This window comes from Amycolatopsis alkalitolerans, from assembly GCF_006152065.1.
Taxonomy (GTDB): Bacteria; Actinomycetota; Actinomycetes; order Mycobacteriales; family Pseudonocardiaceae; genus Amycolatopsis_E; species Amycolatopsis_E alkalitolerans.
The window spans coordinates 1-55,675 of the sequence record NZ_VDFW01000033.1 but is presented as its reverse complement, the minus strand read 5'-3'; the positions used below and the strand labels follow the sequence as shown (position 1 = coordinate 55,675).

Genomic DNA, 55,675 nt, shown 5'->3' with positions numbered 1-55,675 from the left:
GGAGCACGGGCCGGGCGTGCGGTTCCGGCTGCGCGGCACCGGAAGCCTGGCGCTGGCCGGTGACGAAAACGCCGAGCCCGTCGCCTTCTCCGAAGCGGCAGGCCCGGCAGTCGGGATCGTCACCATGGACCACATCTGCCAGGCGTACCCGGATCGCGAGGCGCTCGCCCAGTGGTACGCGGACCTCGCCGGGTTCCTGCCGATCTGGAAGACGCCGATCGACGAGCTGCCCGATATGGCGGACCTGGTGCTGAACATCCCGGGCTCCTCGGTGTGCTGGGAGATCATCATGCCGCGCGGCGAGGACTCGTTCATCGACCGGTTCCTGGCGAAGAACGGGACCTCGGTGCACCATGTGACCTTCCAGGTGGCTGACTGGGAGGCGGCGCGCGCGGCGCTGGCCCAGCACGGGATCGAGCCGTTCGACGACGAGGAGGGCGTCACCGACGGGGCGGCCTGGAAGCACACCTTCGTCCACCCGAAACAGACCGGAGGCGTGCTGGTGCAGCTGTTCTGGGAGGAGAAGCCGGGCGTGTGGGTCCGGTCCGACAAGATCCCGGTGGACGCCTAGTGGACCTGACGCTGACCGAGGACCAGCAGCTGGTCCAAGCCACGGCCCGGGAATTCCTGGCCGGACGTTCCGGTGTGGACGGATCCGGGCTGTGGAAGGAGATCGTCGAGCTCGGCTGGACCGGGCTGGCGGTGCCGGAGCCCTACGGGGGCGTCGGCGCGGACTTCCTCGACGTGTGCCTGGTCGCCGAAGAGTTGGGCCGCGCCGGGGTGGCGACGCCCTTCGTGCCGACCGCCGCCGCCGCGTCGGTGATCGCCGGATCCGGTACCACGGAGCAGGCGCGGCAATGGCTGCCGGGGGTCGCCGATGGCAGGACGATCGGCTACGCGCGCGCAGAGCCGGGCGGGCGCTGGGGCGCCGCCGGATCCGACCTGACCGCGACCCCGGCCGGCGATGGGTACACCGTCGAGGGCCGTGCGCTGTTCGTGCCGTTCGCGCTGGAGGTGGCCGACCTGCTGGCGGTCGCCGCCACGCCGGACGGCACGGCCGCCGCGCTCGTCGAGGGGGGCGCGCCGGGGATCACCGGTGAGCGCCTCGACGTGGTCGGCAACGAACCGGTCTACACGGTGTTGTTCGACGGTGTTTCCGTTTCCGGGGAACGATTTCTCCCCGGGAAGGAGTCCACCGTGGACGCCGCGACGGCGTACGCCACGGTCCTGAAATGCGCGGAGATGGTCGGCGGCGCGCAGGCCGTGCTGGAGCTGACCGTGGACTACGCCGGGCAGCGCCGCCAGTTCGGCAAACCGGTCGGCGCGTTCCAGGCGGTGCAGCACCACTGCGCGAACATGGCGATCGAGGTGCTGGGGTCCCGGTTCGCCACCTACGAGGCGGCGTGGCGGCTCGGCACCGGGTCGGACGCCACCACCGAGGTCAGCACCGCGAAGGCGGTCGTCAGCGAGGCCTACGAGCGCGTCTGCGCACTGGGCCACCAGGTGCACGGCGCCATCGGGTTCACGGCCGAGCACGACCTGCACCGCTATCTCCGCCACGCCACCGCGGCGGCGCTCACCTACGGCGACGCGGACTTTCACCTCGACAGGCTTGCCACTCACCTCGGCCTGTAGAGGTCGCGATACCGGGCCAGCCGGCCGAGATCGCGAAGCTCGCGTCGTTCCTCGCGAGCGACGACGCCGCGTTCATCCACGGCGCTGGCTACCTCATCGACGGTGGCTTGGACCCTCCCTTGAGGACATGTACCGGGTCATGGTGGTGCTCAAGGACCGGCGGAACAGGTCGAACGAGGAGTTCAGGAAGGTTTCACGGGCCTTCTCCGCGGTTGCGCCCAGGCACACGACGGACTGCAGCGCGGTGGTGATCCCCTCCGGATGGTCATGGCACCGTCCAGTGGTGTCGAGCGGGGGACCGGTTGCCGAGCCACAGGAGCGCGATGGCGCCGGCCTGGATCGCGGTGACGGTGACGATCAGGGTCGGGATCGAGTAGTCGTAGAGCGCGCCGGTCAGCGCGCCGCCGGCGAGGGTGGCGCCGCCGAGGATGCCGGCGAAGATGCCGTAGGCGGTGGCCCGCCGGGTGCTGGGGACGAGATCGGCGACGACGGCGCGCAGGGTGGATTCCTGCACGCCGACGGCGGAGCCCCACAGCACGGCGCCGAGGATGGTGAGGCCGGGGGTGTTGGTGAACGCCAGCAGTGGCACGGCGGCCGACAGCAGGGGGAGCGCGATGAGGGTGCGGGCGCCGATCTTGTCGTAGAGCCAGCCGGTGGCCAGGGCGGCGAGCGCGTCGGCGGCCATGGCGGCGGCGTAGACGAGCGGCACCGCCGCGGTGGCGAGCAGGTGGCGTTCGACGAGGTGGAACGACAGCACGCCGAAGGTGGCGAAGCCGGCCATGGTGGTGGCGGTGAAACCGCCGTAGACCCAGAACGCCCGGGGCAGCCGGCCGGGCTCGCGGGTGGCCGGAGCGTTCGCGGCACCGGTTTCGTACGCGATCGGGTCGGGCACGCGGCCGCGCAGCCATACCAGCAGCGCGAGTGCGGCGACGCCGGGGATGGCGAGCACGCCGAGGGCGGGGGTGTAGTCGTCGTGGGTGAGGGCCAGTATCCCGGCGACGGTCAGGGGGCCGAGGAGAGCGCCGATCTGGTCGAGGGCTTCGTGGACCGCGAAGCCGCGGCCGCGCCCCACCGCCGCGGTGGCGTGGGACAGCAGTGTGTCTTTCGCCGGTGAGCGGACGGCCTTGCCGACCCGTTCGGCGATCACGAGGGCGCACGCGAGCCAGAGCAGCCCGGTCACGCCGAGGAGCGGGACGGTGGCGGCGGTCAGCGCGTAGCCGCTGATCGTCCAGGCCCAGAAGTGGCGGGTGCGGTCGGCCAGCGGGCCGGAAACCAGCCGCAGCCCGAGCGCGGCGGCTTCGCCCGCCCCGGTGACGACCCCGACCACGAGCGCGGACGCGCCCAGCGATGCCAGCAACGGGCCGGTGATCGAACGGGCGCCCTCGTACACGAAGTCCATCAGCAGGCTGACCGTGCCGAACGCGGTCACGAACCGCCACGGCGACATCCGGGACCCGGCGCCGACCGGGTTCACCGACCCACCGCGCCCGGATGCGGTGCACACGCGGGAGGCGCACACTGGGCACAGCCGTCCGCGATTCGGGGTGAGCCGACATGACAACTGCTGGCGGGCATATGTCACATCATGCGCTCTCGATGCGGGGCGCGCGGATCCCGGCCGGCCGGGGCATGCTCAGTGGCGGGCTGCTGGTGCTACTGGGCATCTGGGGCGGGCTCGTCCCGTTCTGGGGCCCGCAGTTCGGCTACGCCTACACCCCCGACAGCACCTGGACCTGGACGTGGGGCCGGCTGTGGCTGGAGGTCCTGCCCGCCGCCGCGGCGATCCTCGGCGGTATCGGGCTGGCCGTCGCGACCACTCGCGCGGTCGGTGTGGCGGCGGGCTGGCTCGCCGCGGCCGGGGGCGCGTGGTTCATCCTGGGCCCGGTCCTTTCCGTGCTGTGGACCGGTGGTCCGCCGGATGCCGGGCAACCGGCGGGCGCGACCACGGTGGGCCGGGTCGTGCAGGAGATCGGGTTCTTCTCCGGGCTCGGGGTGGTGATCCTGTTCGTCGCCGCGGTCGCGCTCGGCCGGTTCAGCATGGGCGCGCAGCCGCGAGACCTGGAAACGCCGGCCGACGGGCCCGGCGACGCGGCCTGATCCGCGAGCGCGCCTCGTCGCTGGCGAGGAGGAAGGCCACGTCGGCGACCCTCCCGTCTGCGCCGCGGCGCTCGGTATCGCTCGCTGGGCCGGCTGAGGTCAGCGACCCGGCATGATGCCGAAGGCGCGGATCTTGCGATAGATGGTGGCGCGCGACATGCCGAGTTCCGCCGCGGCCCTCTCCTTGTTGCCGTAGTGCGCCGCGAGGCTGCGGACGATGGCGTCCCGTTCGATCGACTCGAGCTGGGTGAGCCGGCGCCGCGTGACGGTCCGGCATTCCGCCGGGAGGTCGGTGACCTCGATCGTGCCCGACCGGTGCTGTCGCGACACCTCGGCCAGTACCCGGTCGAGCTGGCGGATGTTCCCGGTCCACGGCAGCCGCATGAGCTGGCGCAGGCACGCGTCCGAGAGCGCCAGGTCGGGGCGCTTGGCGTGGCGGGCCAGCAGGTACGGCACCAGGCGGCGCACGTCGTCGATCCGGTGACGCAGTGGCGGCACCTCGACGGTGTGCGCGAAGAACGGCATCAGCCATCCGGCCGCGTCGGGGCCGCGTGAGGTCTCACTGAAAGTCACGGCGACCCAGGCGGGCGCCTTGCCCGGTGCGCCTCCCTGCCAGCCCGTGAACAGGTCGGTGAGGCGCCGCATGCCTTCGGTGCCCAGCGTGTCGGCGTGCCGCAGGACCACGACCGGCGCGTCGCCTCCGGCCACCTCGTCGGCCAGCGCGCCCGCCCAGGACTCGTAGTCGTCGACACCCTCGCAGTCCTGGACGATCAACCTGCCACTCGGCGCGTGGTGACGCGCGATCGCCTGCGCCAATGCGGCCTTCCCGCTGCCGCGCTCGCCGGTCAGCACCAGCCAGCTTCCGCCGGTGAAGCTCGCCTGCGCGGCGCCACAGGTCTGCCGCCAGGCCGGGCTGGTGCCGACCACGCCGGGCAGGTGCAGATCGGCGCGCCCGGCCGTGCGCGGCGCGGCGGCCTGGTTCTTGACGCGGAACACTCCGCCGGCGAGCACCGAGCCGCTGTACACGGGCCGGTATTCCAGCCGGGCGACCACGCCCGAGGGCAGGTCGGCCAGCACGGTGACGGGTTTGGTCGCTCCGGCGACGTCGGCGCTGTGCGTGAGCAGTGCCGCCCGGTCGGCCACGTCGTAGAGCTCCTGCGCGTGGTTGTTGACCATCACGACGTCCTCGTTGACGGCGAGGATCGCGCCCGATCCACGCTGGCAGGACGCGAGGTACTCGCGGAAGAGCGCCAGCTCGCGAGCGCCGACGCCGGCGAGCATCGCCTCCTCGATCTGCCGTGCCGTCCGGCCCGCCAGAGTCAGCAGCAGCGGGCCCGGGGTGCCCGCCCAGGAGGTCAGGTCGAGCACGCCGACCAGGTGACCGCGGACCGGATGGTAGATCGGCGCCCCGGCGCATTCGAAGTCCGCCAGGCGGCTGTTGAAATGCTCGAATCCCGACACCAGCACCGGCTTCTGGCATTCGAGGGTGGTGCCGATCCCGTTCGTCCCGATCGAGTCCTCGGCGTAGCTGTACCCGGGGGCGAGCGAGATCCGGTCCAGCCCGGAGTCGAGCGCGCGATCCACACTGGACCGGCGCACCACCAGCCCGTCGGCGTCGGTGAGCACGATCGCGACCTCGTGGCTGACCAGTTCGGTGCACAGGTTGTCGAGGATCGGCGTGGCGCTGCGCACCAGCAGGCACTCCTCGTCGCGGTCGGCGACGAAGATGGGGTCCGGTTCGTCGGCGTCGATCCGGTGTTCGAGCGCGCGCCGCCAGGACGCGGAGATGATGTCCCGCACGCCGGGAAGTTCGGGCACCGGGCGCGACAGGAACTTTTCCCGCAGGACGCCGACCTGCGAATCCGACAGGTGTTCTCGCCTCGTCACCACCGTCTCCTTCGACGTCGAGTGCCGGGTCACCGCAGTCATTGACCCACACGACCCATCGTGGCGGGCGCCTGCGGATTCCCCGGTCTCACATTGAGACAGAACTTACCTGCGATCCGCAACACACTCTCCCCCGTCAGTGACGACTGCCGGGCGGCGAGACCCCGGCCGCAAGGAGGCTGAATTGAGCAGGCAGAGTCTCACCAAGGCGCATAACAAGATCACGGAGCTGTCGTGGGAACCGACGTTCGCGACGCCGGCGACCCGCTTCGGGACGGACTACACGTTCGAGAAGGCACCGAAGAAGGACCCGCTCAAGCAGATCATGCGGTCGTACTTCCCGATGGAGGAGGAAAAGGACAACCGCGTCTTCGGCGCGATGGACGGCGCGATCCGGGGCAACATGTTCCGGCAGGTGCAGCAGCGCTGGCTGGAGTGGCAGAAGCTGTTCCTGTCCATCATCCCGTTCCCGGAGATCTCGGCGGCGCGCGCGATGCCGATGGCGATCGACGCCGTGCCGAACCCGGAGATCCACAACGGACTCGCGGTGCAGATGATCGACGAGGTCAGGCACTCGACGATCCAGATGAACCTCAAGAAGCTGTACATGAACAACTACATCGACCCGGCCGGGTTCGACATCACGGAGAAGGCGTTCGCGAACAACTACGCGGGCACCATCGGCCGGCAGTTCGGTGAAGGGTTCATCACCGGCGACGCGATCACCGCCGCCAACATCTACCTGACCGTGGTCGCGGAGACCGCGTTCACCAACACGCTGTTCGTCGCGATGCCCGACGAGGCCGCGGCCAACGGCGACTACCTGCTGCCGACCGTGTTCCACTCGGTGCAGTCCGACGAGTCCCGGCACATCAGCAACGGCTACTCCATCCTGCTGATGGCGCTGGCCGACGAGCGCAACCGCCCGCTGCTCGAGCGCGACCTGCGCTACGCCTGGTGGAACAACCACTGCGTGGTGGACGCGGCCATCGGCACCTTCATCGAGTACGGCACCAAGGACCGCCGCAAGAACCGCGAATCCTACGCGGAGATGTGGCGCCGCTGGATCTACGACGACTACTACCGCAGCTACCTGCTCCCGCTGGAGAAGTACGGCCTGGTGATCCCGCACGACCTGGTCGAGGAGGCGTGGAACCGGATCACGAACAAGTTCTACGTGCACCGGGTGGCACAGTTCTTCGCCACCGGCTGGCCGGTCAACTACTGGCGCATCGACGGCATGACCGACGCCGACTTCGAGTGGTTCGAGGAGAAGTACCCGGGCTGGTACAACCAGTTCGGCAAGTGGTGGGAGGCCTACAACCGGCTGGCCCGCCCTGGCCGCAACAAGCCGATCGCGTTCGAGGACGTCGGCTACGAGTACCCGCACCGCTGCTGGACCTGCATGGTGCCCTGCCTGGTCCGCGAGGACATGGTGGTGGACAAGGTCGACGACCAGTGGCGGACCTACTGCTCGGAGACCTGCGCCTGGACCGACAAGGTCGCCTTCCGTCCCGAGTACGAGGGCCGGGAAACCCCCAACATGGGCCGGCTCACCGGGCAGCGCGAGTGGGAGACGCTGCACCACGACCGCGATCTCGCCGACATCGTGAAGGACCTCGGCTACGTCCGCGACGACGGCAAGACCCTCATCCCGCAGCCGCACCTGGACCTCGACGATCCGAAGAAGCTGTGGACGCTCGACGACCTGCGCGGCATCCGGTTCGCGAGCCCGAACGTGACGCTCAACGAGATGTCCGACGCCGAACGTGAGCAGTGGGCCGCGGCCTACCGCGCCAACCCGAACGTCACGGCCGCCTGACGGTCCTGGAGGACCAGCGGACGGCGGCGGTGGTGGCTTGCGTGCGACTGGGGTTCGCCGCCGCCGTCCGTTCCCGAGAATCGAGAGACCACATGGCCGATAAGCATCGCATCTCCTTCGAACCCGTCGACATCGAGATGGAGGTCGGCGAGGACGAGAAGATCCTGGACGCCGCGTTCCGCCAGGGCATCCACCTCATGCACGGCTGCCGCGAGGGGCAGTGCTCGGCGTGCAAGTCCTACGTGCTGGACGGCGAGATCCAGATGGAGCGCTACTCGACGTTCGCCTGCAACGACGCCGAGGTCGAGGAGGGCTATGTGCTGCTGTGCCGGGCACACGCCTTCAGCGACTGCACCATCGAGCTGCTCAACTTCGACGAGGACGAGCTGCTCAACTCCGCCCCGCTGCAGGAGATCCGGACCGAGGTCGTGGAGATCGTGCCGCACACCCACGACATCGTGGGCCTCAAGCTCAAGCCGGTCGACCCGCCCGCGTACGAGTTCAAGCCCGGCCAGTACGCCGATCTGACCATCCCGGGCACCGACGAGCGCCGGTCGTTCTCCATGGCGACGATACCGTCCACAACGGACCACATCGAGTTCGTCATCAAGAAGTACCCCGGTGGCCGGTTCTCCTCGTTGCTGGACAGCGGAATCGAGGTCGGCGCGACGATCGGGCTGACCGGTCCCTACGGCAACTTCACCCTCAAGAACGGGCACGTGCTCCCGCTGGTGCTGATGGCGGGCGGGGCCGGAATGGCGCCCGTGCTCGGCCTGCTGCGCCACCTGAGCGAGACCGGCGACCCGCGCCGGATCCGCTTCTACTACGGCGCACGCACACCCGCGGACCTGTTCTACCTGGACGAGATCCGGGCACTGGGTGAACGTCTCGGGGACTTCGGGTTCGTCGTCGCGCTTTCGGAATCCACCGAGGGCGCCGAGGAACTCGGTGTCACCGCGGAGCAGGGGATGGTCACCGACGTCGTGGCGGCCAGGGAGCCCGAGTTGCACCGCACCGAGGTCTACCTGTGCGGGCCGCCGCCGATGGTGGACGCCGCTCTCGAGCTGGCGTCGCGGCAGGGCGTACCGGATGACCAGGTGTTCTACGACAAGTTCACCACGTCGGTTCGTGACGAGTAGACAGAGGAGATCTCAATGGCGAGCAGTGCGACACCGAAGGTGCGCAGTTTCCCGAAAGTGGAGTTCACCGACTCCGAGGCCGGCGCGCTGGAGTTCCCCAGCTCCTCCAGCCGCACCTACAACTACTTCAAGCCGGCGAAGCTCAGGGCGACGGTGTACGAGGACGTGACCGTCGACGTGCAGCCGGACCCCGAGCGGCACCTGACCCAGGGCTGGATCTACGGCTTCGGCGACGGCCCCGGCGGCTACCCGCAGGAATGGACGACCGCGAAGTCATCGAACTGGCACGCCTTCCTCGACCCGAACGAGGAGTGGGAGCAGACCATCTACCGCAACAACTCCGCGGTGGTGCGGCAGGTCTCCCTGTGCCTGGGGAACGCCAAGCGCGCGGGCGCCTACGGCAACTGGAACCCGGCCTGGCAGAAGTTCATCGCGCGCAACCTCGGCGCCTGGATGCACGCCGAGAACGGGATGGCGCTGCACGTGTTCACCTCGATCCAGCGCTCCGGACCGACCAACATGATCAACACCGCGGTGGCCGTCAACGCCGCCCACAAGATGCGCTTCGCGCAGGACCTCGCGCTGTTCAACCTGGACCTGTCCGAATCGCTCGACACCTTCGACGGTTCGGTCCACCAGGAGGTGTGGGCCTCGGCCGAGGAGTGGCAGCCCACCCGCAAGGTCGTCGAGGAGCTCACCGCGGTCGGTGACTGGGCGGAGCTGCTGTTCGGCGCCAACATCGTGTTCGAGCAACTGGTGGGCCAGCTGTTCCGGTCGGAGCTGGTCATGCAGATCTCCGCCAAGAACGGGGACTACATCACGCCGACGATCGTCGGCACCGGCGAGTACGACTACAGCCGCGACCTCGGCTACACGCGCGCCCTGTTCCGGATGCTCACCCGCGACGAGAAGACCGGCGAGAGCAACAAGGAGCTGTTCGGCGAGTGGCTCGCGAAATGGGTGCCGGCCAGCCTCGTCGCCGCGCAGGCCCTGCAGCCCATCTGGTCGCAGCCGGCGGAGAAGACGCTGACGTTCGCCGACTCGTTCAGTGCGGCGAAGGAGAAGTTCGCCCAGTTGCTCGAAGAGATCGGGCTCGAAGTACCGAAGGAGTTGGACAAGTGAGCGGCAGCATGCAGTTCGGTTCGCAGGCCGGGTCCTCGAACATGTGCGGGGTCACCCTGATGAACACCCCGGTGGGCCGGGTGGTCGCCGACGTGATGGCGACCAAGAAGGGCGTCTCGCTCGTCGAGTACCCGTCCATGATCCGGGTGGACGGCACGAAGCTCCTGGAGTTCGACTACGACGAGCTGACCGAGGCGCTCGGTGAGCCGTTCGACGGTTCGATCTTCGAGGAGATCAGCTCGACCCACTACGGCCGCATGGTGCATCTGGACGACCGCACGCTGCTGTTCGCCAATCCGGAGGACGCCGCCGAGTACATCGGTTTCGACCTCCTCGCGCACGGCTGACGCCGGACCTGAAATCCAGGTGGTGGCGGGGCCCGCACGAGGAGCTCCGCCACCACCGTTCCACCGAACACCAGCACAGCGAAGGGTCACGATGTACGAGAAGGATGGCGAGAGCTACTACGTCGCCGACGGGCACGTCCACATCTGGGATGGCCGCGCGGGCAACCACAAGAACGTGCACGGCAAGCAGTTCATCGACTGCTTCTACGACTACCACAAGAACCTCAGCCCCGAAGAGGTCGTCTGGGACTACGACACCTACACCTACTACGGTGCCGAGCGGTTCATGAAGGACATCTTCGGCGAAGGCCACGTCGATCACGCCATCTTCCAGGCGACCCTGCTCAGCGAGTTCTACCACAACGGGTTCGGCCAGACCGAGGAGGCGTTCGGGCTCGCCCAGCAGCATCCGGACAAGCTGACCTACAACCACGCCTACGATCCCCGTAACGGCGAGGCCGGGCTGGAGCAGCTGCGCCGCGACGCCGAGCGGATGAACCTCAAGGGCGTCAAGCTCTACACCGCGGAATGGCACGGCGACTCGCGCGGCTACCAGCTCGACGACCCCTGGTCGCGCCGGTACCTCGAAGAGTGCCTCGAGCTCGGCATCAAGAACATCCACGTCCACAAAGGACCGACGATCCGGCCGCTGGACCGGGACGCGTTCGATGTCGCCGACATCGACAAGGTGGCCACCGACTACCTCGACCTGAACTTCATCGTCGAGCACGTCGGCCTGCCGAGGCTGGAGGACTTCTGCTGGATCGCCACCCAGGAGTCCAATGTGTACGGTGGGCTCGCCGTCGCGATGCCGTTCATCCACGCCCGGCCCCGCTACTTCGCCCAGATCATCGGGGAACTGCTCTACTGGATCGGCGAGGACAAGATCCTCTTCGGCAGCGACTATGCACTGTGGACGCCGAAATGGCTCGTCGAGAAGTTCGTCGACTTCCAGATCCCAGAGGACATGCCGGAGTATCCGGCGATCACCACGGAACAGAAGAAGAAGATCCTCGGGCTCAACGCGGCCGCGCTGTACGACCTCGACGTGCCCCGTCAGCTGCGGCTGCCCGTTCCGGCGGGTGCGCGATGACCACCGCCGTTTCCCTGGCGGGCGAGGTTCTCGCGGCGCTGGCGACGGTGCTCGACCCCGAGCTGGACGAACCCGTGACCGAGTTGGGTTTCGTCCGGTCCGTGGCGATCGACGACGGCGGGGTGGAGGTACACCTGCGCCTGCCCACTTCGTTCTGCGCCCCCAACTTCGCCTACCTGATGGTCGCCGACGCCTACGACGCGCTGGCGGGGGTGCCGGGAGTTGGCCGGGTACGCGTGCTGCTGGACGATCACCACGACTCCGGCAAGATCAACGCCGGCACCGCGGCCGGGCTCGGTTACGTCGGGACGTTCGGTGTGGAGGCGGAAGAAGGCCTCGACGAGCTTCGCCGGACGTTTCGGCGCAAGGCGCATCTGGCGGCGATGGAACGAAGCTGCCGCTCGGTGCTGACCAGCGGTGCCTGGACGATCGAGGAACTGCCGCTGCTCGAACTGTTCGACCTGCCCGAAGGGCCGCTGAAGTCCGCGCTGCTGCGCCGTCGCGAGGCCGTCGGGCTGCCCAACCATGCGCACGCCCGCGTGCTGGTCGATCACGACGGCAAGCCGGTCGCGAAGTCCGAGGTGGCGCTGTGGTTGCGGCTGGCCGCCACCACACGGGTTTCGATCGAGGGCAACGCCCATTTCTGCCGGGGCCTGCTCGCCACCCGGTACGCCGACGCCGATCCGGCCGTCCCGGTCGTCACCGATTCCAGGAGCGACTCATGAAAGCCGCACAGGTCACCGGGTACCACCAGAACCTCGAACTGCGCGACGTCGGCGAACCGAAGATCACCGGGCCGCTGGACGTCGTGGTGCGCGTCGGTGCGGCCGGGGTCTGCCGGACCGATCTCCACATCCTCGAAGGCCAGTGGGCGGAGAAGTCCGGCGTCGCGCTGCCTTACACGATCGGGCACGAGAACGCCGGCTGGGTGCACGCCGTTGGTGACGCGGTGACGAACGTCGCGGTGGGGGACAAGGTGATCCTCCATCCGCTGATGACGTGCGGCCTGTGCCGGGCCTGCCGCCTCGGCGACGACGTGCACTGCGAGAACTCGCGCTTCCCCGGGATCGACACCCACGGCGGGTACGCCGAGTACGTGCTGACATCGGCCCGTTCCTGCGTGAAGCTGGATGACAGCCTGGAGCCGGCCGACGTCGCCGCGCTCGCCGACGCGGGCCTGACCGCGCAGCATGCCGCCGCGAAGGCGGCCGGGGTGTTGCGCCCCGGCGAGGTCTGCGTCGTCATCGGCGCGGGCGGGCTCGGCCACATCGGCATCCAGTGTATGAAGGCGATGAGCGCCGCCACCCTCGTCGTGGTGGATCGCAATCCCGAGGCGCTCGAACTGGCGCGGCAGGTCGGTGCGGACGTCACGGTCGTCGCGGACGGCAACCACGTGAACGAGGTCCTCGAGCGGACCGGCGGGCAGGGCGCGGAGGCGGTCATCGACTTCGTCGGCGAAGGCGGGTCGACCTCCGAAGGGGTGCGCATGCTGCGCCGGGCGGGGAACTACTACGTCGTCGGTTACGGCGAGAACCTCAACGTCCCGACGATCGACATCATCTCGACGGAGATCAACTTCATCGGCAACCTCGTCGGCTCGTACACCGATCTGCAGGACCTGATGGTGCTGGCCGCGCAGGGCAAGGTGAAGCTGCACACCGCCCGCTACGGGCTCGAAGAGTTCCAGCGGGCGATCGACGACCTCGGCGCCGGCAAGGTGCGCGGCCGGGCAATCCTCGTTCCCTGACAAGGAAAGGAAGAAGACCATGGCGAAGGAGCTGCGGTTCAGCGTCGAGGCGCGGCGCCGGCTCGAGCTGGGCGTCAACACACTGGCCGACGCGGTGAAGGTCACCTTGGGGCCCAAGGGGCGCAACGCCGTGCTGGAGAAGCTGACCGGGCCGCCGACCATCACCAACGACGGCGTGACCATCGCCAGGGAGGTCCAGCTGGCCGAGCCGTTCGCCAACATGGGGGCGCAGCTGGTCAAGGAAGTCGCGATGAAGACCAACGGCGCCGTCGGCGACGGCACCACCACCGCGACGGTGCTCGCGCAGGCGATGGTGCGGGAGGGCCTGGCCGCGCTCGGTGAGGGCGCGAACCCCATGCGGGTGCGCCGCGGCATCGAGGAGACCGTCGAAGCGGTCGTCGAGTGGCTGCGCAAATCGGCGGCACAGGTCTCCGGCGAGGTCGAGCTGGAGCGGATCGCCACGCTGGCGGCGAGCGACGACGAACGCATCGGCCGCGTGATCGCGCAGGCACTGGCCGCGGTGGGCCGTGAAGGCGTCGTCGAGGTGGAGGAGTCCGACGAGCCCGGCCTGAGCGTGGAACTGGTCGACGGGATCGAGTTCGGCCACGGCTACACCTCGCCGTACATGGTCACCGACTCCGAACGGATGGAGGCCGCCTACGACGATCCGGTCATCCTGCTGACCAACAAGAAGATCAGCCAGGTGCAGGAGCTGATGCCCACCGTGGAGGCGGCCCGCCGCCTCGACCGCCCGCTGGTGATCCTCGCGGAGAACGTCGACGGGCCCGCCCTGCAGATGATCGTCAGCGGCAACGTGCACCGCACCTGCCCGGCCGTCGTGGTTCGCGCACCCGGTTTCGGTCACCGGCGGGTGGCCGAGCTGGAGGACCTCGCGGCCGCGCTCGGCGGGCGAGTGGTCAGTGAAGACTCCGGTGTCGGCCTCACCGAGGTCACCGAACGGGATTTCGGTCGCTGCGAGCACATCACGATCACCGAGGACGCGACGACGATCATCGGCGGTGCCGGTGACGAAGCGGCGGTGCGGGCACGGATCGGCCAGCTGGACAGTCAGCTCAAACGAGCCCGTATCGAACACGACCAGGACAGCCTGCGGCTGCGGATCGCGAGGTTGTCGGGCCGGATCGCCGTGGTGCGCGTGGGCGCCGCGACCAGCGTCGAGCTCAAGGAACGGATGCTGCGAGTGGAGGACTCGCTGGCGGCGGCCAGGGCGGCGCTGGAGGAGGGGGTGGTGACCGGCGGCGGGGCGGCACTGGCGCAGGCCGCGCGTTGCGTGGATCTGGTCGGCCTCGACGGCGACGCGGCGCAAGGACGTGAGATCGTGCGCCGGGCCGCGGGGGAACCGCTGCGGTGGATCGCCTCCAACGCGGGCTACGAGGGCGACGAGGTGCTGGCGCGAGTGTCCGAACTGGACAACGGCTGGGGATTCGACGCGCTCACCGGCGAGTACCGGGATCTCTTCGCCGCCGGTGTCGTCGACCCCCTCAAGGTGACCCGTTCGGCGCTGGAAAGCGCGGCGTCCATCGCGGCGCTGCTGATCACCACCGAAACCGCGATCGTGGAGCAGGTATTGGTCAACCCCGGCGCGGTGATCGCCCCGGGCACCGGCGATCTCGCCGAGGGCCTGGTGCGTCCGTCCAATATCTACTGACCGGCTCCGATGCTCGACCTGGAGTACAAGCCGGGCGCCATCCTGATCAGGATCCGCGCCGGCGCGCGGGACGCGCTGACCGCCGAGCTGCTCGACAGCCTGGCGGCGGCCGTCGCGTACGTCGGACCGGGCCGTCCCATCGTGCTCACCGGGGCCGGAGGTGTTTTCGCCCCCGACGTCAGCCCGGTGCCCGGCCCGGTCCGCGCGGCGCCGCTGCACCGCCTGCCGCAGGTGCTGGCGGCCCTTCGCGCGCACCCGCTTCCGGTCGTGGCCGCCCTCAACGGCGACGCGGTCGGTGCGGGTTACGAACTGGCGCGCGCGGCGGACGCCCGGATCATGTCCGGCGGGATCATCAGGCCTTCGTCGGAGAGCGCGGTGCGGTACTGCCCGGCGGCGGCGGTGGCGGCAGGGCTGGTGGACCGCTGCTGCGCCCCGGCGGAGTTGATCGACGTCGCGCTGCGGCAGGTGGGCCGCTCACGCCTGATAGGAGATGACGGTCATCATGCCGGCCGCGTCGTGGTAGGCGTTGTGGCAGTGCGTGACCCACTGGCCGGGGTTGTCCGCGACGAAGTCGGCCACGATCGTCTGTCCGGGTAGGACGATCGCGGTGTCCTTGCGTGGCCCGGTGGGCGAGTTTCCCTGGCGCAGCGCGAAAGTGTGACCGTGCAGGTGCACCGGGTGGTACATCGCGGTGGTGTTGCGGTAGCGCAGCCGCACGTACTGGCCCTGGCGCACCGGCAGCGGCTGGTCGTCCGGGTAGGCGCGGCCGTTGATGGTCCACCGGTAGGGCATCATCCCGCCACCCAGCACCAGATCGTGCGTCACGTCGGGAGTCCGCGCGGGCAGGACGGCGCCCGAGGCGGCGTGCAGGCCGGCGTAGTCCAGCATCCGGCCGTCGAGTTCGGCCGGGCGCACGTTCGCCGGCGGCACGGCTCCGGCACCCGTGCGGACCACGCCGAGAGCCTGGCCGGTCTTGCCTTCGGCCACCGCGACCAGCGGGAACACCCCGTCGGCCAGCGTGACCTCGACGTCGTAGCGCTCACCCATGCCGAGCACCAGCGTGTCCACGGTGACCGGGGCGACCGGGTAGCCGTCGGTGTGGGTCACGGTCAGCCGGTGACCGCCCAGCGCCACCCGGAACGAGGTGTCGCCGCCCGCGTTGATCATCCGGATCCGGGCCTTCTGCCGCGGCTTCGCGGTGAACGACACCGGCGCGGCCGGTGCCCGCCCGTTGAGCAGGTAGTAAGGGTAGGTCACGTCCCCGGCGTCCCCGCCCAGCACCGGCGAGCCCTTGCCCATCATGCCGCCGCCCGACATCATCATCCCGCCGGATTCCAGCCGCTGGAGCACGCGGTCGGGGGTGGTTCCGGTGCCGTCGATCCAGTCGTCCACCACGATCGTCCACTCCACGTCGTAGCGGCCAGGCTCGTGCGGGTCGTCGATGATCAGCGGCCCGTACAGGCCGCGGTCACGCTGGACGCCGACATGCGAGTGGTACCAGTAGGTGCCCGGGTCGGGCAGGGTGAACTCGTAGGTGAACGGGGTCCCCGCCGCGATCTGGGGCTGCGTGACGTCCGGGACGCCGTCCATGGCGTTGACCACCGGGAGACCGTGCCAGTGCACCGTCGTGCCGGCCGGGAGCCTGCTGGCGACGGTGACGCGCATCCGGTCACCGGCCGTGCCACGCAGGAGCGGGCCGGGCAGCGTGTCCCCGAAGGCCCAGGTCTGCACAGCCGGACCACCGAGGTCGAGCCGGGTGGGTTGCGGGGTGAGCGTGTACGAGCGCGGCGGCGCTTCCGGGCGGCGCGGCGGGGCGGACGCCGTCGCGCCGCAGGCGGCCAGCGCCCCGAGCGCGGCGAGCGAGCCCCCGCCGGCAAGCAGGCGGCGGCGCGAGAAAGACGAGTTGCCAACGGACATGAGAGATCGGCTCCCAGAGGATGAGGAATGGATCGGAACGCGGGGTATGCGCGTTCCGGTCAGATCCGCAGCACCTCCGGGCTCGCGCGGCCCCACTGCGACGGGGCCGACCTGGATGGGCGCGAGACTTGCGGCGCGGTGAACCGGCCGATCACGACCGCCGGCGCCGGGTGATCGTCACGGCGCGCCGTCGTCCGCCAGCATCCCCGGGCAGCCGGTCATGTGCTGTGATCCGCCGGCGAGGACGAGCAGCGCGCGCGGCGTCCAGCGCATCACACCATCACCCGCCACGCCAGCTACCATACACCCCCAGGGTATCAGCGCCCCCGGGGCCTCCAGCCGCCGCGCCGTAGTAGCAGGTGAGCGCCGACAACGAGCACCTTCACGGCGACGACGGTGAGAAGCGCGTCGGCACCCCACCTTCCCCAGGTCGAGGCGGCGAGCCCGAGGTGCGCGACGACGGCCAGCGCCGCGGCGGCCACCCAGGCCGGAGCGCGCATCCTGCCGGGGCGGCGACCGGCGGGCGCCGGTGGTGACGCGGGCACGTCGCCGGACGGGTGCCACCGCGGGATCAGCCGGTCGCGGCGGCCGATGGTCCGCAGGCGCCGGGTGATGCCGTCCTGGAGTGCCCGCAAGGCGTCGCCGTCGGCGGCCTCGACGCGCAGCGTCAGCGCGGTCGGCTCGGCCCGCAGTGTGCAGGAGCCCCGCGCGAAGCGGACCGTCCCGGCGGTGTCGGACCACTCGGCGTGCTCCACGGCCGGAACATCAGGCACGCCATGGCGACCGGGAGGCCGGTGCCGCATGCGGCTCATCTGGCTGGTGTGCCGGCAGAACTGGACGAGGTAACGGCTGGCGCGCTCGGTGGGGACGCGAGCCTCGGCGGTCGGCATGATGGTCCTTTCCGGATGGTGTTCAGAGCCGGGTGAGCGCCGCGAGCCACGCCTTGACGTGGCCACGTCCGGTACGGGCTTCGATGACGGCCGGTTCGATCGACTCGATCCGCCAGCCGGCGGCGAATGCGGCGGTGATGTCGTCGCGACAGAGCTTGTGCGGCCAGGGATCCGGTTCCGCGTCGCTGAAGCCCAGCATGGAATACCGGCCGCCCGGCGCCAGTACCGCCCGTAGACCGTCCACATAGGAGCTTCGGTCCGCGCCGGTGAAGATATGGAACAGGCCACAGTCGAGCACGGTGTCGAACACCTCGCCCAGTTCGGCGAGGTGGCGGGCGTCCTGGTGCACGAACCGTGCCGCCAGGCCCCGGTCGCGGGCCTTGCGCTCGGCCTGGTCCAGTGCGGTCCGGGCCAGATCGATCCCGGTGGCCTCGAGCCCGAGTGAGGCGGCGAGCAACGTGTGCTCCCCGGTCCCGCAGCCCGCGTCGAGCACGCGGCCGCGGATCGTGAGTGACCGGAACGCCGGCTGCGGACGGCCGATATCCCAGGGCGGTGGGGTGGCGTAGAGCTCGTCGGGTGTGCGGGAGCCCGGATGTGCGTGGGTCATGCAGGGAATTTATCGAGACATGGTGTCTATGGTCAATACCCGATGTGTCGAAGGTGTCGTTGCGTATAGTCGTGGGGTGCCGAAACTGTGGAACGAGACGATCCAGGCGCACCGGAGCCAGGTGCGGGACGCGATCCTGGACACCACGGCGGCCCTGGTGTTCGAGCGCGGACTGCGGTCGGTGACGATGGCGCAGATCGCCGAAGGCGCCGGGATCGGGCGCGCCACGCTGTACAAGTACTTCTCCGACGTCGACGCCATCCTGCACGCCTGGCACCATCGCCAGATCGCCGATCATCTGGCGCAGTTGGGCGTGGTGCGGGAGCAGGTGGGCGAACCGGGCGCGCGGCTGGAGGCCGTACTGGCGGCGTACGCGCGCATCGTCCACAAGACCCGGCACGGCCACGAAAGTGACATCGGGCGCTTCCTGCACCGCGACGAGCATCTCGCCGAACCGCAGCGGCAACTCCACGAGCTGATCACCGGCCTGGTCGCCGACGCGGCGCAGGCCGGTGAACTCCGCGGCGACATCCCGCCGGGGGAGTTGGCCGCCTACTGCCTGCACGCCCTCGACGCCGCCGGCGCCCTGCCTTCCCAAGCCGCGGTCGGCCGGCTGGTCACGGTCATCCTCAGCGGTCTGCGGCCCGCCTCGTAGGCGGGTCGTACAACTAGCTCACGCCGGTTGCGGCGCCGTTCCGGATGCGGGCTCGGCGGCGGTCCCGCGGTTGACGGATTCGAGCAGCACCTGCGCGACGTCCCGGATGGTGACGTCCGCGCCCTGGTTTTCGCTCTGCCGCTGGACGAGCCCGTCGGAGAGCATCACCTTGCAGAACGGGCAGCCGGTGACGACGGTGCCCGCTTCGGTGGCGATGGCCTCGTCGACGCGCTCCAGGTTGATCCGCTTGCCGATCTTCTCTTCCATCCACATGCGCGCGCCGCCCGCGCCGCAGCACATCGAGCGGTCCGCGTGCCGGGGCATCTCGGTGAGCGTGGCGCCGGTGGCCTGGACCAGTTCACGCGGCGGTTCGTAGACCTTGTTGTGCCGTCCGAGATAGCACGGGTCGTGGTAGGTCACCGGTTTGCCGTCGACCGGGCCGACACCGTTGACCGTGGTGCCCTCGACCGGCGCGATCGGGACGAGCTTTCCCTCGCGCACCAGCCGGTTCAGCAACTGGGTGTGGTGCACGACCTCGTAGTGGCCCTCGAGTTGCGGGTACTCGCGGCCGAGTGTGTTGAGACAGTGCGGGCAGGTGGTGACGATCTTGCGGGTGCCGGGCTCGCGCCCCTCGAACACCGCGTCGAGGGTCTCCTTGGTCTCCTGCGCGAGCATCTGGAAGAGGAACTCGTTGCCGGAGCGGCGGGCGGGGTCACCGGTGCAGGTCTCGCCGGTGCCCAGCACCGCGAAGTTCACTCCGGCGATATGCAGCAGTTCCGCCGTGGCGCGGACGGTCTTACGCGCGTTGTCGTCGAACGCGCCCGCGCAGCCGATCCAGAACAGGTAGTCGACGGTGTCGTCGAGCGTCCCGTCGCAGACCGGTACCTCGAAACCGAGATCCTTGGCCCAGTCGAGCCGTTCGGAGTTGTTCTGCCCCCACGGATTGCCCTTGTTCTCCAGGTTGCGGAACAGGGTGCCGAGTTCGGTCGGGAACGCGGACTCGATGAGCACCTGGTGCCGCCGCATGTCGACGATATGGTCGACGTGCTCGATGTCGACCGGGCACTGCTCGACGCACGCCCCGCAGGTGGTGCACGACCACAGGACGTCCGGATCGATCACCCCGCCTTCGCTTTCCGGGCCGACGAGCGGCACCTCGGGGCGGTCCGCGGGATCCTTGCCGCCGATCAGATACGGCGCCTGGCCGAGCAGGTGGTCCCGCAGGTCCATGATGACCATCTTGGGGGACAACGGTTTCCCGGTGTTCCACGCGGGACACTGGCTCTGGCAACGGCCGCACTCGGTGCAGGTCGCGAAGTCGAGCATGCCCTTCCAGGTGAAGTCCTCGATCTTGCCGCGGCCGAAGATCGCGTCCTCGTCGGCCTCCTCGAAGTCGATCGGCTTGCCGCCGGACTCCATCGGCAGCAGCGGGCCGAGCGCGTCCGGCAGCCGCTTCACCGTGACGTTCAGCGGCGCGAGGAAGATGTGCAGGTGCTTGGAATTGAGCACGATGTTCAGGAACACCAGCATCACGCCGATGTGCAGCAGCAGCCCGACGTCCTCGAGCACCACCAGCGTGCCGTGGTCCACTCCGGACAGCAGACGGCCGATGCCGATCGAGACCCAGGCGCCCGAGGAGTACGGGAACGTGCCCGCGGCCGAGGACGAGCCGCGGAACAGGAACATCGTCCAGATCACGTTGAAGATCATGAACAGGACGAGCCAGGCACCGCCGAGATGGGAGCCGAAGAACCGCGACGCCCGCGCCTTGCGCTCGGGGGCCTGGCGGATGCGGATCACGCTGAACACCACCGTCGCGGCCAGCACCGCGACCGCGATGAAGTCCTGCAGGAAACCGAGCACGCCCCAGTGCCCGACCCACCAGATGCTGAACCGCTCGCTGAACAGGCTGCCGTAGGCCTCGAGGTAGACCGTGGCGAGGATGACGAAACCCCAGAAGGTGAAGAAATGCGCCAGCCCGGGGACCGACCATTTGAGCAGCTTGCGCTGGCCGAAGACCTCGACCACCTGGGTCTGGATCCGCTTGCCCAGGTCGTCCGTGCGCCCTTCGAGCGGCTGACCGGATCTGATCAGCCGGTTCAGCCAGAGCGTCCGTCGCAACGCCAGGGCGAGGCCCACGGCCGTGATGACGAGGCCGACAATCATCCGGACCAGCACATGTCCTCCGCAAGGGAACGGCAGTCGATGGCGCCCGCGGGCCCGATCACGCAACCCCGGACGCGGCGTCAGTAGGAAGTAGATCACACCTGGGGTAGTAGCGGCAGGCGAGCGCCGCGCAGCGCATCTTGCGGATCCGCCAGTACTTGCGGAACAGCTCCGGACGGCGCAGCCGGGCCGGATGGAGCCCGAGCCGCGGATAGTGCCGGATGCCGTAGCGCCGGTCGCCCCGGCCGGCCTCGAACTCGGTGGTCGCCCAGCCGAGCCAGGCGCGGCGAAGCGTGATCGACGAGCAGCGACGGTGGCCGGCGGCCCTGGCCGGAAGGCTGCAGAATCGATGCAGCACGCGGAGGTCGGGCAGGCCGCCGGGATCGGCTCTCGGGGGTGTCACCTGATCGATCACCACATACCCAGGATGCCGGTGATCGCCGGTGAACCGGACCGGCAGCGCGCAGTAGGAACAACCGAAGCCATTGAGCCGGGCCATGGGCAAGCCTCCTCGGTGCCACGCCCGGCTAGTGTGACCTACCACACGACAGCGTTGTCAAGAACCTTATGGCGCCGGGATCGCGCACACCGTGCCTTCGCTGAAGCCCGCCGAGCCGATGTCGAGCGCCCGGTTGAATCGCCCGCGCAGGTTCTCCAGCGCTGCTCGCGGACTACACCCGGCAACGCCGGCTCGGCCAGGGGCAGACAGTCAAGCGCGTGGCGCCCGTGGGGTCAGCTCAGCTGACCGAGTTCGTCGTCGGTGAGCAGCCTCGACCGGATCAGGAACCGCACCCCCTCGGGCGCCTCCAGCGAGAACCCGCTGCCCCGGCCGGGCACCACATCGATCGTCAGATGCGTGTGTTTCCAGTACTCGAACTGCGCGGCCGACATCCACACCGGCACCGGCCGGGGCACCCCGGCGACGGTCAGATCGCCGAGGTGCACATCCGCCTCCCCGGTGCGGAACTCGCCGTCCGGGTAGCACATCGGCGCGCTCCCGTCGCAGCACCCGCCCGACTGATGGAACATCAGCGGGCCGTGTTCCCGCGCGAGCCGCCGCAGCAATGCCGCCGCGGCCCCGGTGAGATCCACCCGGCCCATCTCAGAAGAAGCCCTGCGCGTCGGGGGAGTAGGACACCAGCAGGTTCTTCGTCTGCTGGTAGTGGTCGAGCATCATCTTGTGGGTCTCGCGGCCGATACCCGACTGCTTGTACCCGCCGAACGCCGCGTGGGCGGGGTAGGCGTGGTAGCAGTTCGTCCACACGCGACCGGCCTGGATATCCCGGCCCGCGCGGAAGGCCGTGGCACCGTCGCGGCTCCACACCCCGGCGCCCAGCCCGTAGAGCGTGTCGTTGGCGATCTTGATGGCGTCGGCGTAGTCGTTGAACGCGGTCACCGACACCACCGGCCCGAAGATCTCCTCCTGGAAGATCCGCATCTTGTTGTCACCCTCGAAGATCGTGGGCTGGACGTAGAACCCGCCGGAAAGCTCGCCGCCGAGCTGGGCGCGTTCCCCGCCGGCGAGCACCTTCGCGCCTTCCTGCCTGCCGATGTCGATGTAGGACAGGATCTTCTCCAGCTGGTCGCTGGATGCCTGGGCACCGATCATCGTCTCGGTGTCGAGCGGGTGCCCCTGCTTGATCTTCTCCACCCGCGCGGTCACGTCACCGAGGAACTCCTGGTAGATCGACGACTGCACGAGGGCCCGCGACGGGCATGTGCACACCTCGCCCTGGTTGAGGGCGAACATCGCGAACCCCTCCTGCGCCTTGTCGTAGAAGGAGTCCTTGGCGGCGGCCACGTCCTCGAAGAAGATGTTCGGGCTCTTGCCGCCCAGCTCGAGCGTCACCGGGATGATGTTCTCGCTCGCGTACTGCATGATGAGCCGGCCCGTCGTGGTCTCCCCGGTGAAGGCGACCTTGCGGATACCCGGATGCTGCGCCAGCGGTTTGCCCGCCTCGACGCCGAACCCGTTGACCACGTTGAGCACGCCGGGCGGCAGCAGGTCGGCGATCAGGCTGAGCAGCACGTGCACGGACGCCGGGGTCTGCTCGGCCGGTTTGAGCACGACGCAGTTGCCGGCGGCCAGCGCCGGCGCGAGCTTCCAGGTGGCCATCAGGATCGGGAAGTTCCACGGGATGATCTGGCCGACCACGCCGAGCGGCTCGGGGAAGTGGTAGGCGACGGTGTCCGCGTCGATCTGCGAGATCGAGCCTTCCTGGGCGCGCGCCGCACCCGCGAAATACCGGAAATGGTCGATGGCGAGCGGGATGTCGGCCACGAGCGTTTCCCGCACCGGCTTGCCGTTTTCCCACGACTCGGCGACCGCGAGCGCCTCGAGGTTGGCTTCCATCCGATCGGCGATCTTGTTCAGCACCGCCGCGCGCTCGGCGGCCGCGGTGCGCCCCCACGCCACCGCGGCACCGGCGGCCGCGGCCACGGCGCGGTCCACGTCCCCGGCGGTGCCACGGGCGATCTCGGTGAACGTCTGCCCGGTCACCGGGGTCGGGTTCGCGAAGTACCCGCCCTTGACGGGAGGCACGTACTCGCCGCCGATGAAGTGGTCGTACCGCGGTTCGAACGCGACCACGCTTCCGGATTGGCCCGGCGCCGCGTATTTCGTCATCTCGCAGCCCTTCTGCTCGTGCTTCGTGCGGCCTGTCCGGCGCACCGGGCGCAAAACTAGGCAGCGCTACGTTGCAGCGCCGTTGCACTCCGCGAAACCACTGGTCGCCGTGTTTCTTGCCGAATGCGTGCGCGGCAGGCATGCTGCCTGAGGAAACCCCTCGTCACCGTCGTCGCGGAGTGCCCGAATGATCCCCGAGCCAGCTCGCATCGCCGGTTCGACCGCGCCGCGCCTGCCCTCGGACCAGGTGGCGCGGTTCCGCCTGCTGCAGGAAATCCACGACGCGACGTTGAGTGGTGACCGCGCGGCCGGCGCGCACCGGCCGGTGATTTCGGCGTCCTGGCAACGGTCCCTGGCCGCCCAGGTCGATCCGGAGGACTTCCGTCCGCCGATCGTGTATCCGGCCGACGAGATCGCCGACGTGCGATCGGCACATCCGTTGCATTCCGTGCTGACGCCGGTGCGCGACCTGCTGGTGAGCATCGCCGACGAATCGCAGCACATGATGATCGTGACCGACGCCGACGGCGTCATCCTGTGGCGCGAGGGCCCGGCGGGCCTGTGCCTGCGCGCCGATCCGGTCGGCCTGTGCGAGGGCACCGCGTGGTCGGAGTCGGCGATCGGCACGAACGCGATGGGCACCGCGCTCGCGACCGACGCGCCGGTGCAGATCTATTCGGCCGAGCATCTCGTGCGCACCTATCACACCTGGACGTGCGCGGCCGCGCCGATCCACGACCCGGACACCGGGCGGCTGCTCGGCGCGATCGACGTCAGCGGGCAGCTCGAGACCCTGCACCCGGCGATGGTGTCCCTGGTCAACGCCACCGCCCAGCTGGCGGAAAGCCGGCTGCGGGAACGGATGGAGCACCAGGACGCGCGGCTGCTCGCGCGGAACCTGCCGCAGCTGGCCGGGCTGCGGGGCGAGCCGCACGCACTGCTGACCCCGAGCGGGCGGGTGCTCGCCGCCGAGCCGCTCGAGCTGTGGCCGAGCCGGGTCGAGGTGCACCCCGGCCGCGACCGGGTACGGCTCGGCGACGGCCGCGATGCCGTGGTCGAAACTCTGGCCACCGGCTACCTGCTGCGCCTGCCCCGTGAGCCGCGGGCCACCGCGCGACGGCCCGTGCTGTCGCTGTCGTTCCTGAGCGCCAGCCCGAGCGCGCGGCTGGACGGCCGCGACCTGCCGCTGACCCTGCGCCGCGCCGAAATCCTGGCGCTGCTCGCACTGCACCCCGAAGGTCTCAACGCCGAACAGCTCGCCCTCCACCTCTACGGCGACGAGGGCAATCCGACCACGGTCCGCGCGGAGATCCACCGACTGCGGGCGCAGCTCGGCGAGCAGGCCATGCGGGCCAAGCCGTACCGGCTGTGCGCCGAGGTGGACGCCGACTTCCTGGCCGTGGGGGCCGCGCTGGCGGCCGGCGACGTCGCGGGTGCGGCCGCCGCGTTCCCGGCGCCCTTGCTGGCGCGGTCGGAGGCCCCGGCGATCCGGGCGGAACGTGACCAGCAGCTCGCCGCGCTGCGTGCCGCCGTCTTGGATCGAGGGGACGCCGCCGCGCTGTGGACGTTCGCGCAGGGCGAGCCGGGCCGCGACGACCTCGAAGTGTTCGAGCGGCTGACCCGGCTGCTCCCGGCCCGGGACTCGCGGCAGGCCGTCGCGCGAGCCCGGCTCAGCTGGCTTCTGTCCGAGGACGAGTGAGCGCTCAGATCGCGTCGGCGCCGCGTTCGCCGGTGCGGACGCGGACCACCGTCTCGACCGGGGTGACCCAGATCTTCCCGTCGCCGATACGGCCCGTGCGGCAGGCCTTCTGCACCGCTTCGATGGCCTTCTCCACGATGGAGTCGTCGAGCAGCACCTCGACCCGCAGCTTCGGCACGAAGTCCACCGAGTACTCGGCGCCGCGGTAGATCTCGCGGTGCCCCTTCTGCCGGCCGTACCCCCTGGCCTCGGTCACGGTCATGCCCAGAACGGCGAGCTGTTCCATGGCCTGCCTGATGTCGTCGATGACGAACGGGCGTACGACCGCGGTCAGCAGCTTCACGGCCGCCCTCCTTCCATGAGACTGCGGCGGCTGGGCTGCACCGCCAGGTCGTAAGCGCTTTCGGCGTGTTCGGCCTCGTCCAGCCCGTCGAGTTCGGCCTGCCGTTCGGCCCGGAGCCCGAACAGCTTGTTGACGACCCACGCGATCACCAGCGTCACCACCAGTGAATAGGCCAGCGCGGCGAGGGTGGCCACCGCCTGCCGCCACAGCTGATCGAGGCCGCCACCGTAGAACAGCCCGTTCGCGCCCGCGCTGTTGGCACCCTTGCTGGCGAACAGCCCGATGAGCAGCATCCCGGTGAACCCGCCGATGCCGTGCACGGCCAGCACATCCAGCGAATCGTCAAGGCGCAGCCGGTATTTCAGGCCGATCGCGAGCGAGCACACCACGCCGGCCACGAGCCCGATCACCGCCGCGCCGACCGGCTCGACGTACCCGCAACCCGGGGTGATGCCGACGAGCCCGGCCACCGCACCGGACGCGGCACCGAGTGTGGTGGGCTTGCCGTCGCGGACCTGTTCGACGACGAGCCAGCCGAGCACCGCGGTCGCGGCCGCCATCGTGGTGTTGACGAACGACGTCGCCGCCACTCCGGACGCGCCGATCGCGGACCCGGCGTTGAACCCGAACCAGCCGAACCACAGCAGGCCCGCGCCGAACATGACGAACGGCAGGTTGTGCGGGCGCATCGCCTGGTGCGGCCAGCCGTGGCGGCGGCCGATCACGAACGCCAGCGCGACCGCCGCCGCGCCCGAGTTGACCTCGACCGCGGTGCCGCCGGCGAAGTCCAGCGCGTGCAGCTTGTTCACCAGCCAGCCGCCCGTGGTGCCCGGCCCGGCGAACCCGTCGAACGCGAACACCCAGTGCGCGAGCGGGAGGTAGACCAGGCTCACCCACACCACGACGAACACCAGCCACGCCCAGAACCGGGCGCGTTCGGCGACCGCGCCCACCAGCAGCGCGACCGTGATCACCGCGAACATCAGCTGGAACGCCGCGAACGCCAGCAGCGGCACCTGGTGCCCGGCGGGGCCGACGGTGACCTCGCTGAGCCCGTGCATGCCGAGGTAGGAGAAGTCCCCGATCAGCCCGCCGAACGCGTCGTTGCCGAACGCCAGCGAATAGCCGTAGAGCAGCCACACGACACCGACGGCGGCGAGGCACGCGAACGACAGCATCATCACGTTGAGCACGCTGCGCGCACGCACCATGCCGCCGTAGAAGAGCGCCAGCCCGGGCGTCATCAGCATCACCAGCGCGGCCGAGCCGAGCAGCCATGCCGTATCCCCGGTGTTGATCACCAGCCACCTCCCGTTGTTACGGGCATGTTGCCTGAACACCTTTGTGGACAGATCCACGGGGTGGCCGGTGTCACAGGGCGGCGGCGAGGGGCACCGGGACCGATCGCTAGGGTGACGGGCATGCCGACGTTGTTCAGCAGGATCATCAACGGGGAGCTGCCGGGGCAGATCGTGTGGCGGGACGAGGTCGTCGCCGCGTTCCTGTCGATCAACCCGATGGGCCCCGGTCATACGCTCGTGGTGCCGCGGGCCGAAGTGGACCACTGGATCGACGCCGACGACGAGTTGCTGGCGCATATGCATCGGGTGGGGCACCGGCTCGGCGAGGCCATCCACGCGGTCTGGTCGCCGCCGCGGGTGGGGGTGCTCATCGCCGGTTTCGAGGTGCCGCACCTGCACCTGCACGTGTTCCCGGCGTGGCGGATGGCGGATCTGGAGATCAGCAAAGCTCAGCAGAACCCGGATCCCGCGGAGCTCGCGAAGAACGCCGAATCCCTGCGCCGGGCGCTCCGCGAGGCCGGGCACGGGGAGTTCGTCCCGGCGTGAGCCGGCTGGCGGCCGCCGCCGCGAGCGCGCAGGCGAACAGCACGTAGGCTGCCGGCAGGGCAAGGGTCCCGCCGGCGGCGCGGCCGAGCAGAAAGCCGATCTCTTCGGCGGTGATGACCGCCGTCGCGAGTTCCACGGCGGTCAACTCGCTCGATGTGGTGGCCCGGACGTACAGGCCGGGGTAGGCGAGCCCGACGCCGGCTCCGGCCACGGTCCACGCGATGAGCGCGACGGTGAACGAGGGGACCATGGCGACGGCGACCGTGCCGAGCGCGGTCAGGCCGAGGCCGATCGCCGGAACGGACCGCGGGGCCAGCAGGCTCGCCACCGCCCAGGCGAGGGGAGCGGCACTCAGCACGATCGCCGCCTGCCCGAGGCTCGCGTGCGTCCGCTCGGTCAGCAGCACGGTGATCAGGCTGTCCGCGCCGAAATACCCGAACGCGAACAGCATCATCGCGCCGAGCGCGGCGGGTGCGCCCGGCCGGAACCTCGTGGTGCCGCGGGGCATGATCGTGACGGTGCCCGCCACCGCGACGGCGGCTCCGGCCAGCGGCCACCAGCCGGGGCCGAGGATGACACCGGCCGCGCCCAGCGGAACCAGCAACGTCCGCAGGAGCGGCCGCGGCGCGCTGTCCTGAGCGCGGTCTCCGCGGACGGCGCGCGCGATCACGAACCGTCCGATGAGGACTATGGGCGCCGGGGCCAGCATCGTCCAGCGCCAGCCGGCGAGGTGCGCCAGGCCCAGGGTCGCGGCCGGGCCCACCAGGGCGGGCAGGATCCACATCGCCGAGGACAGTGCGACCACGCGCGTGCGCAGCCGCTCGTCGAGATGCCGGATCGCCGCGCTGATCCCGAAAACGCCCAGGAGGCCGCTCGCGAACCCGCCGCCGAACTGGCCGGCGGCGAACACCCACGCGTTTTGGGCGGTCGCGGACAGCGTGAGCCCGCCGAGGTAGGTGACGACGCCGATGGTCAGCGCGCCGCGCGTGACCCGGTGCGCCAGCGGGAGCGCGACGAACAGCCCGAGCGCCGACCCCGCGATCAGCAGCCCCAGCCGGTCCCGCGCGTCCAGGGCGCCGGCCACGACCGGCAGCAGGGTCGAGGAGACGAATCTCGTCACCGCGGCACCGAACTCCAGCGCCACGATCCCGGCCGCGAGCGCCGCCGGGCGCGGGCCGGTCATGTGTACAGGTCGCGGTCGTTCAGGTTGATCTGCACCCACACGCCGTCCGGATCCCGCACGCGCAGCGAATGCCCGAAGTTCTCGTCCAGCACGGGCCCGGGCGCGAACCCGGCCTCGCGCAGCCGCGCCGCCACGTCCTCCAATGGTTCCGTCGACTCGAAGGCCAGCTCACACCGGCCCACGTCCTCGGCGGGGGCCTGGTGGACGGCGAGCATGCCGCTCTCGGCCGGAAGTTCGGCCCAGGCGCCCGGCCTCGACACCGGTCCGGGCTCCAGGCCGAGCGCCCGGTAGAACCGGGTCATGGCCGCGACGTCGTCGGTGTAGCGGATCGGGACCACTCTCATGACGATCGCTCCTCGGTGCGCCGCAGGTACTCCTCGAGCACGCGCTCGACGAAGGCCGACAGCGACTCGTTCGTATCGATCGACGCGTGCTTGACGCGGCGGATCAGATCAGCCGGGAGGTAGACGTTGAACTGCTGCTTGGGCGATGGCGCCATGCGAGTATGCTAGTATACTAGAAGGTTGATAATGCGGTATGGCATACGACCGTGAGCTGGCGGACCGGATCCGGGCGCTGGTCGCGCCCGAGGACGGGTTTCGCGAGCAGGCGATGTTCGGCGGGCTGGCGTTCCTCGTGGGCGGGAACATGGCGGTGGTCGCCAGCGGGGAGGGCGGTCTGATGGTGCGCATGCCCCGCGAGGAGTGCGAGGCGCTGATCGACGACGTGCGGGTGCACCCGATGACGATGGGGAGCCGCGAGATGCGCGGCTGGCTGCGGGTGGACACGGAAGCCGTGCGCTCCCCGGACGAGCTCGAACGGTGGGTCGCCCGCGGGGTGTCCTTCGCGCGCTCGCTGCCGGCCAAGGCCCGCGGCCGGCGCTGACTGTGCTCACTGTCCCAAGTGGACGGTCGGCGGCCGTTCCCGTGTGTGGGGCCCGCGCTGGATAGGCTGGTGGCGAACGCAGGCACGAGCGAAACGGCAGGCGAATGGTGGATGTGCTCGGTACGGCGACCGGCCCGGTGGTGCACGGGGAGGGCAGGGGCAAGGAGCTCGGCTACCCGACGGCGAACGTCGACTTCGATCCGGCGGCCCCGATCCCGTCCGACGGCGTGTATGCGGGGCACGTCCGCATTCTGGCTTCCTCGGGCCCGGACGACCCGCGCGAGTTCCCCGAACCCCTGCCCGCGCTCGTGTCGGTCGGCTCGAACGTGACGTTCGGCGCCACCACCCGCACGATCGAGGCCTACCTTCTCGACTTCGACGAGGACATCTACGGTTGTGTCGCCGAGATCGCGGTCGAGCTGTTCATCCGGCCGCAGGTGAAGTTCGGCTCGGTCGACGAACTGATCATGCAGATGAAGCAGGACGAGTCGCGCGGGCGCGAGTACTTCCGGTCCGCGTAGACCTCTTTCGCGTGGGCGCGTGCTCTCGGTGCTGCGGGACTATCTGGCCGATGGGCTGCCGGGCGCGGCGGGCATCGTGCCGGTGGACGTGGCGCGGATCCGGAGGTCGCGTAGCTACTCGAAGTAGGCGACGGTGCGGAACTCGATGCTGTGCCGTGGCGTGCTCGTCTGCACGGTCGGGTCGCGGAAGGCGGTGTGCGGGACCCGCCAGGCCACCGTGTGATCGCTGTCGTTGAGCTTGAAAAAGAGGATCTCGTCGCGGGTCATGCCGGGGAAATACCACCACCGGTGCCCGGGGTTGTGGTGGAACTCCGAACCGCTCGTCCCTGGGGTTGTCGCGGGCATCTCGGCGTAGCGATCGTCCGGGATCGTGTCCACCAGATACAGGCGGTTGTCCAGCCCCTCGTCGGGCCCGACGCTCGTGTAGTCGCAGATGGCCAGCGGCCAATCCTGCGGTGGCGGGCTGAACACGCGCCACAGGCTGGTGAACAGCGCCCGCCGGTAGCCCGGCCCGTCCGGGAAATGCGTCGCGTACGCGGCGGAGGCTGTCTCGCGGGCTCCGGTGTCGGAGTAGTCGTCGTGGACCAGGGCGGCCTGCGGCTGCGAGGCGTGTTCGGCCGGGGCGGCCGTGCGGCGCAGGCGCCAGCTCAGCGTCGCCACCCGGTCGGCGCCGGTGTAGGACTTGATGAACCCGGCGACCTCGCCCGGGTAGGCGCGGTCCACCTCGTCCGGGTCGGTGAAATCCCGGACCGCACTGCGGTGACCGACGAGCGCGAACCCGTTGCGGTCGAGGGTGAACCGGTCGCGGACCGGGCGGCCGTCCTGGATCGGCATCAGGTAGGTGCGGTACGTCCCGGTGTTGACGCTGCGGCCCGGCGCGGTGAAGCGGCGCAGCGTCGTGGACTCGGGGGAGAGGTAGCTCAGCTCGCCTTCGACCGTCGTCATGGCAAGCATGCTCGCGCACGGGCGGAGCTGCGCGCCCTGGGGTTTTCGCGGCGTGGAACCCCGGCGCGTTGAGGGCGGATCTCGCGCCGGGGCTCCGGCGGCCGACCGCGGTAGTCAATGGCCCGTGCGGCACTCGCGGCCGGCCGGCTGACGGCGCGATGGCGATCGCCGACGCCTCTCATCGTGCTGGGCGGGGGCGCCGGGCACAATCCTCCATCCGAGCGAGTCTGGAACGAATATTTCATCAGTTGGTACACCCGTGAAATGGTGGAGAAGTTACCGGCTACATTGCGTGATTCTTTGCCGCCTGGTACCGGTGAACCGGTCTGTAACGACTGATCGGAGATGACCGATTTCCGGGCAGATATAGCACGAACGGGTGTAACTCCTTCCGAGTTTGCGATTACTTGCAGTAACCATGCGGCGTGTGCGGGGCGCGCCGGTCCCCACGCCAGCCGATGGGCGGAGGCCGGATGGAAGAGATGGTGCCTGGTGCCGACGCGATCACCGGGGTCGGCACCCGCCGGACCCGGCGGCGCGTCGTGCAGACCCCGCCGCGGGCGTCCTCGACTTCGTGGGAGGGCCGGTACCGGACGTGGGTGATCGGCTGCGACGCGTTCGCGACGATCCTCGTGATCGCGACGATGGCGCTGGCGATCCTCGAGATCACCGGGCGCCCGTATTTCCTGCACGCCTCCGGGACGGCCGCCGCGATCCTGTTTTCCTTGCCGCTCAACCGCGCGTGGAGCCAGCACGTGTTCGGCGAGGGCGCGGAGGAGTACCGCAGGCTGGGGCGGGCCCTGATCATCGCCGCGGTCGTCGTGGCGCTCGCCGGGCTGCTGTTCGGGGCGCTCGACGTGCAGCCGTGGGTGTTCCTCGCGGTGCCGCTGGTCGGGCTGATCGCCCTACCGCAACGGTATGTGCTGCGCAAGATCCTGCACCACGCCCGGAACAAGAGCGGGACCTGCATGTTGCCGGTGATGGCGGCGGGCGCGCCCGGCACGGTGCGCGATCTGATCGAGCGCACCCGTGCGGATTCGCATGTGGGCTGGCGGGTCGAAGCGGTATGCACGGACAGCGGCACCGGTGAGGTCGGCGGGATCGCGGTCGCGGGCCGCCTCGACGAGGTCGCCGAGCAGGTGCGCCGCGGCGGGTACCGGGTCGTGGCCGTCACCTCCGATCCGTACTGGACCCCGGCGCGACTGCAACAGCTGGCGTGGGACCTGGAAGGCACCGGCGCGGAACTCGTCGTGGCGCCGGTGCTGATGGAGATCGGGGGGCCGCGCCTGAACGTCTCCGGGGTCCTGGGCACGCCGTTGCTGCGGGTGAGCGCGCCCGCGTTCACCGGCGGGCGCAGGATCATCAAGGAGGTCTTCGACCGGACGACGGCCGGGCTCGGCCTGCTCGTGATCTCCCCGGTGCTGCTCGTGATCGCCGTGCTGATCAAGCTGAACGACCGCGGTCCGGTGTTCTACCGCCAGCGCCGCGTCGGCCGCGACGGCGACACGTTCATGATGATCAAGTTCCGCACCATGGTGGTGAACGCCGATCACCTGCGCAACGATCTCCTGGACGCGAACGAGGGCTCCGGTCCGCTGTTCAAGATGCGCCGCGACCCGCGGGTCACGAGAGTGGGAGCGGTGCTGCGCCGGTACTCGCTCGACGAGTTGCCACAGCTGTTCAACGTCCTCGGCGGCACGATGTCGCTCGTCGGGCCGCGGCCGCCGCTACCCGAGGAGACCGAGAGCTACCATCGCGCGGCGCGGCGCCGCCTGCTGGTCAAGCCGGGGCTGACCGGGTTGTGGCAGGTCAGCGGGCGCAGCGACCTGAGCTGGGACCAGAGTGTCCGCCTCGACCTGCGCTACGTCGAGGACTGGTCCCTGGCGCTGGACATGGTGATCCTGTGGAAGACCGCGCGTGCCGTGTTGAGCGGCAAGGGCGCCTACTAGTCTCGCATCGTGCTTTCCTTGCGAATCCCGGAAATCCGGCAGGTGGCGCTGATCGCCGCGCATTGTGACGACCTGGCCATCGGTGCGGGCGGCAGCCTGCTCACCCTGTGCGCGGGCCGCGCCGATCTGACGGTCCACGCGCTCGTGCTCGGCGGCGGGGGCACCGTCCGCGAGGACGAGGAACGCGCCGCGCTCGCGGACTTCTGCGCCCCGGCCCAGCCCGAGGTGACCGTCCTGGACTTCCCCGACGGCCGGATGCCCGCGCAGTGGCTCGCGGTGAAGGAAGCCATGGCCGCCCTGCGCGGGCGGATCGACCCGGATCTCGTGTTCGCCCCGCATCGCGACGACCGGCACCAGGACCACCGGATGGTCGCCGAGATCGTGCCGCAGGTGTTCCGCGATCATCTCGTGCTCGGCTACGAGATCCTGAAATGGGACGGCGACCTGACCCAGCCCTCGGTGTACCAGCCGCTGAGCGAGGAAACGGCGCGGCGCAAGGCGGAGCTTCTCGCCAAGCACTACCCGTCGCAGCACGGCAAGGACTGGTACGACGAGGACGCCTTCCTCGGCCTCGCCCGGCTTCGCGGTGTGCAGCAGCACACCCGCTACGCCGAGGCCTTCCACGTCGAGAAGCTCAGCCTCTCGCTGTGACTCCCTTCGGGGCGGAGGGCCATGTTGTTGCCCCGCCCCGAAAGCGCGGTGAACCGGGCCGTGATGGGTTCTCCTGAGAACGCGAACGTCGAACTCGCCGTCTCGAACGTAGATCTCGTCGTGGGGGTGGGTGGGGCCTGGCCGAACGGGTAGGTGGCGGCCCCGCCGGGTGTGCGGACTTGCGTGTCCGGCGGAGGGGGATGGCGTGCGGGGCGTTCCCGCAGCCGAAGCGGCCGGGCTAGCGTCGGTGTGCGCGTCACCACAGTCGCTTCTCGCGCAGGAAGGTCAAGTGCGTCATGCAGGTCGATGAGCTACTGAAGCCGTTTCCCATCAAGGAGTTCCACCCGTTCCCGCGCGCCTTGCTCGGCCCGGGAGCGCACGAGATGATCGGTCCGGAAGCGCTCAAACTGGGCTTCAAGAAGACCCTCGTGATGACGAGCGGGCTGCGGGGTTCCGGCATCGTCCACAAGATCACCGAGTCGATGAAGTACCACGGGCTCGAGGTCATGCTCTACGACAAGGTGGAGTCCAACCCCAAGGACTACAACGTGATGGACGCCGTCGCGCTGTACCAGGAGAACAAGTGCGACAGCTTCGTCTCCATCGGCGGCGGCTCCTCGCACGACGCCTGCAAGGGCGCGCGGATCTCGGTCGCGCACGACGGCCGCAACGTCAACGACTTCGAGGGGTTCAACAAGTCCGAGAACCCGAGGAATCCGCCGCATATCGCGGTTTCCACCACGGCGGGCACCGGTTCGGAGACCTCGTGGGCCTACGTCATCACCGACACGACCACGGACCCTGACAACCCGCACAAGTACGTGGCCTTCGACGACGCTTCGGTGACCACGCTGGCGATCGACGACCCGGTCCTCTACTACGACTGCCCGGTCGACTACACCGCGCAATGCGGTTTCGACGTCCTGGCGCACGCCTCCGAGCCCTACGTCTCGCGGCTGAACTTCGAACCCTCGCTCGGCAACGCATTGCGGGCGATCAAGCTCACGGCGGAAAACCTGCGCCAGGCCACCTGGAACCCCACCGAACTGTCCGGCCGTGAGGGCATGATGTACGCGCAGTACATCGCCGCGCAGGCGTTCAACTCCGGCGGGCTCGGCATCATCCACTCGATCTCGCACGCGGTCAGCGCCTTCTACGACACCCACCACGGCCTCAACAACGCCGTCGCCCTGCCGCGCGTGTGGGCGTTCAACATGCCGGTGGCGTACAAGCGCTTCGCCGACATCGCGCAAGCGATGGGGGTGGACACGCACGGCATGACCGACGTGCAGGCCGCCGACGCCGCCCTGAACACCGCGATCAGGTTGCTGCGCGACGTCGGCATCCCGGAGAAGTTCACCGACGTGCACCAGGACAGCTATTCGAAGAACCGGCTGGGCAAGGGCCCGACCAAGTTCTACGAGCAGGCCGCGGTGATCAAGGGCGACGACGAGGACATCGACCGCATCACGCGGCATGTGCTTGGCGACGCCTGCACGCCCGGCAACGCCAAGGAATGCACCTTCGAGACTGTGCGCCCCGTCGTCGCCCATTGCCTCAACGGCGACCTCGACGATCTGCTCAGCTGAGACTACCGGGGGCGGGCGGCCACGGCCCGCCCCCGGCATCCACCAAGGAGGACGGGCGTGACCGCGTTCGAATCGGTCGACGAAGCCGGGAAAGCACTGGCGGCGCAGGGATATCTCACCGATCACCGGCTGGCGACGATGGCCTACCTGGTGACCCGGCTGGAGAAGCCGGTACTGCTGGAAGGGCCTGCGGGCGTCGGCAAGACCGAGCTGGCGAAGTCCCTCGCGGCCGCCACCGGACGGCGGTTGCTGCGCCTGCAGTGTTACGAGGGCCAGGACGAAGCCAGCGCGCTGTACGAATGGGACTACGGCAAGCAGTTGCTCTACACCCAGATCCTGCGGGAAAAGATCGGCCAGCTCGTCGCGGACGCGCCCGACCTGCACGACGCGGTGGAACGGATCGGCGCGCAGGAAAGCGTCTTCTTCTCCGAGCGGTTCCTCGCGGCCCGGCCGCTGCTGGAGGCCGTCCGGTCGGAGGAACCGGTCGTGCTGCTGATCGACGAGATCGACCGTGCCGACGAGGCGCTGGAAGCGGTCCTGCTGGAAATGCTGGGGGAGTACCAGATCTCGGTACCGGAGATCGGCACGTTCACCGCGCGCAACCGCCCGTACGTGGTCCTGACCTCGAACAACACCCGTGACCTCGCGGCCGCGCTCAAACGGCGTTGCCTGCACCTGTTCCTCGACTACCCCTCGCCCGAGCGTGAGCTGGACATCCTGCGCGGCAAGGACACGGGCCTGCCGGACGCGCTGGCCCGTGAACTCGTGGCCGTCGTGCGCGGGCTGCGGGAGCTGGAACTGCGCAAGGCGCCCAGTATCTCCGAGACGATCGACTGGGCCCGTACGCTCGCCGTCCTGGGGGTCGACGAGCTGACCGCACCGGTCCTGTCCGACACGGTGTCGGTGGTCGTCAAATACGACAAGGACGTGCGCAAGGCCTTGGAAGCCCTGCCGCGCCTCGTCGACCCCAACGCCGACATCCCGGAAACCCTGCATGGCCATGGGCATGGGCATGGGCATGGCCACGACCATGAGGCGCCGAAGGTGAGCGCCGACCGGGGAAGCCGGTCGTTCGGCCGTCAGCGGACGCGGTGATGGAGGCCGGCCTGCACCGGTTCGTGCGGTTGCTGCGGCTGCGGGACGTGCGGATCTCGGTGCCCGAGACGATCGACGCGTCGCGTTGCGCCGCGCAGCCGGGCATCCTCGCCGACCGGCGGGCCCTGAAAGAGGCGCTGCGGCTCGCGCTCGTGAAGGACCGTCGTGACGACACCGCGTTCGACGAAATCTTCGACGCCTTCTTCGCGCTCGTGCGCGTCGGCCCCGCCGAGCATGGGCACGGCCACGGGCATACGCATGACGACTTGTCCGACACCGGAGAGCTGGAGAGCTTCACGCTGTCCGACGAGCCGAGCGAGACCCCGCAACAAGGGCACGAGCACGGCAAGCCCAGCGATGTCCGCGACTACTTCGATTCCGGAGACCTGGCCCAGCAGTACAACCTGCACCAGGAGGCGAACAAGCTCGACCTGGCCTCGCTGACCGACGAGATCGTCTTTTCCAAGGACACCACGGTCACCGGGGACGAGGGATACCGCGTGCAGCTGGACACCGACCGGTTGCACGGCGGGGGCGTGCCGGGCCGCCTGTCTCCCGAGACCGGCACCAAGGTCGACGCCGCGTTGAGCATCGCCGAACAGGACGCGCTGCTCGGCTGGCTGGAGCAGGAGGGCGACGAGGACGACGCCGCGCGGTTGCGCGGGCGCCTCGCCGGGGTACTGGAGAACCTGCCGGCCGCGCTGAAACGCCATCTGGAAGCGTTGCTGGCGCTGGAGGACAAGGTCGTCGAGGCACGCGAGCGCCGGATGTCCGAAGTGGACAACGTCGGCGAGGGGGAGCGGGCCGAGCTCGAGGAGTCCCTGCGGCGCCTGGCCGCCACACTGCGCGGGGCGCTGACCCATCGCAGGCGGATCGCGAGTGCCGGCCGGGTCGATCCGGGCCGGACGATGCGGCGCAACATGCGGTTCGACGGTATCCCGTTCAGCCCGGTCACCGTGCGCCGCGCGGAGGACCGCCCGCGGCTCGTCGTGCTCGCCGACGTGAGCCTGTCGGTACGCGCGACCGCGCGGTTCACCCTGCACCTGGTGCACGGGCTGCAGAACCTGTTCGCCCAGGTGCGCTCGTTCGCCTTCGTCGACGCCGTCGCCGAGACCACCGAACTGTTCGCCGAGTACCCGGTGGAGCGGGCCCTCGGCCTGATCTTCGGCGGCGACGTGCTCGACGTGGACGCGAACTCGGACTACGGCGCGGTGTTCGGGGAATTCCTCGCCGAGCACTCCTCCGCGGTGACCCGCCGGACCACCGTGCTGGTGCTGGGCGACGGCCGCGGTAACGGCAACGACCCGAACCTGACCGCGTTCGCCGAGATCTCCCGCCGCGCGCGGGAAACGATCTGGCTGACCCCGGAACCGCGCTACTCGTGGGGGCTGGGTGCCTGCGATCTGCCGTCCTACGCCGAGTACTGCGGAAAGGTGCGGGTGGTACGCGATCTGTCCGGGCTGGACCGCGTCGCGCTCGACCTGGTGGCCCGATGACCGCCGCGCTCGATCCGCTCGCGCCGTACCCGGTCGGCCAGTACCTCGACGACCTCGTGCGGGTCGTGCGCGCCGAAGAGGACCGCAGGCCCTCGGTCGTGCGCACCGAGCATTTCCGGCTGCACCGGACGGGACGGCGGATCGAGGTGAGTCACCGGCTGCGCCCGGACCAGCTCGACAACGGCCTGACCGGCTTGCTGATCGACGAACTGTTCGCGCCCGGCTGGCTCGCCGGGCAGGACGTCTTCGAGCGGGTGTTCACCGGCGTCGTCCGGAGCACCGTGGCCGACCCGGGTGCCGCGTGGGGAACGTTCTACGCGAACACCCTCGCGCACCTCCGCGAACCGTCCGGGGCACCCCCGCTGATCGCCGGGATCGCACCCGTGTACGCGCGGGTGCTGCGGCTCGTGCCTCCCGGCAGTGTGCTGGATCTGGGATCCTGCTTCGGTTTCCTCCCACTGATGCTCGCGGAGCGCCCGCGCACCACGGTCGTCGCGTCGGACCTCGTGGCCGGCACGACGCGCCTGCTGGCGAAGGTCGCCGCCGAGCGCGGAATTCCACTCCGGACGCTGGTCTGCGACGCGACCCGGGTACCGCTGCCGGACGGGTGCGTGGACACGGTGACCGTCGTGCACCTGCTCGAGCACCTCGACCCCGCGCAAGGCTGCGCGGTGCTCGCGGAGGCGACCCGGCTCGCCCGGTCGGCCGTGATCGTGGCCGTGCCGTTCGAGGAGGTGCCGGCCGCGGACTACGGGCACGTGCGCCGCTTCGACCTGCCCGCACTCGCCGCGCTCGGCGCCGCCACCGGCTGGCACCACAAGGTTTCCGCCTTCCACGGCGGCTGGCTGGTCCTCGACCGGAGCGGCCGGTCGAAGTCTCATCAGGACAGTCGGCACTCAACGAGGAGTACACGATGACGACAGCTACCGCCACCGAATCCCCTGCCCGGACGGAGACCGTCACGAGCCCGCCGGGCGATCCCACGATGATCGGCGTGCCCACCTTCATCGTCGGCTCGATCGCGCTGGGCCTGGTGCTGACCGGGTACGTGCCCGCCGGTGCCGTCGGCGCCTCGATCGCGATCATCCTGCCGGCCACCGGGCTGGGCCAGCTGGTGGCCGCGGTGTGGGCGGCGTCGCTGGGGCAGAACGCGGTCGCCGCCGTGTTCGGCGTGTTCAGCGGATTCTGGCTCAGCTACGCCGTGCTCGTGCTCGGGCTGCTGCACGGCTGGTTCGGCATCTCACCCGACGCCGCGGTCGCCACCCAGGGACTGTTCCTGATCGCGTGGCTCGTCACGATCGTGCTGCTGACGGTCGCGACGCTGCGGCTCCCGGCCGCCTTCACGCTGCTGTTCGGGTTGATCGACGTCGCGCTCGCGCTGGTGTTGTACGGCACCGAGGGCGGCTCGGCGACCGTCACGACCGCCGGTGGGTACGCCGTCTTCGCGTTCACCGCGGTCGGTGTCTACCTGTTCGCCGGTGCCCTCTCGGCCGCGACGGGCGGCAGGCCGCTGCCACTGGGCCGCCCGGTGCTGCGCTGAACGCGCTTACTCGCGCCCGGCCACTATGCTCCTCAGATCAACCCCATCTTGCTGGCCGCGTAGACCGCTTCGGCACGGCTGGTGGCGCCGATCTTGCGCATGATGTTGCGGACGTGGAACTTCACGGTCGTCTCGGAGATGTACAGCCGCGCGCCGATGTCCCGGTTGCTCAGCCCGCGCGCGAGCAGCTCCAGCACGTTCTGCTCGCGGGAGGTGAGCACGGGCTCCTCGGCGGCCGTGCGGATCGAGCGCACCATCGCCGAAGCCGACCGCGAGTCGAACGCGCTTTCGTTGCGCGCCACCGCGCGGATCGAGGAGACCAGCCCGGTGGTGTCCACGTCCTTGATCACGTACCCGCGGGCGCCCCGGTGGATCGCCTCCACCACGAGGGCGTCGTCGAGGAAGGTCGTCAGTACAAGCACGCCGAGCTCCGGGTAGCGCGAGGTGAGTTCGGCGCACACGTCGAGGCCCTCGGTGTTGGTGCCGGTGGACAGTTTCAGGTCCAGCAGCACGATATCCGGCCGCGTCCGCTCGACCACGGCCCGTGCCTCGGCCGCGGTGGCGGCCTCCCCGACGACGGTGATTTCGTCCTCACGCTCCAAAATGGCCCGTAGACCCTGGCGGACGATGGCGTGGTCGTCCACCAGCACGATGTTCAGCGTTCGCTCGCCCACGATCATCCCGCCGCCCTCGCCTCGTGCCGTGGCGGCGGGATCTCCAGCAGCAGCATGATGCCGCCGATCCGCGACCGCCGGATCGACAGCGTCCCGCCCAGCTCCTCGGTGCGGGCCCGCATGTTCGCCAGGCCGCGGTGCGCGCCCGCGAGATCCGTGGCCGAGGCGAGCCGCAGCATCCTGCGCAGCTGCGCCGGATCGCCGTCCCCGTCGTCCGAAATGGACAGCCTGATCCGCTCCCCGCGGTAGTCGAGCCGGATCAGCGCCCGTGCCGCGTTCGTGTGCATCACGGTGTTGAACAGTGCCTCCCCGGCGATGCGCAACAACGAATGCTCGGCCTCGCCGGGCAGCGGCACCGGCGTGCCGCGCACGGTGACCCGCACCTTGAGTTCGGTCGGCAGGTGCACCGTGGACAGCCGTTCGAGCAGGACCGGGAGCGAGCCTGACGGCTCGGACTCGGCGTGATGCAGGGCGTAGATGGCCGCGCGCAGCCGTTCCACCGCGTGCCGGGTCAGCCCCTTGGCCTCGACGAGCTTGGCGCTCACCACGCCGAGGTCCGCGCCAGGCCCGGCCAGGTCCGCGCGGCAGATCTCGATCATCATCCCGGCGGAGAGGACGTCCTGGGTCACGCTGTCGTGCAGTTCGCGCGCGATCCGGTGCCGTTCGTCGTCGAGCGCCTGCCGCTGCATCGCCTCGAACAGCCTGCGCTGGGTCTCCTGGAGTTCGGCGTTGCGCGCCGCGAGGTCTCTCGCCTGCTGCTCCGCGGCTTCGGACAACCGCTCGGTGCGGCCGCGCAGCCGCACGGTGGCGTGGACGAGGAACGAGTTGTGCAGCGCGACCGCGGCCTGGTTCGCCAGCACTCGCAGCACGGCGAGGTCGGTGTCGGCGACGTCCATGCCGGGCGCGGGCATCGCGGCGATGCCGCCGACCGGTTCGCAGTCGAGCGTCATCGGCACCCGCACCCCGCTCGCCGGCGGATCGTCGGCCTCCCACGGGTGCGACCGCAGCACCCGCAGGTGTTCGGCCGCCGCGGCCGGGAAGAGCCGCTCGTCGTCCACCAGCCGGTCACCGGTCAGCAGCAGGAACCGCGGCCGCGCCGCGCGCAGGGCACCGTCGGCGACCGCGAACAGCAGCCAGTCGGCCTGGACGTGCTCGGCCGCGGCCCGGACCACCGCCTCGACCAGCGCCCGCGGGCCCTCACCGGTGCGCACGAGCGCGCGGGAGATCCGGTCGAGGGCGCCGACGGCCCGTTCGAGTCGCTCGGCACTCCGGACGTACTCCGGATAGAACGAGCGCTTACCGGACCGCACGCCGGTCAGCGCGCCGAGATCGTGGTCCGCTGTCATCGAACGCCCTACAACGCCTGCCGGAACAGGGCCGCCACGTCGGCCGCACTCGCCTCGCGCGGGTTCGTCGCCAGGCACGCGTCCTGCAGCGTGGTGCGCGACAGCGTGCCGATGTCGTCCTCGGTGACACCGAGCGCGGACAGGCGGCGCGGCACGCCGACGGCGTCGGCGAGCTGGCGGACCCGGCAGGCGAACTGTTCGGCGACCTCGGCGGCCGGCTTGCCGGTCACGTCGAGACCGGTGGCGGCGGCCAGCGGGACGAACCGGTCCGGCTCGGTCGCCGCGTTGAACCGGATCGCGTGGGGCAGCAGCACCCCGTTCAGCACCCCGTGCGGCGCGTCGAGCAACCCGCCGACCTGGTGACTCATCGCGTGCGTGATGCCCAGGATCGCGTTCGTGAACGCCATCCCGGCCTCGAGCGCGCCCTGCGCCATGGCGATCCGCGGGTCGGCCGCCTTCGGCTCGACCATCGTGCGCAGCAGGTTGCGCGTGATCAGCGTGGCGGCGTGCAGGGCGTGCTGGTCGGTGAGCGGGTTGTGCGCGCGGGAGACGAACGATTCGACCGCGTGGGTCAGCGCGTCCAGCCCGGTCGCGGCGTTGAGCTCGTCCGGCATCGTGATGAGCAGCCGCGGGTCGATGATCGAGATATCCGGGACCAGGGTGCGGCTGATGATGGTGATCTTGGTGTGCTGCGTGGTGTCGGTGATGACCGCGAACTGGGACACGTCGGCGCCGGTGCCGGAGGTGGACGGGGCCATCACCAGCGGCGGGATCGGCTGGACGACGCGGTCCACCCCGGCGTAACCGAGGATCGTGCCGCCGTTGCCGGACAGGATCGCCACGCCTTTCGCGGCGTCGATGCACGACCCGCCGCCGACGGCGATGATCACGTCCGCGCCGGCCGACGCGTACCGCTCGTAGGCGGCCTGGATCTCGTGATCCTTCGGATTCGGGGTGATGCCGGAGAACACGACGGGCCGCAGCCCGGCCACGCGCAAGTGGTTTTCCGCCTCCTCGACCCACCCCGCTTCGATGAGACCGGCATCGGTGACGACGAACGGCCGGCGCGCCCCGACCCGGCGCGCGGCGTGCCCGAGTTCGGCGAGGGAACCGGGGCCGAACACGACCTCCGGGACGTGGAACTTGGCGAGCTCGGCGGGCGGGGTCCGGGTGTTCGTGAGGCAGGGGCCGGTCAGGAGTGCGACCTGGTCGAGGACTCGGCCCGTCACGGCGACCTCCCGTGCGTCAGGATCGGCGCGGCGATGCAGCGATCCGTTCCACGGTACGTCACGGCGGCGCTCGGCGAGAACCGCGCCGGGAAGGTTCGGCAGGCCGGAGAGTCGTGACATAAGCGGCTCCTCGTCCTTCGTCGGCCTACCCGACGCTACCCCCTCCGGCGACGGTTTCCCCACCGTCCGGATGGCCGCCCGCACCTACCCGATCGGACAGGGCGCCGGGGCATACTGTGTGTGTGTCAGGGCATGCGGTGGTGGTGGGCGGCGGGATCGCCGGGCTGGCGGCGGCGGTGGCGTTGCGGCGCCGGTCGTGGCGGGTGACGGTGCTGGAGCGGCGGCCCGAGCTGTCGGAGGTCGGCGCCGGGATCACGTTGTGGCCCAACGCCTTGCGTGCGCTGGACGAGCTCGGCGCCGGAGCCCGGATCCGGGCACTCGGGCTCGCGCAGACTTCGGGCGGGATCCGCGACGACCGCGGGAAGTGGCTCAGCCGCACCGACACCGAAGCGATGGCGGCGCGGTTCGGCGACGGGCTCGTGGTGCTCGAGCGCCGGCAGTTGCTCGACACGCTGCGGGACGCTTGCACCGGCGTGGACATCCGCTTGTCGACCGACGTCGCCGGAGTCGGCGCGGACGGCACGGTCGCGATCAGCCCGGGCGAGAGTATCCGCGGTGACGTGGTGATCGGCGCCGACGGGCTACGGAGCGCGGTGCGGGCGGCGCTGTGGCCCGCCGCGAAGGTCCGTTCGACCGGCATGCTGGCCGCGCGGCTCATCGGCCGGGTGCCCGATCCGGACGGTGTGCGCGGCGGCGAATCCTGGGGCCGCGGGGATTACGCGGGGGTCGCGCCGCTGCCCGACGGGCGCTTGTACGCGTACCTGGTCGTCCCGGTCACCGCGGGCGCGCCGGACGAGCCGGGGGAGGCGCTGCGATGGTGGCGGCAGCGGTTCGCGTCCTGGCATTTCCCGTTGCCGCAGCTCCTCGCCGGCGTCGAACCGGACCAGCTGCTGCGTAACGAGCTTTTCGACCTCGCCCCGCTGTCCGGCCTGGCCTCGGGCCGGGTCGCGCTCGTCGGTGATGCCGCTCACGCCATGACGCCGAACCTGGGGCAGGGCGCCTGCCAGGCGCTGGAAGACGCCGTGGAACTCGGCGCGTGCCTGGCTTCCGGCGCCACCGATATCGAGCGGCACCTGGAGACCTACAGCGCGCGGCGCCTGCCGCGCGTGCACCGGCTGGCCGCCCGGTCCCGTACCGCGGGCAGGGTCGCGGCCCTGCACGGACGGGTTCCGGCGACGATCCGGAACACGCTGGTGAGCCTGGTCCCCGCCGCGAGGGCGCTCCGCGCGCTCGACCCGGTCGTGGGATGGCGCCCTCCGGCGGGCTGAAGTCCGGCAGAGCGCCGAACGCGCCCCGGCGCGGTAACGCCACCGTCACCGTAATTCTACGGAAACTTTCAGTCTGTGCCTGTTCAAGGGGAAGATCCCATCTTTCCATCAGACGGAAGATCGCCCGATTTGGCACTGAGTGCGCCATACACTGCGATCCGCATTGGAGGTGAGTTTGTGGCCGCACGCTTGAGTCTCGGTGACGTGTCCCTGCATTTCGGCGGCGTCATGGTCCTCGAGGACGTCACGTTCGACGTCGAGCCGGGGGTGATCCTCGGGCTCGTCGGCCCGAACGGCGCCGGGAAGACCTCGCTGTTCAACTGCATCAGCGGGCACTACAAGCCGAGCGGGGGATCCGTCACGATCGACGGCATCGAGGTGGTCGGCACCGCGCCGTCGAGCCTCGCCCGGCACGGGCTGGCGCGCACGTTCCAGCATCCCGCGCTCCAGCTCGATGCCACCGTGCTGCAGAACGTCCTGCTGGGCGGGCACACCCGCCTTCCCGGCGGGCCGGTTTCGTGGTCACTCCGGCTGCCGCACACCCGTCGCGCGGAGCGTGAGATCCGCGCGGAAGCGCTCGGCCTGCTGCGCCGCGAGCAGCTCGAGTGGGCGGCGGGCCGCCCCGCCGAAGAGCTGTCACACGGACTGCACAAGGGAATCGAGCTGTGCCGCGCGCTGCTGGCCAAACCCGCGCTGCTCCTGCTGGACGAGCCGGCGGCGGGGCTTTCGCACGGTGAGGTGGAACAGCTCATCGACACCATCCGGCGGGTCAGGGCCGAGGAGGACATCACCATCGTCGTCGTCGAACACCACATGGGCCTCATCTCGGCGCTCACGGACCGGGTCGTCGTGCTCGACCACGGCCGCAAGCTCATGGAGGGCACGGCGGCACAGGCACAGTCCGATCCGCGCGTCATCGAGGCCTACCTCGGGAAGGACGCGGTGGATGACGCTGCTTGAGCTCACCGACGTGACCGCCTCGTACGGCCCCGTCCGCGTGCTGGAAGGCGTCTCGCTCACCGTGCCGGACGGTGGCGCGGTCGGCATCCTCGGCGCGAACGGCGCGGGGAAGACGACCACGCTGCGCGCGATCAGCGGCACCGTGCGCACCGCCGGGCGGATCACCTTCGACGGGCGCGACATCCGCGGTCTCCGCCCGGATCGCGTGGCGGCGCTCGGGATCGCCCATGTGCCGGAAGGCCGCGGGACGCTCGCCCAGCTGACCGTGCTGGACAACCTCCGGGTCGGCGCGTACCTGCGCAAGGATCGCAAGGCGGTCGCGGCCGATCTGGACTACTGCCTCACGCTGTTCCCGCAGCTGAAGAAACGTCTCACCTCGAACGGGGCGGCGCTGTCCGGCGGGGAGCAGCAGATGCTCGCGGTCGCGCGGGCGTTCATGGCCAGACCCCGGCTGCTCCTGCTCGACGAGGCATCCCTCGGGCTCGCGCCGAGCACCGCGAAGACCGTGTACGACGCCATCGGCCGGCTCCGGCGGGAGTCGGGCATCGCGATGGTCGTCGTCGAGCAGAACGCGAACCTCGCGTTCACTCTTGTCGACACCGCGACCGTCCTGGAGACCGGGCGCAACGTGCTCACCGGCCCCGCGTCGGAGCTCAAGGGCCTCGACGAGATCCGACGCGCCTACCTGGGGGGCTGAACCTGTGGGAACCTTCGTCCAGCTCGTGGTCGACGGGCTTTCGACCGGCTCGATCTACGCCGCGCTGGCGCTCGCGATCGTGCTCGTGAACCAGGCGACCGGGCTTATCAACTTCGCGCAGGGCGGGATGGCCGTGCTCTCCGCGTACATCGCCTACAGCCTCCTGGGCGCCGGACTGCCCCTCATCCTCGCGATCGGAGTCGCGGTCCTCATCTCGTTCGTGCTGGGCGCGGCAATCGAGCGCCTGCTCATCCGCCGGTTCGAGCGAAGCGAAACCGATACCGCGATCGTCGTGACGATCGGGCTGCTGACGTTGCTCACCGGGGTCAGCGCCTGGCTGTGGAGCTACAACAACCTGCAGTTCCCGTCCCTGTTCCCGCTCGCGAGCGTCGACATCTTCGGCGCGGTGGTCAGCGTCCGCTCGATCGGCACGACGCTCACCATCGTGGCGATCATGATCCTGCTGCAGGTGCTGTTCCGCGGCACGAAACTCGGGCTCGCCCTGCGTGCCGTCGCCGACAATCCCGCGTCCGCGGCGTTTTCGGGCCTGCCGGTCGGCCGCCTTCTCATGGTCGGCTGGGGTTTCGCCGCCGCGCTCGGCGCGATCGCCGGTTCCCTCGTCGCGCCGCAGCTCACCCTCACGCCCGGGATGCTGGACAACGCGCTCGTCTACGCGCTCGCCGCGGTCATCCTCGGCGGGCTGAACAGCCCGGTCGGCGCCGTGGTCGCCGCGTGGCTGATCGGCGTGCTCGAAAACCTCGCGGCCGTCTACGTGCCCTTCATCGGGCATGACCTGAAGATCGCGGTGCCGTTCGTGCTGATCTTCGTGGTGCTGGTCATCCGTCCCCAAGGCCTGTTCGGGCGAAAGGTCGTGGCGCGGGTCTGATGAGCGCTTTGCTTCGGAACAGATGGGTGCGGCTCGGTCTGGTGCTCGTGGTCGCGATCGTGCTGATCGCCGCCCCGCTGATGCTGCCCGCGTTCGCCAACCAGACGCTGATCCGCATCGGCGTCTACGCGGTGGCCGTGCTGGGGCTGAACATCGTGATGGGCTACACCGGCCAGGTCAACCTCGGGCAGATCTTCTTCGTCGGGCTCGGCGCCTACGTCGCCGCCTACGGTGTCACCCACGACTGGAACATCGTGCTGGTGTTCCTGGCGGCCTGCCTCGTGCCGGGCGCGGTCGGCCTCCTCGTCGCGCTGGCGGCGGCCCGCCTCGGCGGCCTCGCGATCGCGATGGTCACCATCGCGCTGCCCATCGTCGGCGTCCCGCTGGCCAAGCGGCTGGCCGGCCTCACCGGCGGCTCGCAGGGTGTCTCGGCGCGGTTCTCCGGCGCGCCCGACTGGAGCGGTCTTTACGACGACCAATGGCAGTTCTACCTCATGCTGCTCGTCACGGCCGCGTCGTTCCTGCTGGTGCGCAACCTCGTCCGCGGCAAGTTCGGCCGTGCCCTCGCCGCGGTGCGCAAGAACGAGGCGGTCGCCGCGTCGATCGGCGCCTCGCCCTACCGCTACAAGGTGCTCGCCTTCACGGCCGCCTCGATCTTCGGTGGCGTGAGCGGTTTCCTGTACCTCGCCGCCGTGCAGTACACGTCGCCGGAGACCCTCAACTTCGGCCATTCGATCGCGCTCGTGGCCGCGATGGTCATCGGCGGCGCCGGCAGCATCACCGGCTCGCTGATCGGCGGGGCGTACTACGTGTTCGTCCCGCAGTTCACCAACACGATCGACCCGAACCTCACGGCGATCAGCCAGGGCGTGATCCTGCTGGTGGTCCTGTTCCTCCTGCCGGGCGGGCTGGTGAGCCTCCCGCGCGTGCTCCGCCGGCTCACCCGCCGGCTCACTTCCCGCCCACCGCGAACCCCGCCCGTGCGGCATCCGTCCCCCGAACAGACAGAGAGGCAGGCGCAAGCATGAAAATCCGAAGGAGCGCAAGAGGGTTCTTCGGCGTCGTCGCGGTGGTGGCGATCGTCGCTCTCGCGGCGTCGAGCTGTTCCCGCGCGCCCAAGGGAAGCAGCGGGTCCGCGAGCCCCGGCATCACCGACACGACGGTCACGCTCGGGGTCACGACCCCGCTGTCCGGTCCGACGGCCGGTCCCGGCACGTGCACCGTCGCGGGCGTCAAGGCCTACTTCGGCGCGGCGAACGCGGCGGGCGGCGTGAAGTTCGGCGACGGCAAGACCCGCAAGGTCGAGATCAAGACCTACGACGACACCTACGATCCGCAGAAGGCACTGGCGAACTTCCAGCAGATGGTCTCCGACGGCGTGTTCGCCGCGACGGCCGGGCTCGGCACGCCGACCAACCGCGCCTTCCGCGAGGCGGCCATCGACGAGAAGTTCCCGCAGGTGCTCGTCATGACGGGCGACCCGCTGTTCAGCACGCGCAAGGACAGCCCGTGGCAGCTCGGGTTCGTGCCGATCTACCAGAACGAGGGCGCCGCGTTCGGGCAGCTGCTCGCCGCGTCGGGCAGCCAGCACAAGGTGGCGATCCTGGCGCAGAACGACGACTACGGAAAGGGTTACGTCGACGGCTTCAAGCAGGCCGTCGCCGGTGCCCCGAACATCCAGATCGTCCGTGAACTCAGCTACGAGGCCACCGACACGTCGGTCGACGCGCAGCTCACGGAACTCGCGGGCACCGGGGCGGACGTCTTCTTCAACGCCATGTCGATCACTCCGCTGACGATCGCGTCCCTGCAGAAGGCGCAGCAGATCGGCTGGCGTCCCAGCTGGTTCCTCCCGTCGAACACCTCGAGCCCGAGCGCGATCCTCACGCCCGGCGGCGCGTCGGCGTACCCGGGGATCTACTCGGTGGCGTTCTCGAAGACCCCGCAGAGCCCGGAGTTCGCCTCGGACCCCGACGTCGTGAAGTTCCTGTCGGACCTGAAGACGTACGCGAACTACCCGAGCCTGCCCGCGTTCCCGCACTGCGCGTGGAGCTACATCGTGGGTGCCACGCTCGAGCAGGCGTTCCAGAAGATGACCGAGCCGACGCGCGACAGTTTCATGACCGCGCTGCGGGGCATCTCGGGCTTCCGCGCGCCGCTCATGCTGCAGGGCACCGCCGTCGACACGACGAAGGACGGCCAGCCGGCCGTGTCGACGGTCATCGTGCAGAAGTACAACGGAAAGGGCTATGCCACGGCGCAGAAGTTCGGCTGACGGCCAACCGCGCGCGGCGTCAGCTCCGCTTGCCGCTCAGCCACTCGGCGAGTACGGCGGCCTGGCTGTGCTCGACGTCGCGCGTCGCGGTCAGCAAGGTGACGTTCCGGTCGCGGGCGAGGGCGCGCAGGTGGCGGACCGGTTCGCGCCGCTCCGGTTCCCGCAGTTCCGCCAGATAGCGGCGGCGGAACTCGGTGAACCGCGCGGGGTCGTGCCCGTACCAGCGGCGCAGTTCGGTGGACGGCGCGATCTCGCGTAGCCACTCGTCCAGGTGGGCGTCGTCCTTGCGGACCCCGCGCGGCCAGATCCGGTCCACGAGCACCCGCACGCCGTCCGAGGGCGCGGGCTCGTCCCGAATCCTGCGGTAGGTGACTTGCGTGGCCACGATGTGCTCCTTCCCGGGGTTCAGCCGGCCAGCAGCACACCGAGGAACAGCGCGGCCAGCGCGCTGACGCCGGTGAGCGCGCCGAACACCGCGAGCCCGGCCGTGCTGCGGGCGCGGGCGTGCAGGAACGCGGTGATCCCGGAGACGGCGACCACCGCGAGCTTGACCATCAGCGTGGTCCGGTAGTGGCCGCTGTCCGAACCTGTCATGGCCAGCATGTTCCACACCCCGGTCGCGACCAGGACCGCGAACGCCGGCCAGGCGACCTGGTTGAACCGCCGCGCCGCCGCGGTCGTGACCTGGCCGCCGAGCCCGCGCAGCGCGGGCACCAGCGCGGCCAGGGTGAGCTGCCCGCCCACCCAGACCGTGGCCGCCAGTATGTGCAGGAACAGCCGGATCGTGTCCCACGACACCCCGAGCATGACCGTTGACCGCCGGGCTACGCCTGACCGCTGATCGCCGGTGCCACCGGCCCGAGCGGCGGCACCCATTCGCGGATCTCGGCGTTGGCGACCACGCCCTGCGAGGTGTACGGGTCTTTGTCCACGATGGCCTGTGCGCCCGCTTTGTCCTCGGTGCGGAGGATCAGCAGACCGCCGGGCGCTTCGCCGGGTGCCCACGCGCCCGCGATCAGCATCGAGCCCTCTTCGGCGAGCCCGCGCAGGTACTCGCGGTGGGCGGGGCGGGTGGCTTCCCGGAGCGCCGTGTCATCGGTGTAGGTGTAGATGACGGCGAAAGTCGTGGACATGGAACCGATTCTGGCACACCGGTCCGATCGGCCCCGGTGGGCGATGGATCACTGGATCCCTTCGGCGACGTCGTGGAGCGCGGAGAGGAACGCGGCGATCGGCGGGTGGCGGCGGCTTCCGGCGCGGACGGCGACGGAGACGGTGCGGTCCAGGTCCGGTTCGGCGACGGGGCGGAGCTGGATGTCGGTGGACATCGATTCCAGCGCGAGCCGGGGCACGAGCGAGACACCGAGCCCGGCCTCCACGAGCGCGAAGATGACCGTGTAGTCGGAGCTGGTGAAGTCCAGCCGTGGCGCGAAACCCGCGAGGCCGCAGGCACGTTCGAGCATCTTCCGGAGTTCGTCGTCGCTCGCGGCGGCGATCCAGGGCTGCCCCGCGAGCACGTCCAGCCGCAGCGGCCCGCCGGGAACCGGCAGCGTCGCGGGCAGCGCCGCGAGCAGCGGTTCGCGTACCAGCAGATCCGATTCGACACCCGGGTCGCGCACCGCGGGCAGCAGGTTGTATTCGTAGATCAGCGCGAGGTCGACGTGCCCGGCCTTGAGGTCGGTGATCGCCTCGGTGACCGATCGCTCGGTCAGCTGGACGCGCAGATCCGGATGCTCGGCCCGGCAGCGCGCGATCGCGCCGGGGACGAGCGCGCGGGCGGCGGTGGGGAACGCCGCGATCCGCAGCACGCCGCGCACGGTCGCGGTCAGCGCGGCGACCCCGGCGCTCGCGCGTTCGAGTGCCGCGAGCACCTCCTCGGCGTGCTCGACGAGCACCTCGGCGGCCTGCGTGAGGATCAGCCGGCGACCGTCCCGGATGAACAGGGGCGTGCGAACATCCTTCTCCAGCAACGAAAGCTGCTGCGAGACCGCGGACGGGGTCAGCGAGCAGACACGGGCGGTGGCAGCGATCGTGCCGTGCCGGGACAGCTCACGGAGCAGGCGGAGCCGGTGCACGTCCAACATGTAGCCAGACTAATGGTCATCGTCAGAAATCGTCGCTGGTGCTAACGAAACCGCGGCCTCATCGTGGTGCCATGACCGCCGAACCGCTGACCACCCCGCGCTCCCGCACCGAGTACGAGGTCCGGCTCGCCGCGCTCCGCGCGCGGATGGCCGAGCAAGACCTGACCGCCGTGGCGCTGGCCAGTCCCGAAAACGTCTACTACCTGACCGGGCTCGATCACCTGGGCTACTTCGCGTTCACCCTGCTGCTCGTGCCGGCCGAGGGCGCGCCGATCGTGGTCACGCGCGAGATGGAGCGCCCCACCGTCCGTGCGCAGATCCCCGGCTGCCGCCACCGGACCTTCGCCGACGGCAGCGACCCCGCCGACGCCGTCGCCGCCGTCCTCGCCGAGGAGGTGCCGCCCGGGCGGTCGATCGCGATCGAGGACGCGGCGATGTTCTTCCCGCCGTCGATCAGCAAACGCGTGCGCGTGCGGCTGCCGAACCGGATCTGGCGCGACGGCACGACCTTGCTGTCCTCGGCGCGCGCCGTGAAGTCCACCGCCGAGATCGACCTTGTCAAGCGGGCGGCGGCGGTGTCCGACGCGGCGATGAGCGTGGCGATTTCGACCGCGGGCCACGGTGTCTCCGAAGCCGAACTCGCCGCGACGATCCACTACACGATGTACCGCGCGGGCGGGCACCAGCCCGGGTTCGCGCCCCTGATCCGGCCGCTGTCGATGCTCGATCAGGAGCACGTGACGTGGGGCGACCGGGTGCTGGAAGCGGGCACCGGGATATTCGTCGAGCTGTCCGGCTGCGTCCGGCGGTATCACGCCCCACTGTCCCGCACCGTCTACATCGGACACGCCCCGGCGGGTGCCGAAGAGGCCCATCAGGCGGCGCTGGCCGGGCTGGAGGCCGCGCGGCAGGCGTTGCGCCCCCGTGCCCGGACCGGCCAGGTCTACGCGGCGTGGCAGCATGCGGTCACCGCCACCACGGCCGGGGTGTGGCCGTCCCGGCACCACTGCGGCTACCTGGTCGGTATCGGGTTCCCGCCGAGCTGGGTCGGCGGCGGGGAGGTGCTCGGTATCCGTGCCGGCGGCGACGTGCTGATCGAAGCGGGGATGACCTTCCACCTCATGTCCTGGGTGACCGGGCACGTCGTCTCCGACACCGCGCTCGTCACCCCGACCGGCGCGCGGCTGCTCACCACGACCTCCCGCGAGCTGACGGTGGTGGGCTGAATGCGCATCACCGGCATCCGGGCGACACCGGTCGCGGTTCCCTACCGTGCGGACGAGATCTGGGCCTTCGGCCGCCGCCACGGCCAGATCAGCGTGCTGATCGAGGTCACGACGGACGAGGGCGTCACCGGCCTCGGCGAAGCCGCCGCATACCCGTCCGCGGAGATCGTCCTCGCCGTACTTCGCGGTCTCGAGCCGCTGGTGCTGGGGGAGGACCCGTTCGCCGTCGAGCGCCTGGTGCGGCGCATCGACCTGGTCGGCACCTGGCATCACGTCAAGGCGACCAGCCCGGCCATCGCCGCGGTCGAGATGGCGTGCTGGGACATCGCCGGCAAGGTCTGCGGGCAGCCGCTGGTGAACCTGCTCGGCGGCAGGTTCCGCGACCGGGTCGAATGCTTCTACTACGTGGCGCGCAGTTCTCCCGGGGAGATCGCGGAGGAAGCCAAGCGCGCCACCGAAGCCGGGTTCGGCACCTGCTATCTCAAGGTCGGGTCCGACGATCCGCGAACCGACATCGAGCGAGTCGCCGCGTTGCGCGACGGCGCCGGGCCGGGCGCCCGGTTGCGGGTCGACGCCAACGAGGCGTGGTCGCCCGGGGCCGCGGTGCGGATGGTGCGCGAGCTGCAACGCTACGACCTCGAACTCGTCGAGCAGCCGGTGTCCGGGCGCAACCTCGCCGAAATGGCCTACGTGCGCAACCGGATCGACGTGCCGCTGCTGGCCAACGAGGCGAGCTGGACCCGGCACGATCAGCTCGCCGTCATCCGCGCCGGTGCGGCGGACGTGCTCTCGGTCGACAACCAGATGGACGGCGGGCTGCTCAACCTCAAACGAGGAGCCGGCATCTGCGAGGCGGCCGGGCTGCCCGTCGTCAAGCACAGCCTCGGCGAACTCGGCGTCGCACTCGCGGCGGCCGTGCACGCCATCGCCGCGACGCCGAACTTCCGCTACGCCAACCAGGCCTACGGCGCCCTGCTGGCGGACGACGTCACCGCCGGCTTCGGCGGCGGTATCGAGTCCTACGTAGACGGTTGCGTGCCGGTACCGGCCGGGCCGGGCCTCGGCGTCACCCTCGACCGCGATAAGGTCGATAGCTACGCCGAGCTGTACCGGACCCGGGGAGCCGAATTCTCCTTCGGCGATCCTGGCGCGCTCTCCGCCGCCCACGCGCTCCCGAAGTTCTGACCGGCGCGCTACCCGGCCGTGCCTAGCCGCGGCCTGCTCGCACCCTGACGAATGTCACACCAGGTAAACCTTGCTCTAAGCAAACTTTATGCTATGCAATGGTTGCTGGGTGCAGGACGGCAGAAGGGTGAAGCGGCGTGGAGCAGCCGGAGGCAACGGCGACCGATCCGGGGCGAGTGCCGATGGCGGCGGGCCGGTTCGCCGGCTGGTTGCGGGCGAGCCGGTTCGGGATGTTCTGCGTCGCGATCGGGGTCGGCGTCGGCGCCGGGTTCGGCGCGATCGGGTTCCGGTACCTGATCTACGGGTTCACCTGGCTGGCCACCGGGCACAACGAGTTCGGGCAGGACGGCTGGGTCGGCAGCGCGCACCTGCCGTGGCTGGGGATCGGCTTCTTCGTGCTGATTCCCGTGGTCGGCGGGCTGCTGTACGGGCCGTTGATCTACCGGTTCGCCCGTGAGGCGCGCGGCCACGGGGTGCCGGAGGTGATGATCGCGGTCGCGGAGAACGGTGGCCGCATCCGCCCGCAGGTCAGCGTGGTCAAGGCGCTCGCGTCGGCGCTGTGCATCGGCGTCGGCGGCTCGGTCGGCCGGGAAGGGCCGATCGTGCAGATCGGCTCGGCGCTGGCCTCGAGCCTCGGGCAGTGGGTGCGGATGCCGGAGAACCGGCTGCGGGTGCTGGTCGCCTGCGGTGCCGCCGGCGGGATCTCCGCGACCTTCAACGCCCCGATCACCGGGGTGTTCTTCGGCGTCGAGCTCATCCTGCGCGAGTTCTCCGTCGAGGCGATCTTCACGGTGATGCTCTCCTCGATGCTCGCCGACGTGATCGCCCGGGTCTTCCTCGGCTCCGCGCCCTTCTTCACCCAGTTGCCCGCCGACATCGCACTGCACCACATCGCCGACTACCTGCTGGTCGCGCTGCTCGCGGTGCTCGCCGCGCTGATCGGGCTCCTGTTCAAGAACGTCCTGTACGCCATCGAGGACCTGTGCGACCGGGTGTGGGGCGGACGTCCGGAATGGGCACGGCCGGCCGTGGGCGGGGTCGTGCTTGGCCTGCTGCTGCTCGCCGTGCCCCAGCTCTACGGGGTCGGCTACCCGGTGATGTACCAGGCCTTCGCGGGCCACTACGGGCTGTGGTTCCTGGTGCTGCTCGCCGCCGGCAAGATGATCGCGACCAGCCTGACCATCGGCATCGGCGGCTCCGGTGGCGTGTTCGCGCCCTCGCTGTTCGTCGGCGCCACCTCCGGTATGGCCTTCGGCGTGATCTCCGACCACGTGTTCGGCCCGGTCGCGGGGCAGCCCGCGCTGTACGCGATCGTCGGCATGGGCGCGGTGTTCGCCTCCGCCGCCCGCGCCCCGCTCACCTCGCTCGCCAGCGTGGTGGAGATGACCGGCGACTTCACCCTCACCCTGCCGGTGATGCTCGGTATCGCGGTGGCCTCCCTGGTCTCCAGAGCGATCAGCTACGGCACCATCTACACGACCAAACTGCTGCGCCGTGGCACCGACATCGAGCGCGCCACCCCGACGCACGCGTTCGAGGACCTCACCGCGGCCGACGCCATGCACCGGTTCGCCGTACCGCTGGACATCGTCTCGAACGGCAAGCCCGCCGCGGCGAACGGGCACCACGACTGGACGGGCCTGCTCGGGCCGGTCACCCGGGTCCGCGAACCGCAGGCGGTGTTCGGCAACGACAGCCTCGCCCAGGCGCTGCGGCAACTGGTGCGCTACGGCCGCGACGGGCTCCCGGTCATCGACACCGACGCGAGGCGCGTGCAGGGCTGGCTGACCAACCAGAACGTGCTGCGCGCGGTCGCCACCCAGCTGGCGGACGCCGAACCCAAGATCAGCGCCGGTCAGCGTGCCGCCGAATGGGCCGATCCGAACGCCGGGCAGGCCGAGCACGATCTCAACACCGAACTGGACGGATACCGCATCGTCGAGCGCACGCTCGCGGAGGACTCGGCCGCCGTCGGCCGCACGATCGGCGAACTCGACTGGCCGGACCGGTACCTGCCGGTCTCGGTGCTGCACGACCGGCGGCTGAGCGAGGCCGACCCGGCGCACCGCCTCGCCGCGGGGGACCGGATCAGCGTGCTCGTCCCGATCCCGGACGAGCCCGGCGATGTGGACGCCGATCGCGCTACCCGGCCTTGGGCTTCCCGGTGAAGGTGATCTCGCCTTCGGCGCGCAGGCGCGGGATCATCTGCGGGTAGTGCAGTTCGAACGCGGGCCGTTCGGACCGGATCTTCGGCAGTTCGGTGAAGTTGTGCCGCGGCGGTGGGCAGGTGGTGGCCCATTCGAGCGAGTTGCCGTAGCCCCATGGGTCGTCCACCGTGACGATTTCGCCGTAGCGGTAGGACTTGAAGATGTTGTAGATGAACGGCAGCGTGGAGGCGCCGAGGATGTAGGCGCCGATGGTGGAGATCGTGTTGAGTGTGGTGAACCCGTCGGTGGGCAGGTAGTCGGCGTAGCGGCGGGGCATGCCTTCGGCGCCGAGCCAGTGCTGCACCAGGAACGTGGTGTGGAAGCCGATGAACGTGGTCCAGAAGTGGAATTTGGCG

Annotated in this window: 54 protein-coding genes and 2 pseudogenes (1 of these 56 cut by a window edge); 33 read left to right on the top strand and 23 right to left on the bottom strand. The window is 70.2% G+C overall.

What is annotated here, in order from left to right; translation table 11 throughout:
• Both FG385_RS28030 and FG385_RS28025 read left to right on the top strand, forming a co-directional pair.
• A protein-coding gene (locus tag FG385_RS28030; protein ID WP_139099800.1) for a VOC family protein crosses the window boundary here: on the top strand, positions 1–571 show its 3' portion. 362 nt of this gene lie to the left of the window's left edge; only the last 571 of its 933 coding nucleotides appear in the window; the start codon falls outside the window, past its left edge; the stop codon is at positions 569–571.
• Complete coding sequence (locus FG385_RS28025; protein ID WP_139099799.1) at positions 571–1,635, top strand: acyl-CoA dehydrogenase family protein; 1,065 nt, start codon at positions 571–573, stop codon at positions 1,633–1,635. Before FG385_RS28030 ends, FG385_RS28025 begins: the two co-directional genes overlap by 1 nt.
• A 265-nt stretch (positions 1,636–1,900) precedes the next feature.
• On the opposite strand, the gene FG385_RS28015 is transcribed toward FG385_RS28025, so the two are convergent.
• Positions 1,901–3,109: an MFS transporter gene (locus FG385_RS28015; RefSeq protein WP_200834692.1), complete on the bottom strand. Its 1,209-nt coding sequence runs from the start codon at positions 3,107–3,109 to the stop codon at positions 1,901–1,903.
• Positions 3,110–3,189: 80 nt separating this feature from the next.
• On the opposite strand from FG385_RS28015, the gene FG385_RS28010 reads away from it, so the two are divergent.
• A complete protein-coding gene (locus FG385_RS28010; protein WP_139099798.1) occupies positions 3,190–3,732 on the top strand; it encodes a hypothetical protein in 543 nt (180 codons plus the stop codon).
• A gap of 99 nt (positions 3,733–3,831) precedes the next feature.
• Here the strand turns inward: FG385_RS28010 and FG385_RS28005 are convergent, their stop codons facing one another.
• A complete protein-coding gene (locus tag FG385_RS28005) occupies positions 3,832–5,619 on the bottom strand; it encodes a sigma-54-dependent Fis family transcriptional regulator (protein WP_235022835.1) in 1,788 nt (595 codons plus the stop codon).
• Between the two features lie 184 nt (positions 5,620–5,803).
• Here FG385_RS28005 and FG385_RS28000 point away from each other — a divergent pair, with 184 nt between their 5' ends.
• From FG385_RS28000 to FG385_RS35070, 9 genes and pseudogenes are all read left to right on the top strand, one after another.
• Entirely contained in the window at positions 5,804–7,441 is a 1,638-nt protein-coding gene (locus tag FG385_RS28000) for a ferritin family protein (protein ID WP_139099796.1), read from the top strand.
• A gap of 92 nt (positions 7,442–7,533) precedes the next feature.
• Positions 7,534–8,580, top strand: coding sequence for a 2Fe-2S iron-sulfur cluster-binding protein (locus FG385_RS27995; protein WP_139099795.1), 1,047 nt, complete (start codon positions 7,534–7,536; stop codon positions 8,578–8,580).
• A 15-nt stretch (positions 8,581–8,595) separates the two neighbouring features.
• The gene (locus FG385_RS27990; RefSeq protein ID WP_139099794.1) at positions 8,596–9,702 is read left to right on the top strand and encodes an aromatic/alkene monooxygenase hydroxylase subunit beta; all 1,107 of its coding nucleotides are present in this window, start codon (positions 8,596–8,598) and stop codon (positions 9,700–9,702) included.
• A complete protein-coding gene (gene mimD, locus FG385_RS27985; RefSeq protein ID WP_407645559.1) occupies positions 9,699–10,049 on the top strand; it encodes a propane 2-monooxygenase effector subunit MimD in 351 nt (116 codons plus the stop codon). The genes FG385_RS27990 and mimD overlap by 4 nt, the downstream gene beginning before the upstream one ends.
• A 91-nt stretch (positions 10,050–10,140) precedes the next feature.
• Positions 10,141–11,142, top strand: coding sequence for an amidohydrolase family protein (locus FG385_RS27980; protein WP_139099793.1), 1,002 nt, complete (start codon positions 10,141–10,143; stop codon positions 11,140–11,142).
• The gene (locus FG385_RS27975) at positions 11,139–11,867 is read left to right on the top strand and encodes a metal-sulfur cluster assembly factor (RefSeq protein ID WP_139099792.1); all 729 of its coding nucleotides are present in this window, start codon (positions 11,139–11,141) and stop codon (positions 11,865–11,867) included. The genes FG385_RS27980 and FG385_RS27975 overlap by 4 nt, the downstream gene beginning before the upstream one ends.
• Positions 11,864–12,889, top strand: a complete 1,026-nt coding sequence (locus FG385_RS27970; RefSeq protein WP_139099791.1) for an NAD(P)-dependent alcohol dehydrogenase — start codon at positions 11,864–11,866, stop codon at positions 12,887–12,889. Before FG385_RS27975 ends, FG385_RS27970 begins: the two co-directional genes overlap by 4 nt.
• 19 nt (positions 12,890–12,908) lie before the next feature.
• On the top strand, positions 12,909–14,558 hold the full coding sequence (gene groL / locus FG385_RS27965) for a chaperonin GroEL (protein ID WP_139099790.1): 1,650 nt from the start codon (positions 12,909–12,911) through the stop codon (positions 14,556–14,558).
• A gap of 9 nt (positions 14,559–14,567) precedes the next feature.
• Positions 14,568–14,888: pseudogene (locus tag FG385_RS35070) on the top strand (enoyl-CoA hydratase-related protein); the annotation flags it as partial.
• A 144-nt stretch (positions 14,889–15,032) separates the two neighbouring features.
• On the opposite strand, the gene FG385_RS27955 reads toward FG385_RS35070, so the two are convergent.
• From FG385_RS27955 to FG385_RS27945, 3 genes are all read right to left on the bottom strand, one after another.
• Positions 15,033–16,475 carry a multicopper oxidase family protein gene (locus tag FG385_RS27955; protein ID WP_139099788.1) on the bottom strand — a complete coding sequence of 481 codons (1,443 nt, stop codon included), beginning with the start codon at positions 16,473–16,475 and terminating at the stop codon, positions 15,033–15,035.
• A gap of 317 nt (positions 16,476–16,792) precedes the next feature.
• A complete protein-coding gene (locus FG385_RS27950; protein WP_139099787.1) occupies positions 16,793–17,365 on the bottom strand; it encodes a DUF2218 domain-containing protein in 573 nt (190 codons plus the stop codon).
• Between the two features lie 22 nt (positions 17,366–17,387).
• Positions 17,388–17,972: a class I SAM-dependent methyltransferase gene (locus FG385_RS27945; RefSeq protein WP_139099786.1), complete on the bottom strand. Its 585-nt coding sequence runs from the start codon at positions 17,970–17,972 to the stop codon at positions 17,388–17,390.
• A 76-nt stretch (positions 17,973–18,048) separates the two neighbouring features.
• On the opposite strand from FG385_RS27945, the gene FG385_RS27940 reads away from it, so the two are divergent.
• Positions 18,049–18,627 carry a TetR/AcrR family transcriptional regulator gene (locus FG385_RS27940; RefSeq protein ID WP_139099785.1) on the top strand — a complete coding sequence of 193 codons (579 nt, stop codon included), beginning with the start codon at positions 18,049–18,051 and terminating at the stop codon, positions 18,625–18,627.
• 18 nt (positions 18,628–18,645) lie between these two features.
• Here FG385_RS27940 and FG385_RS27935 read toward each other — a convergent pair whose 3' ends face one another.
• From FG385_RS27935 to exaC, 4 genes are all read right to left on the bottom strand, one after another.
• The gene (locus FG385_RS27935; RefSeq protein ID WP_139099784.1) at positions 18,646–20,805 is read right to left on the bottom strand and encodes a (Fe-S)-binding protein; all 2,160 of its coding nucleotides are present in this window, start codon (positions 20,803–20,805) and stop codon (positions 18,646–18,648) included.
• A gap of 46 nt (positions 20,806–20,851) precedes the next feature.
• Entirely contained in the window at positions 20,852–21,292 is a 441-nt protein-coding gene (locus FG385_RS27930) for a hypothetical protein (RefSeq protein ID WP_139099783.1), read from the bottom strand.
• A gap of 233 nt (positions 21,293–21,525) precedes the next feature.
• Positions 21,526–21,894: a DUF779 domain-containing protein gene (locus FG385_RS27920; protein ID WP_139099782.1), complete on the bottom strand. Its 369-nt coding sequence runs from the start codon at positions 21,892–21,894 to the stop codon at positions 21,526–21,528.
• Position 21,895: 1 nt separating this feature from the next.
• Positions 21,896–23,419, bottom strand: a complete 1,524-nt coding sequence (exaC, locus tag FG385_RS27915; protein WP_139099816.1) for an acetaldehyde dehydrogenase ExaC — start codon at positions 23,417–23,419, stop codon at positions 21,896–21,898.
• A gap of 187 nt (positions 23,420–23,606) precedes the next feature.
• Here exaC and FG385_RS27910 point away from each other — a divergent pair, with 187 nt between their 5' ends.
• Positions 23,607–25,118 (top strand): helix-turn-helix domain-containing protein, encoded by a 1,512-nt coding sequence (locus tag FG385_RS27910; RefSeq protein ID WP_139099781.1) that lies wholly within the window; start codon positions 23,607–23,609, stop codon positions 25,116–25,118.
• Between the two features lie 4 nt (positions 25,119–25,122).
• Here the strand turns inward: FG385_RS27910 and FG385_RS27905 are convergent, their stop codons facing one another.
• Both FG385_RS27905 and FG385_RS27900 read right to left on the bottom strand, forming a co-directional pair.
• Positions 25,123–25,461, bottom strand: a complete 339-nt coding sequence (locus FG385_RS27905; RefSeq protein WP_139099780.1) for a P-II family nitrogen regulator — start codon at positions 25,459–25,461, stop codon at positions 25,123–25,125.
• The gene (locus tag FG385_RS27900) at positions 25,458–26,762 is read right to left on the bottom strand and encodes an ammonium transporter (RefSeq protein ID WP_139099779.1); all 1,305 of its coding nucleotides are present in this window, start codon (positions 26,760–26,762) and stop codon (positions 25,458–25,460) included. Before FG385_RS27900 ends, FG385_RS27905 begins: the two co-directional genes overlap by 4 nt.
• 120 nt (positions 26,763–26,882) lie before the next feature.
• On the opposite strand from FG385_RS27900, the gene FG385_RS27895 reads away from it, so the two are divergent.
• Positions 26,883–27,308, top strand: a complete 426-nt coding sequence (locus FG385_RS27895) for an HIT family protein (protein ID WP_139099778.1) — start codon at positions 26,883–26,885, stop codon at positions 27,306–27,308.
• On the opposite strand, the gene FG385_RS27890 is transcribed toward FG385_RS27895, so the two are convergent.
• Genes FG385_RS27890 through FG385_RS27880 form a run of 3 tightly spaced genes read right to left on the bottom strand, consistent with a single transcriptional unit; the run spans position 27,202 to position 28,990 of the window.
• Entirely contained in the window at positions 27,202–28,491 is a 1,290-nt protein-coding gene (locus FG385_RS27890) for an MFS transporter (RefSeq protein WP_139099777.1), read from the bottom strand. The two genes, FG385_RS27895 and FG385_RS27890, sit on opposite strands and share 107 nt — an antisense overlap.
• Positions 28,488–28,835, bottom strand: coding sequence for a VOC family protein (locus tag FG385_RS27885; protein WP_139099776.1), 348 nt, complete (start codon positions 28,833–28,835; stop codon positions 28,488–28,490). Before FG385_RS27885 ends, FG385_RS27890 begins: the two co-directional genes overlap by 4 nt.
• Positions 28,832–28,990 (bottom strand): ribbon-helix-helix protein, CopG family, encoded by a 159-nt coding sequence (locus FG385_RS27880; protein WP_139099775.1) that lies wholly within the window; start codon positions 28,988–28,990, stop codon positions 28,832–28,834. The genes FG385_RS27885 and FG385_RS27880 overlap by 4 nt, the downstream gene beginning before the upstream one ends.
• Positions 28,991–29,028: 38 nt before the next feature.
• On the opposite strand from FG385_RS27880, the gene FG385_RS27875 reads away from it, so the two are divergent.
• Positions 29,029–29,376, top strand: coding sequence for a TfoX/Sxy family protein (locus FG385_RS27875; protein ID WP_139099774.1), 348 nt, complete (start codon positions 29,029–29,031; stop codon positions 29,374–29,376).
• A gap of 104 nt (positions 29,377–29,480) precedes the next feature.
• Positions 29,481–29,897: a riboflavin kinase gene (locus FG385_RS27870; RefSeq protein WP_139099773.1), complete on the top strand. Its 417-nt coding sequence runs from the start codon at positions 29,481–29,483 to the stop codon at positions 29,895–29,897.
• 114 nt (positions 29,898–30,011) lie between these two features.
• Here FG385_RS27870 and FG385_RS27865 read toward each other — a convergent pair whose 3' ends face one another.
• Positions 30,012–30,842 carry a CmcJ/NvfI family oxidoreductase gene (locus FG385_RS27865; protein ID WP_139099772.1) on the bottom strand — a complete coding sequence of 277 codons (831 nt, stop codon included), beginning with the start codon at positions 30,840–30,842 and terminating at the stop codon, positions 30,012–30,014.
• Between the two features lie 473 nt (positions 30,843–31,315).
• Here FG385_RS27865 and FG385_RS27860 point away from each other — a divergent pair, with 473 nt between their 5' ends.
• The 7 genes from FG385_RS27860 (at position 31,316) to FG385_RS27830 (ending at position 39,162) form a co-directional block, all read left to right on the top strand.
• Entirely contained in the window at positions 31,316–32,791 is a 1,476-nt protein-coding gene (locus FG385_RS27860) for a sugar transferase (protein ID WP_200834691.1), read from the top strand.
• A gap of 9 nt (positions 32,792–32,800) precedes the next feature.
• Positions 32,801–33,442 (top strand): PIG-L deacetylase family protein, encoded by a 642-nt coding sequence (locus FG385_RS27855; protein WP_139099771.1) that lies wholly within the window; start codon positions 32,801–32,803, stop codon positions 33,440–33,442.
• A 296-nt stretch (positions 33,443–33,738) separates the two neighbouring features.
• Positions 33,739–35,031, top strand: coding sequence for an NDMA-dependent methanol dehydrogenase (gene mdo / locus FG385_RS27850; RefSeq protein WP_139099770.1), 1,293 nt, complete (start codon positions 33,739–33,741; stop codon positions 35,029–35,031).
• A gap of 57 nt (positions 35,032–35,088) precedes the next feature.
• The gene (locus FG385_RS27845) at positions 35,089–36,126 is read left to right on the top strand and encodes an AAA family ATPase (protein ID WP_139099769.1); all 1,038 of its coding nucleotides are present in this window, start codon (positions 35,089–35,091) and stop codon (positions 36,124–36,126) included.
• A complete protein-coding gene (locus FG385_RS27840; protein WP_139099768.1) occupies positions 36,126–37,622 on the top strand; it encodes a VWA domain-containing protein in 1,497 nt (498 codons plus the stop codon). The genes FG385_RS27845 and FG385_RS27840 overlap by 1 nt, the downstream gene beginning before the upstream one ends.
• Positions 37,619–38,539 (top strand): mycofactocin oligosaccharide methyltransferase MftM, encoded by a 921-nt coding sequence (gene mftM / locus FG385_RS27835; RefSeq protein ID WP_139099767.1) that lies wholly within the window; start codon positions 37,619–37,621, stop codon positions 38,537–38,539. Before FG385_RS27840 ends, mftM begins: the two co-directional genes overlap by 4 nt.
• A complete protein-coding gene (locus FG385_RS27830) occupies positions 38,536–39,162 on the top strand; it encodes a GPR1/FUN34/YaaH family transporter (RefSeq protein ID WP_139099766.1) in 627 nt (208 codons plus the stop codon). The genes mftM and FG385_RS27830 overlap by 4 nt, the downstream gene beginning before the upstream one ends.
• Before the next feature lie 32 nt (positions 39,163–39,194).
• Here FG385_RS27830 and FG385_RS27825 read toward each other — a convergent pair whose 3' ends face one another.
• From FG385_RS27825 to FG385_RS27815, 3 genes are read right to left on the bottom strand one after another with little or no spacing between them, the layout of a single operon-like run.
• Entirely contained in the window at positions 39,195–39,842 is a 648-nt protein-coding gene (locus tag FG385_RS27825; protein WP_139099765.1) for a MadR family response regulator transcription factor, read from the bottom strand.
• The gene (locus FG385_RS27820; RefSeq protein ID WP_139099764.1) at positions 39,839–41,182 is read right to left on the bottom strand and encodes a MadS family sensor histidine kinase; all 1,344 of its coding nucleotides are present in this window, start codon (positions 41,180–41,182) and stop codon (positions 39,839–39,841) included. The genes FG385_RS27825 and FG385_RS27820 overlap by 4 nt, the downstream gene beginning before the upstream one ends.
• Before the next feature lie 8 nt (positions 41,183–41,190).
• On the bottom strand, positions 41,191–42,531 hold the full coding sequence (locus FG385_RS27815; RefSeq protein ID WP_139099763.1) for an iron-containing alcohol dehydrogenase: 1,341 nt from the start codon (positions 42,529–42,531) through the stop codon (positions 41,191–41,193).
• 122 nt (positions 42,532–42,653) lie between these two features.
• Between FG385_RS27815 and FG385_RS27810 the strand changes: the two genes are divergently transcribed.
• The 6 genes from FG385_RS27810 to FG385_RS27785 all read left to right on the top strand — a co-directional run bounded on the left by FG385_RS27810 (position 42,654) and on the right by FG385_RS27785 (position 48,617).
• A complete protein-coding gene (locus tag FG385_RS27810; RefSeq protein WP_139099762.1) occupies positions 42,654–43,799 on the top strand; it encodes an FAD-dependent oxidoreductase in 1,146 nt (381 codons plus the stop codon).
• Between the two features lie 177 nt (positions 43,800–43,976).
• Positions 43,977–44,759, top strand: coding sequence for an ABC transporter ATP-binding protein (locus FG385_RS27805; protein ID WP_139099761.1), 783 nt, complete (start codon positions 43,977–43,979; stop codon positions 44,757–44,759).
• Positions 44,746–45,456 carry an ABC transporter ATP-binding protein gene (locus tag FG385_RS27800; RefSeq protein WP_139099760.1) on the top strand — a complete coding sequence of 237 codons (711 nt, stop codon included), beginning with the start codon at positions 44,746–44,748 and terminating at the stop codon, positions 45,454–45,456. Before FG385_RS27805 ends, FG385_RS27800 begins: the two co-directional genes overlap by 14 nt.
• A 4-nt stretch (positions 45,457–45,460) precedes the next feature.
• Complete coding sequence (locus FG385_RS27795; protein ID WP_139099759.1) at positions 45,461–46,342, top strand: branched-chain amino acid ABC transporter permease; 882 nt, start codon at positions 45,461–45,463, stop codon at positions 46,340–46,342.
• Positions 46,342–47,370, top strand: a complete 1,029-nt coding sequence (locus tag FG385_RS27790) for a branched-chain amino acid ABC transporter permease (protein ID WP_139099758.1) — start codon at positions 46,342–46,344, stop codon at positions 47,368–47,370. The genes FG385_RS27795 and FG385_RS27790 overlap by 1 nt, the downstream gene beginning before the upstream one ends.
• On the top strand, positions 47,367–48,617 hold the full coding sequence (locus FG385_RS27785; RefSeq protein WP_139099757.1) for an ABC transporter substrate-binding protein: 1,251 nt from the start codon (positions 47,367–47,369) through the stop codon (positions 48,615–48,617). The genes FG385_RS27790 and FG385_RS27785 overlap by 4 nt, the downstream gene beginning before the upstream one ends.
• A 19-nt stretch (positions 48,618–48,636) precedes the next feature.
• Here FG385_RS27785 and FG385_RS27780 read toward each other — a convergent pair whose 3' ends face one another.
• From FG385_RS27780 to FG385_RS27765, 4 genes are read right to left on the bottom strand one after another with little or no spacing between them, the layout of a single operon-like run.
• The gene (locus tag FG385_RS27780) at positions 48,637–49,002 is read right to left on the bottom strand and encodes a DUF488 domain-containing protein (RefSeq protein ID WP_139099756.1); all 366 of its coding nucleotides are present in this window, start codon (positions 49,000–49,002) and stop codon (positions 48,637–48,639) included.
• 20 nt (positions 49,003–49,022) lie between these two features.
• Positions 49,023–49,424 carry a hypothetical protein gene (locus FG385_RS27775; protein ID WP_139099755.1) on the bottom strand — a complete coding sequence of 134 codons (402 nt, stop codon included), beginning with the start codon at positions 49,422–49,424 and terminating at the stop codon, positions 49,023–49,025.
• A 17-nt stretch (positions 49,425–49,441) separates the two neighbouring features.
• On the bottom strand, positions 49,442–49,750 hold the full coding sequence (locus FG385_RS27770) for a YciI family protein (protein ID WP_139099754.1): 309 nt from the start codon (positions 49,748–49,750) through the stop codon (positions 49,442–49,444).
• 48 nt (positions 49,751–49,798) lie between these two features.
• Entirely contained in the window at positions 49,799–50,701 is a 903-nt protein-coding gene (locus tag FG385_RS27765; protein WP_139099753.1) for a LysR family transcriptional regulator, read from the bottom strand.
• Between the two features lie 71 nt (positions 50,702–50,772).
• Here FG385_RS27765 and FG385_RS27760 point away from each other — a divergent pair, with 71 nt between their 5' ends.
• From FG385_RS27760 to FG385_RS27750, 3 genes are all read left to right on the top strand, one after another.
• Positions 50,773–51,927 carry a M24 family metallopeptidase gene (locus tag FG385_RS27760; RefSeq protein ID WP_139099752.1) on the top strand — a complete coding sequence of 385 codons (1,155 nt, stop codon included), beginning with the start codon at positions 50,773–50,775 and terminating at the stop codon, positions 51,925–51,927.
• On the top strand, positions 51,928–53,112 hold the full coding sequence (locus FG385_RS27755; protein ID WP_139099751.1) for a mandelate racemase/muconate lactonizing enzyme family protein: 1,185 nt from the start codon (positions 51,928–51,930) through the stop codon (positions 53,110–53,112).
• A gap of 182 nt (positions 53,113–53,294) precedes the next feature.
• Positions 53,295–55,280 carry a chloride channel protein gene (locus FG385_RS27750; protein ID WP_139099814.1) on the top strand — a complete coding sequence of 662 codons (1,986 nt, stop codon included), beginning with the start codon at positions 53,295–53,297 and terminating at the stop codon, positions 55,278–55,280.
• On the opposite strand, the pseudogene FG385_RS27745 reads toward FG385_RS27750, so the two are convergent.
• Positions 55,264–55,675: pseudogene (locus FG385_RS27745) on the bottom strand (cbb3-type cytochrome c oxidase subunit I); the annotation flags it as partial. The gene FG385_RS27750 and the pseudogene FG385_RS27745 overlap by 17 nt on opposite strands.

Excerpts from the sequence above, each read along its gene's own strand:
- FG385_RS28010 (WP_139099798.1), top strand. The coding sequence starts at position 3,190 with ATGACAACTGCTGGCGGGCATATGTCACATCATGCGCTCTCGATGCGG.
- FG385_RS27995 (WP_139099795.1), top strand. The coding sequence starts at position 7,534 with ATGGCCGATAAGCATCGCATCTCCTTCGAACCCGTCGACATCGAGATG.
- FG385_RS27990 (WP_139099794.1), top strand. The coding sequence starts at position 8,596 with ATGGCGAGCAGTGCGACACCGAAGGTGCGCAGTTTCCCGAAAGTGGAG.
- FG385_RS27980 (WP_139099793.1), top strand. The coding sequence starts at position 10,141 with ATGTACGAGAAGGATGGCGAGAGCTACTACGTCGCCGACGGGCACGTC.
- FG385_RS27975 (WP_139099792.1), top strand. The coding sequence starts at position 11,139 with ATGACCACCGCCGTTTCCCTGGCGGGCGAGGTTCTCGCGGCGCTGGCG.
- FG385_RS27970 (WP_139099791.1), top strand. The coding sequence starts at position 11,864 with ATGAAAGCCGCACAGGTCACCGGGTACCACCAGAACCTCGAACTGCGC.
- groL (WP_139099790.1), top strand. The coding sequence starts at position 12,909 with ATGGCGAAGGAGCTGCGGTTCAGCGTCGAGGCGCGGCGCCGGCTCGAG.
- FG385_RS27955 (WP_139099788.1), bottom strand. The coding sequence starts at position 16,475 with ATGTCCGTTGGCAACTCGTCTTTCTCGCGCCGCCGCCTGCTTGCCGGC.
- FG385_RS27950 (WP_139099787.1), bottom strand. The coding sequence starts at position 17,365 with ATGCCGACCGCCGAGGCTCGCGTCCCCACCGAGCGCGCCAGCCGTTAC.
- FG385_RS27945 (WP_139099786.1), bottom strand. The coding sequence starts at position 17,972 with ATGACCCACGCACATCCGGGCTCCCGCACACCCGACGAGCTCTACGCC.
- FG385_RS27930 (WP_139099783.1), bottom strand. The coding sequence starts at position 21,292 with ATGGCCCGGCTCAATGGCTTCGGTTGTTCCTACTGCGCGCTGCCGGTC.
- FG385_RS27920 (WP_139099782.1), bottom strand. The coding sequence starts at position 21,894 with ATGGGCCGGGTGGATCTCACCGGGGCCGCGGCGGCATTGCTGCGGCGG.
- exaC (WP_139099816.1), bottom strand. The coding sequence starts at position 23,419 with ATGACGAAATACGCGGCGCCGGGCCAATCCGGAAGCGTGGTCGCGTTC.
- FG385_RS27910 (WP_139099781.1), top strand. The coding sequence starts at position 23,607 with ATGATCCCCGAGCCAGCTCGCATCGCCGGTTCGACCGCGCCGCGCCTG.
- FG385_RS27895 (WP_139099778.1), top strand. The coding sequence starts at position 26,883 with ATGCCGACGTTGTTCAGCAGGATCATCAACGGGGAGCTGCCGGGGCAG.
- FG385_RS27890 (WP_139099777.1), bottom strand. The coding sequence starts at position 28,491 with ATGACCGGCCCGCGCCCGGCGGCGCTCGCGGCCGGGATCGTGGCGCTG.
- FG385_RS27885 (WP_139099776.1), bottom strand. The coding sequence starts at position 28,835 with ATGAGAGTGGTCCCGATCCGCTACACCGACGACGTCGCGGCCATGACC.
- FG385_RS27880 (WP_139099775.1), bottom strand. The coding sequence starts at position 28,990 with ATGGCGCCATCGCCCAAGCAGCAGTTCAACGTCTACCTCCCGGCTGAT.
- FG385_RS27875 (WP_139099774.1), top strand. The coding sequence starts at position 29,029 with ATGGCATACGACCGTGAGCTGGCGGACCGGATCCGGGCGCTGGTCGCG.
- FG385_RS27870 (WP_139099773.1), top strand. The coding sequence starts at position 29,481 with ATGGTGGATGTGCTCGGTACGGCGACCGGCCCGGTGGTGCACGGGGAG.
- FG385_RS27865 (WP_139099772.1), bottom strand. The coding sequence starts at position 30,842 with ATGACGACGGTCGAAGGCGAGCTGAGCTACCTCTCCCCCGAGTCCACG.
- FG385_RS27860 (WP_200834691.1), top strand. The coding sequence starts at position 31,316 with ATGGAAGAGATGGTGCCTGGTGCCGACGCGATCACCGGGGTCGGCACC.
- mdo (WP_139099770.1), top strand. The coding sequence starts at position 33,739 with ATGCAGGTCGATGAGCTACTGAAGCCGTTTCCCATCAAGGAGTTCCAC.
- FG385_RS27840 (WP_139099768.1), top strand. The coding sequence starts at position 36,126 with ATGGAGGCCGGCCTGCACCGGTTCGTGCGGTTGCTGCGGCTGCGGGAC.
- mftM (WP_139099767.1), top strand. The coding sequence starts at position 37,619 with ATGACCGCCGCGCTCGATCCGCTCGCGCCGTACCCGGTCGGCCAGTAC.
- FG385_RS27830 (WP_139099766.1), top strand. The coding sequence starts at position 38,536 with ATGACGACAGCTACCGCCACCGAATCCCCTGCCCGGACGGAGACCGTC.
- FG385_RS27825 (WP_139099765.1), bottom strand. The coding sequence starts at position 39,842 with ATGATCGTGGGCGAGCGAACGCTGAACATCGTGCTGGTGGACGACCAC.
- FG385_RS27820 (WP_139099764.1), bottom strand. The coding sequence starts at position 41,182 with ATGACAGCGGACCACGATCTCGGCGCGCTGACCGGCGTGCGGTCCGGT.
- FG385_RS27815 (WP_139099763.1), bottom strand. The coding sequence starts at position 42,531 with ATGTCACGACTCTCCGGCCTGCCGAACCTTCCCGGCGCGGTTCTCGCC.
- FG385_RS27800 (WP_139099760.1), top strand. The coding sequence starts at position 44,746 with ATGACGCTGCTTGAGCTCACCGACGTGACCGCCTCGTACGGCCCCGTC.
- FG385_RS27790 (WP_139099758.1), top strand. The coding sequence starts at position 46,342 with ATGAGCGCTTTGCTTCGGAACAGATGGGTGCGGCTCGGTCTGGTGCTC.
- FG385_RS27785 (WP_139099757.1), top strand. The coding sequence starts at position 47,367 with ATGAAAATCCGAAGGAGCGCAAGAGGGTTCTTCGGCGTCGTCGCGGTG.
- FG385_RS27775 (WP_139099755.1), bottom strand. The coding sequence starts at position 49,424 with ATGCTCGGGGTGTCGTGGGACACGATCCGGCTGTTCCTGCACATACTG.
- FG385_RS27770 (WP_139099754.1), bottom strand. The coding sequence starts at position 49,750 with ATGTCCACGACTTTCGCCGTCATCTACACCTACACCGATGACACGGCG.
- FG385_RS27765 (WP_139099753.1), bottom strand. The coding sequence starts at position 50,701 with ATGTTGGACGTGCACCGGCTCCGCCTGCTCCGTGAGCTGTCCCGGCAC.
- FG385_RS27760 (WP_139099752.1), top strand. The coding sequence starts at position 50,773 with ATGACCGCCGAACCGCTGACCACCCCGCGCTCCCGCACCGAGTACGAG.
- FG385_RS27755 (WP_139099751.1), top strand. The coding sequence starts at position 51,928 with ATGCGCATCACCGGCATCCGGGCGACACCGGTCGCGGTTCCCTACCGT.
- FG385_RS27750 (WP_139099814.1), top strand. The coding sequence starts at position 53,295 with ATGGCGGCGGGCCGGTTCGCCGGCTGGTTGCGGGCGAGCCGGTTCGGG.